Raw genomic sequence first — 54,699 nt, 5'->3', positions numbered from 1 at the left:
TGCGGTTTTGCCGGGTCTCTGTGCGGCCCATCGCGGCCCAAACTTCGAGTGGGCTGGGCCGCGATGGGCCGCGGTGAGTGGTGGGGAAAACCGCAGGTCAGGGGTGTTGGGTCGCGATGGGCCGCGACCCGGCGGATTGTGGGCTCAACTTCCGCTGAGGGTGATGCCGTTGTAGGTGGCGATCCGTTCGCCTGAGGGAGCGCGGGGGCGGGTGCGGTTGAGCTGGGGGATGACGGAGAGCAGGTTGCGGCCGAACACCTGCTTGGTGCCGGCGCGGACTCCGTTGTCCTCGGCCCACTCGCGCCAGATGGCCCACAGGTCGTCCACGGGGACGGTGCACGTCGGGCCGGTGGTGCAGCGCTCGCGGACGAACGCACTGGTGGGGGAGGCGGTGTCGCGCATGGTGGTGACCGCGTCGCGGCTGGAGGCGGGTTCCGTGATCCGGCTGGTGCGCTGAAGACGGGCGAGCCCTTCCAGTGCCCAGTTGAGGATGCCGGGCATCTCCGCGGTGAGGCGGTCGGTGAGGGTGGGGTCTTCCTTGCCGAGCCACGACACCCGCATGCTGAGCAGGACGAACCGGTTGGCGATGACCCCGGAGGAGTCGCCGAAGTGCGGCAGCTCGTTGGACAGGATCATCAGCCGGGAGGGCAGTTTGCCGGTCCAGGGCTGCTTGAACTTCCGGTCCACGTCGAGGGTGTCGTCACCCGAGATGGTCAGCAGCCGCTCGACCACCTGGCTGTTGTCGCTGCCGGACAGTCGGGCGTCGGAGATGACGGCCAGCGATTTGCCGACCAGGGTCGACAGACCGAAGTTCGTGCCCAGTCCGGCGAGGGTCGGTCCGGCCAGGTTCTCCTTGCCGACCAGCGCTCTGAGTACCCGGGCGATGGTGCCCTTGCCCGACCGGGAGGGGCCGACAATGAGCAGGATCTTTTGGAGGTCGGTGCGGCCGGACAGGACGTAGCCGAACCACTCCTGAAGTGCCTGGATCGCGTCGGGGTCGTCCGGCCAGATCTGGGCCAAGAACCGCTCCCACGCCGGTGCCGTGGCGGCGGGGTCGTAGGCGAACGGCACGGATACCAGATTGAAGAAGCCCGGGGTGTGCGGCAGTAGCGCGCGGTCGCCGATCCTGAGTAGGCCGTTCTCGCAGGCCACGATCGGCCCGCTGTCCTGCTCGCCGTTGAGCCAGGCGGGGGCGTCGGTGTCGGTCGGCAGCAGTGTGATGGCCCCAAGGGCATCGAGCAGGTTGCCGATCTTCTGCTTGGTCGGCGCCCAGTCCCGTTCCTCGGTCTCACCTTCCTTGGTGGGTGCCCGATAAACGGCGTGCTCCAGCCGCTCATACATCGCCGCGCGCACCTGTGCTTCGTCCAGCTCTCGCCAGCAGGTGCCGGTCCAGCGCATCCAGGACCCGCGCCAGCGCCGGTAGGCGAGCTGTTCGTCTTCGGTCTGCCAGTCCGGCAGGAGCCGGCGGGCGACGGCCATGGGGTGGGTGGGGGCGGGAAGTTCTTCCGTGCCGGTCATGCGGCCTGGGTCCCTTCCGGGCTGGTGCGCAGCGGGCACGTGGCGGTGCGATGGCGGTCCCAGTCCGCGACCAGCCGCAGGACGGCACGACGGCCGCGGGCTTCCCGGTCGTAGGCCCCGCAGCGACACAGGGCGGTGGCGCGGGTGAGGGCGCTCCAGTCCGGCGGAGCGATGATGTGCAGCCCGAAGAAGACCTGTTCCGGGGGCTGGTGCGGGATCCTGGCCGTGGTGTCGCTGCTCATGCCGCTGTTTTCCTCTCCGGTGCGGGTGCTTCGCGGTGGGGCAGGTCGACCTGCTGGCCGTCGCGGTAGTGGCGCCACCAGCCGGGACGGCCGGGGATGGCGAGCGGCGGCCAGGTGGGGCAGGCCGTGATCGGGCGGGCGGGCCGGGGGCGGCGGCGGGTGGTCATCTCGTCGGCGGTTGGGACTCGCGACAGCCGCAGGCGGCTTAGGGTGCGCCGGGCTTCCTCGTTGGCGTCGGCGGTGACCTCCCGGAACCATGCCTCCGGGTCGGAGTCCGCCAGGGCGTCGAGGCGCTGCTGTTCGGCGACGTGGCGGCGCCAGTGCTCGGCGGCGTCCAGGGCGGCGGCGAGCCGCTGCGGGCTATCCGAGGGCAGGCTGCACCATGCAGGGCTCCCGTAGGCGGGGAAGGCGCCGGAGAGGTAGGCGGCCTTGGCCTGCGTCCACAGGGTGGACGCAGCGCGCAGGAGCAGCGCTGGGGGTTGTGGCGGGGGCGTGCTGGGGTCGGGCATGCTGGAGACCTCCACAGTTCTCGTAGGGGCTGGTGGATGAGGGCGGCCCCGCTTCATTGGCGTGAGAGGGGGCCGCCCTTGCTGTTGCTACTCGCAGGTGCAGTCGGGGCGTTCGCTGGAGCCGTCGGCGCCGCAGCCGCAGCAGTGCGCGTAGGGGTAGGGCTCGCTGTCGTCGGTGGGGGCGCACAGCTCGCAGTCGATGAAGTCGTCGTCCTCGTACACGGGTCTCCTCGGTGATTGAGGCGGACACCGGCCCTCCAGGGGTGTGCTGTGCTGGATGGCTCTGGACGGGGTCCGGGGAGGGGGCAGGGAACCCCCTTGACCGGCATGACCTTGCAGGTCAGCGGCCGTGACCACCCCCTGGACCGGGGTCATGGGCCCCCGTGACTTCGGCCCCCTGCCGAGATGCCCCCGCAGGGTGCCGGAGAGGGGTGCGGGATGGGGGCGGGGTGGAGGGGACCCCTCTACCTGCCGGCGGCGAGGAGGATCTCGGCGGGTACGGCGTCTTCGATGTCGCGGCGCTGGTATCCGGCGAGGGCCTTGCCGTTGATCTTGACTTGCTTGCTGGAGCGCTTCACTCCGGCCGCCTCCAGTTCGGAGGCGAGGGTTTCGGGGTTGAAGTCGCCGTAGGTGTCCTCGTCGAGGTTGACCAGGCCGTTGAGCAGGTCGGTGGTGTACATGCGTGGTGAGTGCCGCATGACTTCCAGGACGTCGGAGATGATCGGCGGCACCGTGATGCCCGCGGCGTCGGCTGCGGCGGTGACGTCCCCGGCTGCGTCCCCGGTGAGCTGTCCGGCCGCTTCCCGCAGGAGGCGGCCCTTGTGGCACAGGGAGGCGAAGGTGGGGCCGTCCATCAGGTCGGCGCGGACGGTGACGTAGGAGGCGGGGCCGGTGACCAGCACGCCCACGCCCTTGTGTTCCTCGGACAGGACGGAGGCGTCGGCGCCCTGGGCGGCCTTGCCCTTGCCCAGGACCATGTCGCTGCTGGCCCGGTCCACGACCTGGGTCGAGTAGCGGATGGTGATGATCTCCCGCAGCTTCGTCGGGACCGAGTCCGCATCGGGCCGCTGGGAGGCGAAGTTGGAGATGAACCCGGCAGCCGGACCGCGGCGCGCGATGCGGCACAGGTCGTTGATGACCTGCTCCCGGTCGTCCTTCTCCATCGCGGTGAAGTACTCCTGCAACTCGTCGACGGTCACGAAGATGACCGGCAGGTTGTACTTCGCCACGATGTCCGGGGTGAGCTTGCCCTCAGGGCAGATGGACGGGGGCAGGTCCCGCAGCAGCGCGAACCGCCGCTCCATCTCCGCCAACAGCTCCGCCAGCATGGCCTTCAGCGCCTCGATGGCGTCTTCTTCGGCGCCCATGACCAGGCGGTGGGCGACGGCCTTCATGGGCATCCAGTCGGCGCCGCCCTTGCCGTCGGCGACGTAGTGCCGCACGTACGCGTCCAGCAACCCGGCCGCGGTCAGCAGGCGCTGGGAGAAGGTCTTGCCGCGGCGCGGGAGCCCGCCGAAGAACATCGACTGCCACATGACGGGCACGTCGATGCGGGTGCCGCGGGCATCCTGCCCGAAGGGGACCGGGTCCCAGATGGAGAACCGTTCGGCCTTCTCCAGCGGCGAGGGGGTGGGCGTGCCCAGGTAGGGGTCGTCGTCGGCGACCCACATCGTGACCCGGCCGGCGTTGCCGCCCTTGGCGGCCCGCACGCGGGACATGATGACCTGGATCTCGTCCACGCCCAGCTCCTGTGCGATGACTTCGCGCTTGGCGAGCACGTCGGAGGCGGTTTTGCCGCCGCCGCGGGGCAGGTCGAAGACGACGGCCCAGCCGCGGCCGTCGCGGACCGGGCCCATGATGCAGGAGACCTTCGGCCCGTCCTCCTCCCCCTTGCCGGGCTTGAGTAGGCCGGCGGCGCGAAGTGCGTCGTTGAGCTGTTGGGCGGACATGTCCACCTTCAACGGCGGCGTGGCCTGGTCCAGCAGGTGGGTTTCCTTGCCGCGGCCGAGGTAGGCCAGCGGGCCGACGATGGCGGCGCTCATGCCGACCTGCATGACCGGGTCGGCAAGTGCGATGCCGGTCGCGGCGGCGGCCACGCTGATGGCGGCGATCCCGAACCGCCACTTCCGCGTCTGCGTGCGGGCGGCGTGCGCGGCTTGGTGCCGGGCAGCCAGTTCGATGTCTTCGGGACGGAGTTTGACCTGTGCGCGTAGGGCGCGGACGGTCGCGGTGTGCTCCCGTGCGGTGAGGGTCGGCCAGATACCGGCGCAGGCGCGGAAGAAGCCACGGCAGGCCAGCAGCATCGTCTTCATCAGGTACTTCGGGACCCTCAGGCCGTGGTAGCGGGTGTGCCACCACGTCAGACGCCCCAGCGCCTTGACGTTGGCCTGGATCGAGGCGCGGGAGCGGGCCCACACCGGCAGCAGCGGGGCGTCCGGGACGGTCAGCCAGTCGGCCAGCGGGTTATCCGCCCGGTCCACCGCTTCCACCTCCGCCGCCGTGTCCGGCATCGAGGTGGAGTCGGGGACAGGGGTGGGCTCTTTGGTGAGGTCAACGGCGGTGCGGGTGGCACGGTGTTCGTCGAGATTGTGGACGGTTCCCATCGGCTCGGCCGCGGGTTCGGACATGATGGAGTCTCCTGTCACCGCTGAGAGGCGGAGGTGGGCCCGGGGCGGCCGGACTGCTGCCAGGCGAATGCGGCCGCCCCGGGGCGAAGTCAGCGAGGGTTGTTCTCGGCGCGCTTGGCGGCGTCGTCGAGGATGCGATCGACCTTGCGCTGCAGGTCGGCGAGGTGGACGTTCTCGCCCGCCAGGGAGCGCTTGCACATCCGGGCGGTCAGACCGGCGATCTTGACCTTCTCGGCCGCGGTGAGCGGCGGCTGGTCGTGCTGGGCCATCTCGACTCCCGTCTGGGCCGGGGCTGTCCCGGCTCCCCACCGCGCCCGGCCGGCGGGCCGGGCGCGTCTGGGCAACCGTCAGCGGCTCAGTTGGCCTTGGAGGCGAGCGGGACGGTGAGGGTGGCGTCGAACAGCTCGGCAGCTTCGCTGCCGTCGGTGGTGCGGGTGGCGAACCGCGCGCAGACCTCGTGGACGATCTGGGAGGCACGGTCTGCGTCGCCGGCCTTGCGGGCGGCGATGTAGTCGTTGACGGACTGGTGCGTGCTGCGGGCCATCGGTCCTCCTCGACGGCCGGGGCTGTCCCGGCTCCCCTCACCGCCCGTTGCGGGACGGGCGGATCGGGCAACCGGTCAGCCGCGCCGGCGGCGGGCCTTGGCGGCGTTCTTCGCGGCCGACTTCCCCTCCGCCCCGCCGACGGCCTTCACGACCGTCCCCACGCCCCAGGCGGCGGAGACCAGGACCAGGGCGAGGAAGGCGAGCGGGACGGCGGCGGAGGTCAGCAGCGTGACGACCATGGGGCCGAGGAAGACGCCTGCGGCCACCGCGCCACCGCCGAGCCCGGCGCCGAGGGCGACGCGTTGGACGGTGCGGTCGGGTGGGGCGTGGTGGATGTGCTGGATGACGATCGGCCGGGCGTCGTCGTAGGCGACAGGGCCGGGCATCGGTTGGGGCTGGTAGACGGGCAGGGACGATTCCTGCCGCGGGGCGGGCAGGGGGTTGTCGAACTGGTAGCGGCGCGGGGTCGTCATGTCAGCCCCTCTTCGGGTAGCCGTGTCCGGCGGGCGGGTTGTGGGAATCGCTGCTGGCCAGGCCGGACACCACCGTCGTGATAAACGGGTCGAAGTGGTCGGCCTCGGTGCGCATGGCCTTGCCGGCCTGTGCGAGGAGACCCTCAGTGCGCAGGCCGTCGTCTTCTGCGGTTTCGCGGCGGATGCTCATGCCGCCACCTCCTCTTCACGGTTCGGGTCGACCTGGTCGGCGCGCTCGGCCCGCAAGGTGTCCCGCAGGTCCCGGGCTTTGTCTGGTCCGGTACGAACCGCCTTACGGATCGCTTCGGCGCTCAGCTTCTCGATCGGCCAATCGGCGGTTGCCGATCGGGCCTCGTCGAGCAGCTGCTCGGGGGTCCGTCGCGGCTGCTTCGATCGGGCCGCGGCCGGGACCTTGCCGGTCACCCGACGCGGCCGGGGAGCCTCCGCCGCAGCGGTCCGGGCCGCTTCGATCGGGGCCGATCGGATCGACTCCACCAGGGCGGCCGGCGCGCCGGTGTGCTTGGCCAGATCGACCTTGGGCCGGTCCGGAAGGGGCTCCGTGACGGGCTCCGGCAGGCCCGATGGATCGATCGGGGCCGGGGTCGATTTGTCGAGATCAGCCATAGATTGTTCCGCTGAACCGTCCGGCCCCTTCGGGGCCGCTTCGGCCGGGGACCGGTCGGGCTGTTCGGCTCGGGCCTTGTGCATGGCCTGGGCGGACTTGGCGGCCCGCTCGTACAGCTTGGGCGTCATGCCCGGTTCGGGGCAGCCACGCACGATCGACCATGCCCGCTCGAACGCGGTCTGCCGATCGAGGGTGCCGAACGGGGCGGCGGAGATGAGCCGATCGGCGATCCGGACCACCTTGCGGTGATGCCGCCGACGCCGCCGGGCATGCTCGCGCCGATCGGCATCGGCACCCTCAATCGAGGCGGCCAGAGTCGACACCCACTGCCGGATCTCGAAAGCGATCGGGCCCAGCAGGGTGACCGCGGCCAGCCCCCGACCGACCGTTTGCGCGTCGTCGGCACTCAGGCCGTGGTGGACGAGGGAGAGGCCGTAGCCGTAGTTGATGAACGCGGCAAACCCGGCGAACCCGGCGATCAGGGACCGCAGCAACCACCGCACCCAGGCGGGCAGGTGCCGGGCGTCGGCATAGGCGACACCGGCCGCCATCACCCACGCCAGCCCCTCGATCGCCAACGGCAGCGGCAGCAGCATCGGACTGATACCGACGAAGTGCAGGATCTGCGCGGGCAGGGACGCCAGGCCGGAGGCGGTAACCACGGCGAGGGTGCCCCGGCGGTAGATCTCCGCCGGCGTCAAAACCTCCCGGCGACGCTCGGCCCGCTCCCGGCGACGCTGCTGCCGGTCCAGCCGATCGGCCTGCCGGTCAGCCCGCGCCTGATCCTGCAACCGGGCCTTGCGCTCATCGGCCTCACGCTGCCGGTCGGCCCGCAGCTGCTCGTCGTGCCGGGCGTCCAGACGCTTCTGTTCCGCCTTGGCTGCCTGGTCGGCGCGGCGTTCTTCGTAGAAGGTCACCGGGCACCTCCCGATCCCGGGTGGTGCAGGACGACCAGCACGGTGACGTGGGCGCCGGCCGGCGGCGCGAACGCCGTCAGCCACGCCACACCGACCAGAGCCGCCAGCAGGCGCAGGCGCCGGGCGGCGGACCGCAGTGCGAGCGTCATGACGCACCCCCATCATCGGCCCACGGGGTGTAGGTGATCGGCCGCTCGGCCGTCCACGAGCGCAGCGACTCAGCAGCAAGTCCCACCTTGTGGCCGTCGTGGAGAACGCCAGCGAGGATGACGCGGACATCGACCGAACGGCGCTGGAGGAGCGTGGCGTAGGCGCGTTCGTCCCCGTCGGTCACATCCGGCAGCGGGATGTCGAGTGCCTGCTGAACCGCGCGCAGCAACGCCACGACCGCTTCCGGAAGGGAGTCGAGGTATACGGCCGGCTCGGTCATGCCGCACCTCCCGGCGGCATCGCGGCGGCGGTGCGGTTGGTCAGGTCCCGGCGGGCGGCCAGCACCCGGCGGCGGGCCCGGCGGATGCGGCGGGCGTCCAGCTCGGTCGGGGTGCGGTCCAGCGTGATGAGTTGCGCGTCGAGCAACTCGACTTCCGCCCCGATGAGCGGCATCTCGGCGTCGATGGCGTCCAGTTCGGCGGCGGTCGGCTCCATCCACGGCTCGAACGCGGTCAGAGCATCGGCGACAGTAATCTGGTCCATGGGTCGTGTGTCCTTTCAGCAGGAACGGCCCGTCAGCGGCCCCGGGATTGCGCCCCGGGGCCGCGCGCCGTTCAGGGGTGGTCAGACGGTGGCGATCAGGACGGCTGCGATCAGCAGCCACAGGTGGTGGAAGGACTGGTCCAGCGCGTAGGCGCCGGTCCCCAGGTGCGCGGCCGGGGCGCCGTTGGCGGTGACCGGGTGCGCGGGGTGGTTCGCGGTGCCGAGGGTGTAGAACTCGGTCTTGCCGGTGACGCGGGCGAGCCATGCGAGGGTGCTGCGGCGGTCGGCCCACCAGTGCGTGACCGCGTCCACACCCAGGCCCAGTACCAGGCCCAGGGCCGAGAGGTGCAGGCCGAGGAGCACGGCGACGGGGAGGAGTAAGGCGACCTTGGTTGCGGTCAGGGTGGCGACGTGGCGTGTGTCAGCCAGGCGGCCGGTCCAGCCGGGGCGGCCCTTGTCGGCCGACTGGCACGAGGTCTGCACCCAGTGGTCGCCCACGCTGTGAGCGACGTACAGGGCGACGAAGGTAGCGGCGAACGTGGAAGCGTCAGGCATCAGCGACGCCCTTTCGTTGAGGTGCCGTGTGAATGTCGAGGACCCGCGGCACGCAGCAAGGACAGCGCGGGCGACGGGATGGCGTGTGCCGTGACGGGCAAGGGCCCGCATCACGCGCAGTGCGTGATGCGGGCCCTCGCTATCGGGCTTGGCGCACCGACCACTACAGGGAGTCGCCGGGCTCACGTTGAGGCAGCGGCGGCAGCTGGTCGGCGGACTCAGGCCCGCGGTCGTGCTGCGGCTCGGGCTCGCTCACCGGCCGCTCCCGTTGCTCGAACGGCGGTTGGCGTCACGGACCTTGTCCGACAGGTCACGACGTTCATCCTCGGTCAGGTGCGTGATGAAGGCGTGAGGTGTCATGCTGTTGGCGTTCACAGGTAGTTCCTCTCTACGGGTGCCTGTGGCGCGCGCCGTCCGGGTGGCCTCCTGGGCGGCGCTTCTTCGTGATCCTCATCAAGCGGGCAGGGTGCTCGGTAAGGCTGTGCGCCCTGCCCGCATGACGAGTGACGGGAAACCCGTCACTGTCTCTCGCGGCTCCGTGTGCGCCTGGCTCCTCTCCGTTGGTCGGCGCGCGGTTGCCGCGGCCACTCAGTCGTCACTCGCTGAGTGGATACGCCCTCCCTTCCGGGTGTCATGGACCGGGTGCAGCCCAATCACCGGGATCCCCGCCGATCCGGTCCCTGGGTCTACGCCCGAGGGTCAGACCAACGGCTTAGCCGATGACACCGATAGCTCCGTGAAGACGCCGGACTTTTCACGTCTCCCGTGCCGCTCGGGCCGCGTGTAAGCGGGGCCGGCGGAGTCGTTCAGGTCACGCATCCGTGCAGCCCAAAGAAGGGCCTCCGGGCCGCCTCCGCGTTTCCTTGGTGGTGACATGTTCAACATAGGCAACCTGCTTAAGCAGGTCAAGATGGTTGGCAAGGTCGCTCAGGTTGGGCAGGTGGGTAGCATGGAGGCATGAGCCTCGACCCGAACGACGAGCGTCCGCCGTACTTGCAGGTCAGCAGCGTGCTTCGCGCGGAAATCCTCACGAAGAAGTTCGAGCCCGGGAAGCAGTTGCCGTCTGGGCCTGAGTTGGCCAAGCGCTTCGAAGTCGCCCGCGGAACGGTGACCCGAGCCCTCGACATGCTCAGGGATGAAGGGCTGATCGTGACCCGCAAGGGTTCTGGTTCCTTCGTCCGCGAGCGGACAGAGCGACCGGTCGGCCTGCGGCCGCACCTGGAGATGGCTTTCGCCGATCCTCACGTCACGGTCGATTTCGCTGGATTCAGTAGTGAGACGCTCCACAGCGCGATGCAAGAGCCGCTCGACAAGATTCGTGCTGGTCGACTCCGGCCGGAGTCGATTGAAGTCCGGCTCCTACTGCCGGACACCACGGCGCCGATGGCAGTGCCGACGCTCGTCGACGGGCTTGGAGACGACCCCGTGCTCCGCGACCGCGCCAGGGACATCGCGCTGACGAACGCAGCCGGGATCCGGCACTCAGTCGAAGTGCTGGCCGAACTCGGGCTGGTCGAGAAGGCTTCGGTGAACGTGAAGGTCTACCGGGCCACGTCTCTGTTCAAGCTCTACGTCCTCAACCGCCGTGACGTGTTCTTCGGCTTCTACCCGCTTCGGGAACGCACGATGGAGGTGGCCGGCGAGTCGCGCACCTTCTACGACGTCACCGGCAAGGACGCCACGCTGTTCCACCACGCCGCGGGCTCCGACGGTGAGTCCATGGGATCGCAGTACGTTCAGCAGGCCACAAGGTGGTTCGAGAGCGTCTGGACCAGCATCGCGTACGAGCGTGAGACGTGACCGCGGCCCCGGAGGAGCTGGCCTCCGTTCTCGCTCCGGTGCGGCACGTACTGCTGGACTTCGACGGTCCTGTGTGCTCGGTCTTCGCGGGGTTTTCGGCCCCTGATGTCGCGCGGCGCCTAGTTGAACTGCTGTCGGGACCTGACGGTCCGCCGCCGGGGCACGACGAGTCCGATCCCCTGGCGTTGCTTCGTAGGATCGCCGACGAGCGGGAAGACCTCGTACCCGTGGCCGACGAGGCACTGGCACAGCTGGAGATGGAGGCCGTTGACCTGGCGCAACCCACACCGGGCGGGGTGGCCTTCCTGGAGGCGTGCGCAGCGAGCGGGCGCTCGGTCTGGATGGTCAGCAACAACGCGACGGTGGCTATCGAACGCTACCTGGATGCGCACGGGCTCCGCCGGCTCGTCGCCGGCCAGTTCGGCCGGGTGAGCGGTCAGCCGAAGTCCATGAAGCCGTCCCCGCAGCTCCTATCAGCCGCCATGACGGCGGCTGAGGCCAAACCGGGCGACTGCATCTTCGTCGGTGACGCGGTGCGTGATGTCGAGGCCGCCCATGCTGCCGGTATGGAAGCGATTGGGTACGCGAACAAGCCCGGCAAAGACGCGGCTCTGACTGAGGCTGGAGCCACGGCGGTGAGTACCTCTATGGACGACCTCGCCTGGGCGGTCATGAACAGGGACGTATAGTCCGGGGCTGGTCGGCGCTCTGCCCCAACGGCAGAGCGCCGACCCCGTTCAGCACCGTTCGTCGTCCTGGCGTTTGCACAGGGTCGCGGCAACTCCGGCTGCCTACGCCTCTTTCTGAGCAAGGCCAGCGTTAACAGCCTCTGGTGATCCAGCCCAGCCATCCTCAGTGGGCCAGACCGATGCAATTCCTTGATGGCTGAGTAGGCGCACGTACACGTCGCCGATGGCCTCGGTGAAGAGCGCCATGCGGCGAGGCTGGGCATCCGCCGCATAAAGCAGGAAGGCGTAGGTGGCGAGTTGGCCGATCGCCTCCCGCACGGCGTGGCTGACGTTGCCCCGGCGGACCACCTTCGCTTCGATCAGCCAGTCGTCATCATCGCGCCTGGCGACGAGGTCACGCGGGTGGACGTTCGTCCCGGCGGTGAACCCCGCCTCGGCGAGGAAAGTTCCGTAGCGCTTGACCAGGGTCTCGTGCTTGCGGCTCTTCTTGAGCACACGGGCAGTGATCTTCTGCATGTACTCGCCGTCGCTCTTGGGAGCGAAGTAGAGGAGCGGGTCCTGCTCGTCGCTCACCTTCGGCTTGATCGTGGTGATCACATCTCGCGTAGTGCTCCGCAGGTCCTCGCGCAGGACCAGGGCGTCCTGGTAAAGCTGGATCATCCTGCGGAGGTCGGCCTTCAACGCCTCTTCGGTAGGCAGAGAATCGATCTCGTAGACGCGGGCGAGGATGTTGCCGGCTTCGTAAGCCCGCGGCAGGCCGGCCCTGCCGCCCAGATCGATGACGTCCTCCAGCTCTCCAGACGTGTCGTCAGGGAACGCTCCTCGGATGGCCACGGCCTCGCTTATGAGGCGCTTCTCTGCCTCGCGAGCTCCGAACGTCTCCCGCAACTCCGTGACGCCTTGGTTCAAGCTCAGTGAGACAGTCTTCATGTCCTCAGCAAAGAGGTAGACGAGATACATGCCTCGCGTTGCAGTGGTCGTCTCGTCGGGGTCGAAGAACGAAACCCACGGGCAGAAAGCCCCCACGCCGTTGCCCGCGCTCCCCTTGATGGTGTAGCTCGCGGGAACGTAGGGCTCGAAGACAGAGGGCGCCGACCTCAACAGCTTTGCAGCCGGTGATCCAGTACCGGCTGTCCGGTCGTACGTCGAAGCAACCGTGTGCAAGTACTCCCGTAGAGTCATGGCGAAGATGGTATGTGGCCCCACTGACAACGGGCGCGCTCGGATGCAACGACGGGGCGACTCCGTCTCATTCGCCCTCTGGCGATCGCCTCACTGACTTTGGCTGTGATGGCGGGCGTTCGCCTGATCAACGGCGTGAGCACCTGCGACCATGTGAGCATGCCGACGCCTGGAATGCCTCTCCCAGCTGCACTCATCCCCGACTGCACCAAGCCGGAAGCCCACCATGCGGCCTATAGCAGCGCCAAGACCAATGACGCGATCTTTGTGTGCATCGCTCGTCAGGGACCGCGTTGGAAGGTGGAACTCGACGCCTTTGCTAGCAGCAAGCCCATCGTCCCGGAGCAGGCGGTGACGGTCCTGAGGGCTGCGGCTGAAGCGTTGGTGATCGCTGGCACGGTGACGCAGGCGAACGTTGGCGCTGACTACATCTCCATGTGGCAGATCGAGAGTGAGAAAAAGGCGCGTGAGATCGCAGCCGCGTTCCATGCTGCTCTGTACGGTCTCCAGCAGCTACACATCGCAGTCCCGAGCCAGCAGCCCTGACGGTAGTCATTGACGGCAACACCGACGGACGCCGCCGTACGTAAGGCACCAGCGGCGCACTGCGATTTCCGTCGCGGACGAGAGTCGCAAACGTCGACAGCACGTTTGATCGAACTTACAAAGCAGATGTCGGCGGTTCAAATCCGTCTGTGCCCACACAGATAAACCGTGAGGTCAGCGGCCCCCACTCCACTGAGTGAGGGGCCGTTTCCATGATCGGAGCCGGTTGGCCGGAGCCGGTTGGTCGGAGCCGGTTGAGGGCCCGCATGCCCTCGGAGGGCGCCGGCAGGCCGAGCGGCAGGGGGCCTTTGGCCGCATCGGGCCGGCCCCGTGGGCGAGGTGCGTGGATCCGTCCGGCCGTGACTTACGGAACGCCGCGGTACCGCAGACGACTGCGCCCCCGTCCTCGCCCTTGGGCGGGCATGCACGGGGGCGTCGCGCCCGGCTGGGCACGGGGTGATGGCTACGGACCTGTCCCTGAGGGGCTCACATGTCCAGGAGGAACGAGCCGCTCACGATTTTTTGCAGACCTTCGGTGATCGGGGCGGTTCCGATCCGAGTAGATCCGTTGTCGGGCTTGCCGTCGGCGCTGGCGGTGCCGGCTCCGAGGATGATCAGTACTGAGGCCGCTACCGCGGTAGCGAGCGCGGGCAGGCGCTTCATGGGGACCTCCACTCGTCGAGGCAACTCATCGGCAGAATCTTTTCGCCATCCTTCCCCTCATCGCCCGAGCCACCTCAGGCGGGCGACCATGTCACTCCAACGCTGCGCCGGCGCCGCGGGCCGTTTGCGGCCAGGGCGGCATCCGCCCTGCTCGGCGGCCGCATGCGCCCCCTCATACGCCCCCTCATGCGCCTCCTCATACGCCCCCTTGCGCAGCCCCACCGGCTCGGCGAGGAGCCGGTCGAGCGCGTCCCGGGTGATCGGGTGCGCCGCACCCTGCGCCTCCCGTGCCACGTCCGCACTCACCCTTCGCCCGCAGGCTCCCCCTCCCGTATGGAGCCTGATGGGGCCTGCGTCAGCAGTCCGTACCGGTGGGCAGTCGAACCCCGGGTCGCAGTCGGGCGGGCGACTCGGGCCGGCGCCGGCCGGCACCTTGTCCGGGAACGCCCGGGCGCGGGGGGTGTGGGTGTCTTGCGCGGCGGTTCCGTCGTGGAGTGCGGCGAGGCCCTGTTCGTGGACTTCGCCGGCCGGTCCCAACGTCGTTTGAAGGGTGGCGAGTCGAGTGAATCTCGATGCTGGTGACGGTCGTCGAGGCAGGGGCGGGGTGGGTCGGTGTCGCGGGGGCGGGTTCAGGGCTGTGTGAGGTTCATGAGGTGGTGGATCAGGTCGGGGTAGGTCCAGGCGGCGCCGGTTGCTGCGAGGGGGAGGAGGCTCGTCGGCGTCAGGCCGGGGAGGGCGTTGACTTCGATGCAGTGGGGTTCGCCGTGGGCGTCGCAGCGGAAGTCGGTGCGCGAGTAGGCGTGCGCGCCGAAGCCGAGGGCCCGGTGTGCGCGGAGGGCCATCTCCTGTAGGCGGTGGGCGAAGTCGGCCGGTATCCGGGCCGGGCAGATCTCGCTGGCGCCGCCAGGTTGGTACTTGGCCGCGTAGTCGAACAACGGAGTCGTCAGCTCGATCTCGACCACGGGGAGCGGTCGGCTTCCGACGACGGCCACGGTGAACTCCCGCCCCGGGAGGAACGGTTCCACCAGGAGCTCCTCGTCGGCGGGTACGTCGGCGGCGACCTGTGCCAGGTGGGGGAGCGACGCGACCCGGTGGACGGAGACGCTGGAGCCGTCCGCGACCGGCTTGGTCACCACCGGGCCGTGGGCCAGCAGGCGCTGCGCGTCCGGTGGCACCTCGTCCGTCCCGGGGCGCCACAGCACTCCCTCGGTCACCGGCAGGCCCGCGGCGGCCAGCACCGCCCGGGCCCGGTGTTTGTGCCAGGCCGCCGCGCACGCGGCGCTGCCGGCGCCGGTGAACGGCAGGCCCGCCATCTCCAGCAGTGCCTGGACGTGGCCGTCCTCGCCCCAGCCGCCGTGCAGCGCGAGGAAGACCAACTCCGCGTCCCGCAGCAGCTCCAGGACCGGGCCGCCGGTCAGCGCCGCGTGCATCCGCCGCCGCAATCGTGGCCGGTCCGCGCGCGGCGGCGGAGTCGTGCCGACCGCGCACTCCTTGACGTCGTCGCCGGGGCGCAGCGGCCCGGCCACGACCGGCACGGCGGCGGCCGGGTCGATCAGGGTCACCTCGTGTCCGCGCTCCAGCAGGGCTCGGGCCACCGACCGGCCCGAAGCATGGGAGACGTCGCGTTCCGCGCTCTCTCCGCCGCACAGGACCACCACGCGCTTGCCCGGGTCGTTCATGCCGCCGGGTCCAGGATCATCAGGTTCTCGGGGGTGGGGAAGGGGACGAAGCCGGCCCGGGCGTAGATGTCGTGGGCGTCCAGCGTGGTGAGCAGTACGCGCTTGAGCCGGTAGGGGGCGAGGTGGTCGCGAACGGCGCCGGCCAGCCATGTGCCGAGACCTCTGCCGCGGTGCCCGGGCGCGACATAGACGTCGCACAGCCAGGCGAAGGTCGCCCGGTCGGTGACGACCCGGGCGTAGGCGACCTGGGAGCCGTCGGGGCCGTGGGCGGTGAAGTTGACGGAGGCGCGCGCGGCCTGTTCGACGGTCTCCCGGCTGCGGCCGAGCGCCCAGAACGCGTCCGTGGAGAGCCAGCGGTGGACCAGGTCGACGTCGAGCCGGTCCGGGTCCGTGGACAGTTCGTATCCATCTTCCCTGGTTGTGGTCATGGTGGGATCGTAGTGATGTTGCTTTTGTTTTCCAAGTAGGTGCTTGGAAAACAAAAGTGGCGACTTTGCCTCGGGGGTGGGTGTCGGAAGGTCCTTGTTTGGTGGTGAATGGGGGCTTAGGTGGCCCCGAAGGGGGGGTGTATCGTGGCTAGTGACTTGAAGTTTCAAGTAAATTGCGCCCGCGGGCGTGGGGTGCGAGGCGCTGGCATCACCGCGGCGGCGACGGCGGCGCGGACCCGGCCTCGGCGCGGTGGCGGCAGGAAAACGGCGGGGGACGAGTTGAGGTAAGGAATGGAGGACCGATGTCCGTACGGCGGCTCAATCACGCGGTGCTGTACATCCGTGAGGTGGCGCGGTCGGTGGCGTTCTACACCGAGGTGCTGGGGTTCACGGTCGACGTGGAGATTCCGGGGCGGGCGGCCTTTCTGAGCGCGCCCGATTCGCACAACGACCACGATCTGGGGCTGTTCGCGGTGGGGCCGGACGCCCCCGGGCCGGAGGGCGGCCGGATCGGGCTGTACCACCTGGCCTGGGAGGTCGGGACGCTGGGCGATCTCTCGGTGATCGCGGGGCGGCTGCAGGAGCGGGGCGCGCTGGTGGGGACCAGCGACCACCTGGTCTCCAAGTCGCTCTACGCCCGGGACCCGGACGGCAACGAGTTCGAGGTGATGTGGCGGGTGCCGCGGGAGGACTGGCCGGGGGCGGAGGTGGCGGACCGGCTGCGGCCGCTCGACCTGGCGGCGGCGCTGGAGCGCTGGGGCCCGGACCTGCTGACCGGAGCGGCGGCCGGCTCGGCCACCTGAGGCGCCGCCCGGACGGGCATTGTCGGTGTGTGTTGCCCGTGGGGTGCGGCCATTCCTTCCGTCCCTTTTAAAGGGGGAAGACCGTCCCTTTTAAAGGGGGAAGAGGAGAGAGGCCGCACCCCACGGGTGGTGGTGCTCAGGGAGTGTCGGGGGACGGGGCGTCGGTGCCCCCGGTGCGGGGTGCCGGGACGGTGGCGTCGGCGGGCCGGGCGTTCGCCGTGCGGGCGGTCCAGCGCTTCTCGACGCCGCCCAGGCGCCAGTACGCCAGCGCCGCGGCCCACACCACGACGAACAGGCCGACGATGATGAAGCCCACGTTGTCCAGGTCGAGGGAGGAGATCCCGGCCGTCACGGGGTCGTCCAGCCCGAACTTGTCGTGCAGGACGGTCACCAGCTCGATGGTGCCGATGAGGAACGCGACCGCGATCGACAGGCCGGTGATGGTGAGGTTGTAGTAGACCTTGCGCACCGGGTTGGAGAACGCCCACTGGTAGGCGAAGTTCATGAACGTGCCGTCCAGGGTGTCGAACAGGCTCATCCCGGCGGCGAACAGCAGCGGCAGGCACAGGATCGCGTACCAGGGCAGGCCCGCCGCGGCACCGCTGCCCGCCATCACCATCAGCGTCACCTCGGTCGCGGTGTCGAAGCCGAGGCCGAAGAGGAAACCGAGCGGGAACATCTGGCCGGGTCGGCTGATGGACTTGGTGAGACGGCCCAGGATCCGGTTCATGAAGCCGCGGGAATCCAGGTGCCGCTCCAGCTCCTGCTCGTCGTACGCGCCCGCCCGCATCGCCCGGAAGACCTTCAGGATGCCGACCAGGGCGATGAGGTTGAGGGCGGCGATGAGGTAGAGGAAGGTGCCGGAGACGGTCGTGCCGACGAGGCCGAGCACCTGGTGCGTACGGGAGTTGTCGTTCATCAGCGTGCCGGCGAGCTGGGCGCCGCCCGCCACCAGCGCGGCCATCACGACGACCACGCTGGAGTGGCCGAGGGCGAACCAGAAGCCCACCGAGACCGGCCGTTTGCCGTCGGCCATCAGCTTGCGGGTGGTGTTGTCGATCGCCGCGATGTGGTCGGCGTCGAAGGCGTGCCGCATGCCCAGGGTGTACGCGGTGATGCCGAGACCGGCACCGAACACCTGGCTGCCGACCGTGTAGTGGCCCGGCACGACCAGCAGGAACAGCACGCCGAAGGCGACGATGTGCAGCACGGCGATCACGGTCATCAGTCCGGCCGTGCGGACGGTGTCCCGACGCTGCCAGCGGAAGGAACCGGTGGATCCGGATATGCCGCCAGGGGGCGCGTCGTGGGGGGAAGGGGAATTTCCCGGGGTATTCGTGGACAGGGCCATTCGGCCATCACGCTCCAGCACCTCGTGGATCAGTTCGTGAGATGCCGTGGCCGGTCTCCTGGCTTACGGGTGCACGCGTCCGCCCCGCCTTCCCGGCCGCAGGCTGCGGTCAGTGGCGCCGTACGCGCACCGGGCGCGTACGGAGAGGGGTGGAAACTCCCCGATCACAGTGGCGAGGGCCGCGCCGGCCTGGGACACAAGGTCCTGCACCGGTCTTCCCGATCACCACGGCCCGGTCACTCTAGCGGGCGCCGGGGAGAGCGGGCGGGCCCGGTGGCGCCCCGGGCCCTCGCCCGGGGCGGGGCGGGTCGTCTCAGAGAGCCAGGGACGACAGGAAGGCGTGCAGTTCCTGGTCGAAGAGCGGGGTGTTCTCCAGGTTCACCATGTGGCCCGCGGCGGGGATGCGGATGCGGCGGGCGCCGGGGACCTGCAGCGCTATGGCATGGGCGTTGGCGGATATGTCGGTGGAGTCGAGGTCGCCGTCGAGGACGGTGGTCGGCACCTTGATCTCGGCCAGGCGGTCCGCGGCGCCGACCTCCAGGGGCATGCCGGCGCCCACACCGTCGGCGTGCACCTCGACATTGGCGCTCGCGGAGGCGCGCATCCGCTCCCGGAAGCCGGGGCGCACGGCGGACGGCGCGCGGTACGGCCCGTCCACCCACATCCGGAGGAAGTGCTCCACATAGCGCTCCGCGCCGTCCGGCGCGCCGATCGCGGCGACCTGCCCCCGGATGTGCTCCAGGACGAAGGGGTCGGTGAAGGGGCGACCGCTGACCCCGGGGGCGGCGAGGAAGAGAGCCGAGACCCGGTCCGGGTGGGCGAGCGCGGTGTCCAGCGCGACCCGGGAGCCGTGCGAGAGGCCGACGAGGACGGCGCGCGGTATGTCGAGCGCGTCCAGCAGGGCCGCCAGGTCGTCGTGGTTGGCCCAGTCGCCCGTCACCGTGGAGGAGAGGCCGTGGCCGCGGGAGTCGTAACGGACCACCCGCAGGCCGGAGTTGACCAGCCAGGAGAACTGCTCGTCCCACATGTGCTGGTCGAGCATGCCGCCGTGCAGCAGCACCACCGCAGGTCCCGAGCCGGCCGTCTCGTAGAACAGCTCGCCGTCGTCGGCGATCGGCACGGTGCCGTTGTCGATCTCGGACCATGCCTGGAAGTCGTGGGTCATGCTGCGGGGCCTTCTGTCTGCGTCGGGCGGGCGGCTGGTCGGGCGGGCACCGGCGGTCGGTGCCCCTGTGCGGGCGGTATCGCGGCCTGTGCGGCCTCCTGGTCGGCAGCATCCGGCATTTCGGGATTGCCGCTTTCCTCCGGGGGAACGCGCGAGCCGTCCGCCAAGTGCCGGAATTCCTCACCGAGCCGATCCAGCACCCGCAGCGCCGTGCGGACCTCCCCGGGCGACAGGTCGGCCAGCCCGCGGCGGAGTTCCGCCGCCTCGGCGTCCTGTATCCCGCGCATCACCTCGGTGCCCTCGTCGGTGAGCCGGATCAGCGACGAGCGGCGGTGCGCGGGATTGGGGGCCGTCACGACCAGGCCCAGATCCGCCGCGTGGTTCACCCAGCGCTGCACCGGCTGGCGGTCCAGGCCCAGGGAGCGCGCCAACTGCGGGACGGTGCGCGGCCCGTGGGTGCGCAGCGCGTCGAGCAGGGCGTGCTCGCCGGCGGTCATGCCGGTGCCTTCCAGCTCCCGCTCCACCGCGCGCACGATCGTCCGGTGCAGCGGCCACAGCCGCCGGATGACGTCGTACAACAGCTCCTCGGTCGCCGCCGGCGGTTCGGCGGTCCGCCGGGTGTCGACGGCATCGGAATCCGGGCCGATGCCCTGGCCGGCGCCCTGGCCGGCACCCCCCTCGATGACACTCATGCTGCCATGATGACATCCATGATGTCATTTCGGAAGGGGTGTTGATGCCCGGCCGAGGAGAAGCGGCGTGGCGCGGAGCCGAGTTGGGGCCGAGTCGGGAGCGGCGGCGGAGGGGTGGGGCAGGGGTGCGGCAGGAGGTGGCGGGGTCCGGGCGGGTCAGTCGTCCGACCGGGGTGGGGCCTCGTCCTCGGTGAAGGTCACGACGAGGTCGGCCCGGGGGCGGGTGGCCGCCACGAGGCGGGCGTTGGCCTCGTCGGAGGTGCGGACGAAGTCCTCGGCGTCGATGCGCAGGCGGCCGAACCGCTCGTGGCGGGCGATCAGCCTCCGCACCCGCTCCTGGCCGTCCAGCTCCATGAACCAGACCTCGTCGAGCAGTTCGCGGATCCGCGCCCAGGGGTCGGAGTGCAGCAGGAGGTAGTTGCCCTCGGTGATGACGAGCGGGATGTGCGGGGCCACCGGGATGCTGCCGGCGACCGGCTCCTCGATGCGGCGGTCGAACGCGGGGGCGTAGACGGGCGTACCGGGTTCGGGGGAGCGCAGACGGGACAGCAGGGCCGCGTAGCCGGCCGGGTCGAAGGTGTCCGGCGCCCCCTTGCGGTCCGTGCGGCCCAGGCGGCGCAACTCCGTCTCGGCGAGGTGGAAGCCGTCCATCGGGACGAGCGCCGCCTGGCCGGTCAGCTCTGCCGCCAGCCAGGCGGCGAGGGTGGACTTGCCGGCGCCCGGAGGACCGGCGATGCCGAGCAGCCGGCGCCGGCCGGGCGTCGCGGAAGCGGCGAGCCGGCGGGCCCGGGCCGCGAGGTCGTCGAGGTTCATGATGGGTCCATCGTGCCTGATGGGGCGGGGTTGGCGCCGGGTAACCGGCCCGGCCCGCCGGACGTCGTCCGATTCCGCCCGGTGTGCGGCCAGTAGCATCGGCAGTGTGCCCCGTACCGCCGACTCCGCCAGCTCTCCTGCCCCGCGGCGCCGGCCGCGCGCCGACGCCGAGCGCAATCGCGGCCGGGTGCTGGACGCCGCACGGGAGATGCTGCGGGCGCACGGCGACGAGGCGCAGATGCCCGAGATCGCGCGTGCCGCGGGCGTCGGGATCGGGACGGTCTACCGGCACTTCCCCAATCGGGCCGCGCTGATCGCCGCCGTGGGGGAGCAACGGCAGGCGGAGATCGTGGAGTTCGGGCGCAGCCGCTGCCTGGCGTGCCCGACCGCCGCCGAGGGGCTGGCCGCCTACCTCACGCACATCGGGGAGGTGCTGGACGCCGAGCGCGGGCTCTCCGCGGCGATCGAGGCGGCATTCGGCTCCGCCGAACCGGCCGGCGAGGGCCGGGAGCGCGCCGAGGAGGTCGCCGCCCAACTCCTCGCCCGCGGCAAGGAGGAGGGGGCGGTCCGGGCGGACGCCGAGGTCGAGGACGTGGTGATGGCGGTGTGCGGACTGGCCGCGGTGATCCGGAACGACGCCGGCGACTGGCACCGCTATGTGCGCACCGTCTGCGCCGGGCTGCGGCCGTAGGGCCTGCCCAAGGGGACGAGGAGACGAGAAAACGGGCCGCCCCCCGGGGGCGGCCCGGCCGCCCCGTCCTCGTTCAGTCCGCCGTGCCCAGCCGCCACAGGGACGTGACCTCCGCGGCGCGGGCCACGTGGAGCGGGTCGGAGGTGTCCTGGGCGCGCGGATGCCGGGGGGCGATGTCGAGCCGGTCGAGGACGGTGAGGCCGCCCCGGGCGAAGGCGTCGAGGAGTTCGGCGCGCGACCGCAGGCCGAGGTGTTCGGCCAGGTCGGAGAGGATCAGCCAGCCCTCGCCGCCCGGGGTCAGATGGTCGGCCAGGCCGGTCAGGAAGCCGTGCAGCATCCGGTTGCCGGGGTCGTAGACCGCGTGCTCCACGGGAGAGGTCGGTTTGGCGGGCACCCACGGGGGGTTGCAGACGACGAGCGGGGCGCGGCCGGCCGGGAACAGGTCGGCGGCGACGATCTCCACCTGGTCGGCGACGCCCAGCCGCGCGGTGTTCTCGCGGGCGCAGGCCAGGGCGCGCGGGTCCTGGTCGGTGGCCACGATCCGCCGCACGCCGCGACGGGCCAGCACCGACGCCAGGACGCCGGTGCCGGTGCCGATGTCGAACGCGAGGTCGTGGCCGGGCAGCGGGGCCTCGGCGACCAGGTCGACGTACTCGCCGCGGGCCGGGGAGAAGACGCCGTAGTGCGGATGGATCCGGTCGCCGCCGAGGGCCGGGATCTGTACGCCCTTGCGGCGCCATTCATCGGCGCCGATCACGCCGAGCAGTTCCCGTAGGGAGATCAGGGTGGCGGTGTCCCCGGAGGTTCCGGCGGGCGGCTCCGCCCCCTCCGGCGGACCGTAGGCCCGGGCGCATGCCTCGCGGACGTCGGGGGCGCGCGGCAACGGGACGGCCAGGTCCGCGTCCAGCGGGATCAGCAGCATGCCGAGGATCCGGGCGCGCTGGTTCTGGGCGGCGCGGTGCAGGTGGAACGCCTGGGTGACGTCGGCGGGCGGCGTCTTGCGCGGGCGGCGGTCCACCCGGCGGGCCAGTGCGGTCAGCAGCTGGCGGGCGTTGTGGAAGTCGCCGCGCCACAGGAGCGCGGTGCCCTCGCAGGCGAGCCGGTACGCCTCGTCGGCCCGGGTGCGGTCGTCCGCGACGACGATCCGGCGGGGTGGCCGGGCGCCGTTCTCGGAATGCCAACGGGCGGTACGGACCTGCTCGTCCTCGGTCCATTCGACGACCGGGGGGTGGTTCACCGCAGTGTGCCTCGCGTCAGTGGTTCGGACCCGCGCCTCCGGGGCGGGAGGGGGGAGGTGGGGACGTTCGACTCTACTCCGTGCCCGGGGCGGGACCTTTGTCCCTGTCTCCGCCACCGGCTCCGCGACAGGATGGGGGGCAGTCGACCAAAAGCTGTCCAGCGCGATCAATTCGCCCAATTCGTCATGGCTATGAACACATGGTGATGCATCGGGGCAAAACACTCGTATGTACAGGCATGTATGGACTCATGGGCGGAGGCGTGTATGGGGACCTTGCCGGTCATCGTCGGCGTGGACGGATCGCCGGACAGTGAGCGGGCGTTGCGCTGGGCGGCGGACGCGGCCCGGGGGCGGTCGGCGCCGCTCCAGGTGGTGCACGTCTGGCCGTACGCCACCGCCGAGCGCGCCGCGGCCGGCGAGCAGGGCGGCGACCCGGTGCTGGCCGACCTCCGGGGCCGGCCCTTCCTCGCGGAGCTGCCGGAGGTGGCGTTCCGTGGGCTGAGCGGGCTGGCCGACACCGAGCTGCCGGCGCTCGGCGCCGAGGGCCAGCTGCTCGTCCTGGGATCGCGCGGCCGGGGCGGGTTCGCCAGCCTGCTGCTCGGCTCCAACGGCCTGGCCTGTGCCGCCCGGTCCGTCTGCCCGGTCGTGGTGGTGCCGCGCCCGGACCGCGCCGGCGCCGAGCGGGGCCCGGACGGCGAGCTGGTGCCGCCGGCCGTCCGGCAGGTGACGCTGGGTGTGGACGCGTCCTCCGACGAGCCCGCCGCGATCGGCTTCGCCTTCGCCGAGGCAGCCCGGCGCGGCGCCCGTCTCCAGGTCGTCTCCGGCTACACCTGGCCGATGCTGCTGCCGCCGGCCTTCGAGTACGCGGCGGTATACGAGTCCACGCAGCAGGAGTACGAGGACGCGCTCGCCCTCCAGTTGGTGGACGTGCTCGCCCCGCACCGCGTCCGGTATCCGGGGGTCGAGGTGGCGGTGCAGCTGCGCGCCGGGGACGCCGCCGGGCAGCTGGTGGCGGCGTCCGCCGGCAGCGACCTGGTCGTGGTGGCGCGGCACCGGCGCCGGCTGCCGATCGGGCCGCGACTGGGCTCGGTGGCGCACGCGGTCCTGCTGCACGCGATCTGCCCGATCGCCGTGGTGCCGGAGACCCGGGACGAGGACGGCCCCGCCGAGAGCGGCGGGGCTGAGGGCGCGGCCGGTCAGTGACGCGGGCGGTCGCCGGTCAGTGCGCGGCGGTCTCCCGCTCCGGGCGCCGGACGAGGTAGACGGCCACCGAGCCGGCGATGAACAGCGCGAGGACGGAGAGGGCGGTGCTCACCCAGGACGCGCCGAGCCAGTGCCCGCCGAAGTAGCCCAGGCTGACGCTGTACGCGGCCCACACCAGGCCGGCCAGCGCCGACCAGGGGAGGAACTCGCGCGCCGCCCGGTGGGCCACGCCGGCACCCAGGCTGACCACGGAGCGTCCGGCGGGCGCGAAGCGGGCCAGGACGACGATGCCGCCGCCGCCCCGGGTGAGTGCCGCGCCCAGCCGCTGCTGGGCCGCGGTCAGTCGCCGGGAGCGGCTGATGGCCCGGTCGAAGCGGTCCCCGCCGCGCCAGGCCAGCCGGTAGGCGACCAGGTCGCCGAGGACGGACGCGGTGGCGGCGCAGAGCACCAGGGAGGCCATTTCGGCCAACTGGTTCCCGCTGTGGACGGTGGCGGCGACGTCGGCGGTGGTGCCGGATCCGGCGGCCGTGGTGGCCGCGGTGATCACCAGGATCCCGCTCGGCAGGATCGGGACGAAGACGTCGAGGACGACCGAGAGGCCGACGATCACATACACCCACGGGGTGCCGCTCAGCGACCCCAGGCTCTCCACCAACGTCTTGCTCCCGGTCCGGACCCCGCCGCGACGTCGCTCGGCGCGGCAGGGGCGGCACTACGGCCATACAGCGTACGCCTGGCCGAAAAGACACCACGGGCCGGGGCGGTTGTGCCCGCCCCGGCCCGTGGTCGCCCGTTGCTGCCGCGCGTCAGACGGTGCTCGGCGCGCGCTCGACGGTGGGCGCCTGCTCGCGCTGTGCGCCGCCGAAGAAGAGCCGGTCCAGCGCCCAGGAGCCGGGGCCGGTGAAGACGATCAGCAGGAAGGCCCAGCAGAACAGCGCGGCCGCCTCGCCGCCGTTCTGGATCGGCCACAGCGCGTTGGGCTGGTGCATCGAGAAGTAGGCGTAGGCCATCGAGCCGGAGCTGACGAGCGCCGCCGCGCGGGTGCCCAGGCCCAGCAGCACCAGGACGCCGCCGGCCAGCTGTATGACCGCGGCGTACCAGCCGGGCCAGGTGCCGGTCGGGACGGTGTGGCCGGTGCCCATCGCGCCGCCGAGGATGCCGAACAGCGAGGCCGCCCCGTGGCAGGCGAAGAGCAGGCCGATGACGACGCGGAACAGCGCCAGGACGTGCGGAGTGTTGCGCTGGGTGAGGGAGTTCAGGGGAGCGGACATTGCGGTGACTCCTAGGTCTTGGGGGGACGAGCGGGCGCGGGGGACGGGCGCGCCCGCCGGAGTCTTGTAGATTAGGCCCCCCTAACTAGTACTTGCAAGTTCAACATTCTGGGAATAGGGGGGCTATTGGTCCGAACCAATGGGGTGTGGCATGGCTCCCGCGGCACGCAGGGCCGCCCGCGCCACCGCGTCCGTGTCGGCCAATGTGACCGACCCCACCCCTGGGCGGGCCCCCGCCGCTGTCACCCAGTGCACCCCCTCCGTCGGCACCCCCACCGCGAACCGCCGCGGATGCGGTCGGCCGTCCGCCTCGATGACGTGGTACGGACTCGGCGTCACGTCCAGGCCGCCGGTCTCGTATCCGCCCACGGTGTGCGGCCGGCAGCCTCCGTCCGCCAGGAGCCGGGCCAACAGCGCGTCCCCGGTGCGCCGCAGGTCCGGTTCCGGGAGTCGGGCCTCTATCAGGGCCTCCGCGGTGATCCCCGACCCCGGGACGGCCGGGGAGTGCGCCGTGAAACCGGGCGCCGCCCCGTCCTCGGCCCCCGTCCGGACCTCCATGCGGGGGCCGACCACCTCCAGTACGCCGGCCTCGACGAGCGCCGTCATCTCCGCCGTCCGGCGGCGCGGCGGCCCGATCGACAGGAACGCGTTCAGCGGGGTGTACCAGCGGTCCAGGTGGTCGCGGCGGGACGCGCCCGCCAGCCCGCCGTGGTCGACGATCTGCCGCAGCTCGTTCCGCAGGTCCCGCAGCACGTCCAGGGCCGCCTTCACCGGGCCGGCCACGTTGCCCAGCCGGGCGTGTGCGACGTCCGCCCGCAGATGGTCCAGCAGCCAGGCGCGAAACGCCGCCCGATCGGCGAACGGCAGGTCCGGATACGGGTGGGCGACGGCGTCCCAGTCCCAGCGGTCGGCGGGCGCCAGGCCGACGGCGTCGAGGCTCGCGGCCTCCTGCGGACTGCGGTGCGCACTGGCCAGGAAGTGCTCCCGGAAGCGGTCCCGCTCCGCGCCGGAGGGGCCACCCGGGGCGGCGGCCCGGCGCGCCAGCAACGCCTCGTAGTAGACCGCCTCCACCTCCTTGGCGACCAGCGGCCACACCTCGACCAGGAAGTCCGGCGGATCCCCGGAGTCCGCCCGCTTGCGGAACGCCGCGATCACGTCCGCGGTGAGCAGCAGCGGCAGGTGGCGGCCGTGCGGGCCCTTGGCGTTGTCGCCCCGCGCCTGGTACGGGATGCCGCGCCGGGAGCCCGCGTACAGCCGGGGCTCGCGGCCCGACGGCCGGTACGTCAGGGCGCCGTCGGGGCCGGGGACGAAGCGGCCGCCGCGGCCGGCGGTCAGCAGCGCCAGGTGGTCGAAGAAGTTCAGGCCGAGGCCGCGCAGCAGGACCGGCCGGCCCGCGGGCAGCGCGGCCAGCTCGGCGGTGAGGTCGGCCGGATTGGCGGGCGGCAGGTAGTGCAGCCCGTGGGTGGCGGCGTAGTCGGCCAACTCCCGCTGTCCGGCGTCCGGGAGGGTCGGCAGGTGGCCCTGGGCCAGGACCACCGCGTCCAGGCCGGTCAGCGTCCGGCCGTCGTCGAGGGCGAGCTCCTGGGTGCCGTCGGGGGCCTGCGTCAGCCGCACCGCGCGGGCCCGGTGCGTCACCACGGTCACCGCCTCCGGCGCGGTCCGCACCGTGCGCCGGAACACCCACTCCAGATAGCGGCCGTACAGCGCGCGCCCCGGATAGTCGTCCGGTCCGACGTCGCAGCCCGCCCAGTCGTGGAGGCTCGGGCCGGTGCGGATCGGGCCCGCGCACTCCACGCTGTCGTCAGTGAACAGGGTGACCTGCGACGCCACGGTGTTCATGAGCAGGTCGGCGGGCTGATCGGGGCGCCACACCCGGCCGGCGCCGGGCGGCGCGGGGTCGATGACGTGCACGGTCAGCCGGGTGCCCGGCGCCAGCCCGGCGGCCGAGGCGCAGATCCGCTCCAGGACGCTCGTCCCGCGCGGTCCCGCGCCGACGACGGCGAGACGGGCGGCGGGGCGGGTGGGGCGGTCGGCGGGGTGGGCGGCGGCCAAGAGCTGCTCTCCCTGGGGCGGTGGACGGCCGGCGCGCGGGAGGGCGCGCCGGCCATCAGGGGGCGGACGACGGCAAATGTGCGCCCCATCATCACCGCCCGAGGTGCCGGTGCGGCACCCGGGTGGGCAAAGATTCCGCGGAATTCGCAGGTGGCGGGGTGTCGGTGGCGGCGAACCGCACCGCACCCGGGCTTTCGCCGACAACAGCCGCATACGGCGCGGAATCCGCTCATAGCGGTCGCGCCGCCGGTGGCGGGCCCGTCCGTCCCGCCCGGGCCTCAGCAGCCGTCGAGGATCTTCTTCAGCGCGGCCTTCTCCGCCTTGTCCGCGGTCAGCCCGTAGGCGTGCTTCACCCACACCCACATCCGGGCGTACTCGCAGTGGTACGACGCCTTCGGCGGCAGCCACTCCGCCGGGTCCTTGTCGCCCTTGGCCTGGTTGACGTTGTCCGTGACGGCGATCAGTTGGGAGTGCGTCAGGTCGTTGGCGAACGCCTGGCGGCGCGCGGTGGTCCACTGCGCGGCGCCGGACTTCCACGCCTCGGACAGCGGGACGACGTGGTCGATGTCCAGGTCGGACGCCTTGGTCCAGGTCGCCCCGTCGTAGGCGGAGACCCAGGTGCCGCTCACCGCGGCGCAGTTGCCGTCCTGCTGGACGTTCCTGCCGTCGCGCTTCAGCACCACCTCGCGGGTGTTGCAGTTGTGGCCCTGGTCGATCCAGTGCGGGAACTTGGCGCGGCTGTAGCCGTCCTGCGGGCCCTCGGGCTGCTCCTTGATCTGCGCCAGGTACGTCCGCGCGGTGGCCGCGCCGGGCGGTGCGGGCGGGGCGGCCTCGGCGGTCTGGCCGCTCAGGACGAGCGTGCTGGTCAGGGCGGCGGCCGTGGCCGCGGCGAGGGACACGCGACGCGCGTAGCCCAGTGCCATCGGAACTCCCTTGAAGTGGGGGGAAGTCGGCGTGCGGTCGGGCCCATGGTGGGTTCGTGGGGTTGCCGGCACATGGGCACCGGGTAACAGCGTGGCGACATGCTCACGTCACTTCAAGGGGTTGGGGGCGGCGGCTCCCCCTGGAGGTGGGTCACCAACAGCCGTACGGGAACAGTCTGATGATGGTCCATCAGATCTCTACTGGTGCAGGTCGGTGCGGTCCGGCGACCGCGGGGAAGAAGGTGGAGCCCGCTCGACCGCGATCGGTCGGACGGGCCCCAGGGGTCGGGCTGTACGGGCTGCTCAAGTCGTACGGGCGTTTGGCGGCGAACCCAGTCGTTCGGGCTTCCTTGTCAGCGGACCTGGTCGCTCTTCGGTCCGATGTCTTTGACCCTGGTCGGAGTTCCGTCCGGGGCGAACGAGTGGTGGAAGGTGAAGGCGTGCGGCGTGGAGCCGTGGTCGTGGAGGTGCTCCAGCCTGGAAACCCCGTCCTGCCAGGTGGGTATCCCGTCGTCGGAGACCCACCAGAAGGCGTAATTCGGGTGTTCTGTCCTCTCGAACCAGTCGTAACGCCTGTTCAGCGCCTCACGGTGCAGACCGGTGTAGATGGCGTCGAAGGCGGGGCGCAGGTCGGTCCAGAGCGAGAGGGTCGCGGCCAGGGCGGTGGTTTCCGCCGTACGGCCCTTGTCGTACCAGGTCGGTACGGCGAACTCTCCCCATGCACCCCAGTCCAAGTCGAAGTGCGAGCCCCGGTTGTCGTCTGCCGCTTCAGCGTGCGCGAGGTATCCGGGGTGCTGACTGATCTTCCGGTAGACGGCCTCACCGATGTCGTAGAACTCGCGCGTGAGAGGTGCGGGATCGGCGAGGGGTGACTTCAGGACGCCGAATGTGTACAGAGCAAGATGGGGCATGCGTCTCTCCCTGGTCGAGGGTGCCTGGTGTGGGCCCGGTTCGGTGGCTTGCGCAGGGGGCGAGGGGTCGTGGGGCGTGACCGACTCATCCCGTTGCGGGTGGCCCGGCCTGAAGGAACTCCTGTGCGACCGTGGGCGATCGCCGAAGACCAGGTGAAGGTAGCCGCCTTTGCGGGCCCTGTCGAAGTTGCGTTTTCCCTGTCCAAGTGGCCTCTTGCACCGGTCGTTGCGGGGGCTGGGGCGGTGCCGGGCGGGGGGCTGCGGGGTACTTCGGTGATCCACTTCGGCCGATCGGTTGTGCGGCCGTGCCCGTCCGCACCCCCTGTCCGACAGCCGCGAGTGCCGCCGAACGCATGCGGTTGAAGTTGAGGAAGACGGCGTCCGTCAACTCTGCGGCCGTCCCGCCTCGTTCGCACCGCACGTGACCAGCGCGGACGAGCAGACCTCCGGCAAGGCCCGGTGCCGCTGCCACCTCGCCCTCGCCCCCGGCAAGGCCAGGGCGATGCGCGTCAATCACGTCTACGGACGCGGCGGTTGTCGCACCGGCAGCGTGAACAACCCCCGAAGGTTTTACGGCGCGTCGACCACTCAGTCGTTCGGGTCGTTCGGGCCGTTCGGGTCGTTCAGGCCGTGATCCGGACGGCGATCCCGCCGTCGACCAGTCCCTCGATGCGGATCTGCGTGAGGTCGCGGACGTGGGCGGTGGGCGCGAACCGGGCGGCGCGGTCGCCGACCCCCACGACCCGCATGCCGGCGGCCCGGCCGGCCTCGATGCCCGCCTCGGAGTCCTCGAAGACCAGGCAGTCCTCAGGGGCGAAGCCCAGTTCGGCGGCGCCCTTGAGGAAGCCCTCGGGGTCCGGCTTGCTGGCGCTCACGCTCTCCGCGGTGATCCGCACGTCCGGCATGGGCAGCCCGGCCGCCCCCATGCGGGCCTCGGCCAGTGCGATGTCGGCCGAGGTCACCAGGGCGTGCGGGAGTCGGGCGAGGGCGGCCATGAAGGCGGGCGCGCCGGGTACCGGGACCACGCCCTCGACGTCGGCGGTCTCCTGCGCCAGCATCCGGCGGTTGTCCGCCAGGTTCTGCTCCATCGGGCGGTCCGGCAGCAGCGCCGCCATGGTGGCCCAGCCCTGTCGCCCGTGGACGACCTTGAGGACGTCCTCCGCCGGCAGCCCCTGCTCGGCCGCCCAGCGCCGCCAGCAGCGCTCCACGACGGCCTCGGAGTTCACGATGGTGCTGTCCATGTCCAGCAGCAGGGCGCGGGCTATGAGCGTGGTGGTGGCCGTCATCGGCGGGCTCCTGGGCGCGGTGGGCCGGCAGCGGGACTGCCAGGACGTGCGGGGAGTACACAAGCGGTCCCGCCCGCCGGTCAGGGAGTGCGGGCGGAACCACTTTGTTTTTTCACGATACAAAACGGGGGCGGGCAGCGACAACCGACGGACCCCTCGGATCGGCATGGCATTCGTCACGCTCGGGCTGACATGTCCGACCATGTCGGCCCATGGCGCACCCGCGACCGCCTCGTGGCGCACCTGCCACCGGCGTGTGGCGCACTTACGGAGGGGACGGGCTCACGGCTGCTGGGTGCGCGCCTCCAGGGAGGCCCGGGTCGCGGCCCCGTAGACGCCGTCGGGGTCGTCGTGCACCCCGTAGGTCTGTTGGTAGCGCGCCACCGCGTCCCGTACTTCCGCGCCGTACCGGCCGTCCACCGCCCCCGTATAGAGCGCCAACTGCCGCAGCCGCCCCTGGAGCTCCAGCACCTCCGGACCGCTGGAGCCCTCGCGGAGCACGATCGGCCCGGTGGGGGCCGTACTGGGGGAGGCGTCGCCCGAGGGGACCGCGACGCTGCCGGACGCCCGTACCGGGGGCGGCGGGGGAGGGGCCGGTGACCGGGAGGGGCGGGGGAGGGTGCCGGGCGCCCTGGAGCGCGAGGTGGCGGGGGAGGGGCGGACGGGGGCGGTCGGCGTGGCGGTGGCGGGGGCGGTGGTGGTGGGCACGGCCGCGGTGGGGGCGCTGGTGCCGCGGTCCGGGGGCGCCGCACGGTCGCGGTCGCCGTCCGGGAGCAGTCCGGTGCCGACCACGATCGCCGCGGCGGTCACGGCGGTGCCGGTGGCGGCCAGGAGGGCGGACCGGGCCCGGCGACGCCGCGGGGGAGGGCCGCTCCCGTCGGGCGCCGCGGCCCGCGGCAACGGGCCGGACGCCGTGTCCTCCGGGAACGGGCCGGGTGCCGTGTCCCCCGGGAACGGGTGGGACGTCGTGCCCTCCGGGAACGAGTCGGGCGTCTCGTCCTCCCTTAAGGGACCGGATAAGGAGCCGGATAAGGGGCCGGACGTATGGAAGGTCCTGGATGTCGGTCCGGCGGGACGGGAAAATCTGTGGACCGCGGCGTCCACGCCCGTTAAGTCCTCCAGCGGGTCCAGCGGGTCCAGCGGGTCCAGCGAGCCCCTCCGGTCCCGTTCGCCGCCGGGGCCGCCGCCGGGGCCGGGGCCGGAATCAGAGCCGGCGCCGGGGCCGGGGCCCGCGCAAGGAGCGGTGCCGCCCTCCCCGCCCTCGTCCGGCGCGGCGACCCGGTCCGGCAGGGAGACGTACGGCCGTAAGCGCAGCGGATCAAAGTCCTCCGCCTCGGCCGCCGCGCACAGGCAGGTCGGCCGGCCGTCCCCGCGTACCGGGGCGAAGCAGTGCGGGCAGGTGGATGCTGCCGTCACGAAGGTCCCCTCTCTGGAGGCGCGAACCGGCAGCCGATTATGCAGAGCGCCCGCCGTCCCCGCAGGCGCTCCACGAGATCCGCCCCACGTCTCCCGTCCGCCCCCGGCGTGGCCGGGCCCGCTCGGCGGGCCGGATCGGGCGGAACCGCCCACGATGGAGAGAAGGCCCGAGGTCACCACGGACAGCTGTACGGACCGCCGCACGGCAACCGCGCGGACGGCCGGCGACGCGCGTACGTGCCGGACGCGAGCACGTACGTGCCGGACACGAGGGAGACGACGCTCATGGCGCAGCCCACCGGCGCTCCTGCCGTTCCCGGCGAGGACCGGTCCCGGCGGACGGTCCTGGTCGCGATCGGCGCGCTGCTGCTCGGCCTGCTCATTGCGGCACTCGACCAGACCATCGTCGCCACCGCGCTGCCCACCATCGTCAGCGACCTCGGCGGCCTCAACCACCTCTCCTGGGTGGTGACCGCCTATCTGTTGGCGTCCACGGCGGCGACGCCCCTGTGGGGCAAGCTCGGCGACCAGTACGGCCGCAAGAAGCTGTTCCAGGCCGCCATCGTGATCTTCCTGATCGGCTCGGTGCTCTGCGGTCTCGCGCGGAACATGGGCGAGCTGATCGGCTTCCGGGCGCTCCAGGGCCTGGGCGGCGGCGGCCTGATCGTGCTGTCGATGGCGATCGTCGGGGACATCGTGCCGCCCCGCGAACGCGGCAAGTACCAGGGGCTGTTCGGAGCCGTGTTCGGCGGCACCAGCGTCCTGGGGCCGCTGCTCGGCGGGCTGTTCGTGGACCACCTCAGCTGGCGCTGGGTCTTCTACATCAACCTCCCCATCGGCGCCGTCGCGCTCGCCGTCATCGCCGCCGTGCTGCACATACCGGTCCACCGCACCCCGCACCGCATCGACTACCTGGGCACCGCGCTGATCGCCGCGGTCGCCACCTGCCTGGTCCTGATGACCTCGCTCGGTGGCGTCAGCTACCCGTGGGCCTCCTGGCAGACCGCCCTGCTCGCCGGACTCGGCGTCGTGCTGCTGGTCGCCTTCGTCCTCGTCGAGCGCCGGGCCGCGGAACCGGTCATCCCGCTGCGCCTGTTCACCTCGCGCACGTTCACCCTCTGCTCGGTCATCGGCTTCGTCATCGGCTTCGCGATGTTCGGCTCGATGACGTACCTGCCGACGTTCCTCCAGGTCGTCCAGCGGGTCTCGCCGACCATGTCCGGCGTGCACATGCTGCCGATGGTGTTCGGCATGCTGCTCTCCTCGACCGCCTCCGGGCAGATCGTCTCCCGCACCGGCCGCTACAAGGTCTTCCCGATCGCCGGCACCGCCGTGGTCGCCCTCGGCCTGCTGCTCCTGCACCAGCTCGACCCGTCCAGCGGCGTCGCCCTGATGAGCACCTACTTCTTCGTCTTCGGCTTCGGGCTCGGCCTGGTCATGCAGGTCCTGGTGCTCATCGTGCAGAACGCCGTCCCCTACCAGGACCTCGGGGTGGCCACCTCGGGCGCCACCTTCTTCCGTTCCATCGGGGCCTCGTTCGGCGTCTCCATCTTCGGCACGATCTTCGCGAACCGGCTCGGCCCGCGGATCGCCGACGTGCTCGCCGGCGCGTCGCTGCCGCCCGGCATCTCCCCGGCGAAGGTCGCCCAGGACCCGCGGACGATCGCCCAACTGCCGCCCTCACAGGCCGCCGGCGTCCTCGGCGCCTACTCCTCCTCCATCACCGACGTCTTCCTCTACGCGGTCCCGGTCGTCCTGGTCGCCTTCGCCCTGGCCTGGTTCCTCCGCGAGGAGCCGCTGCGCGGCAGCGTCACCGCCCCCGACACCAGCGAGGTCCTCTGCTCCAACCCCGTCGAGCGGTCCTCCCGTGAGGAGGTCGCCCGCGCGCTGTCCAAACTCGGCAGCATGGAGGGCCGCAAGGACATCTACCAGCGGATCACCGCGCGCGCCGGCCTGGACCTCAAACCGGCCGCGAGCTGGCTGGTGTTGCGCACCCACCGCTACGGCTCGGTGGAACCCGCGCTGCTCGCGGAGCGCAGCCGGGTGCCGCTCGGCGTGGTCGCCGAGGGCGTCCGGCAGATCGAGGAGCGCGGCCTGGCCGCCCGCGAGGGGCTGGCGCTGCTGCTCACCGACCGCGGGAAGGAGGCCGCGGAACAACTCTCGGCGGCCCGCCAGGAGTCGCTGGCGGAGCTGCTGGGCGACTGGTGGACCAAGGACCGGCCCACCGACCTGACCGAACTCGTCCAGGAGCTGACGGCGGAGCTGTGCGGCTCGGACGAGGAGGAACCGCACAACGGCGACGCCCGGCCGCCGGTGCCGCGCGCCACGGCCCGCACCACGCCGCGCTCGCCGCAGCCGCCGGACCTCACCAAGTAGGCGTCGGCTCGGCCCCGTTGGGCCGCCCGTCGCCGGCCCCCGACGGCCGTGGCCCCGGCAGCCGCTTCTCGAAGAAGATCTCCGCGTAGGGGCTGTCCGAGTGGTAGGGGGCGATCTCGACGTAGCCGCGCCGCCGGTAGAGGGCGAGGGCCTCCGTCAGGTCCAGCCGGGTGTCCAGCCGGATCCGTTCCGCGCCCAGCCGCACCGCCGCCGCCTCCGCGGCCCCCAACAGCCCGCTCGCGATGCCCAGACCGCGCGCGCCGGGCCGGACGAACACCTGCTTCAGCTCTGCGGTCCGGGCGTCCAACAGCCGGACCCCGGCGCAACCGGCCGGCTCGCCGCCGTGCCGGGCCACCAGCAGCACCCCGCGCGGCGGCATCAGCACCGCGCCCTGGTGCTCGGCCACGCCCGCGTCGATCTCCTGCGGCCTCGCGCGACGCCCCTCGTACAGCGCGAAATAGCGGTCGGCGACCTCGGTGTAGTACGCGCGGAACAGGGCCCGCGCGACCGGCGCGTCGACCGACTCGGCGGTGATCGTCCAGGGTGGGGCGGTGGCATCGCTCATGCCGGCATTGTCACGACGACACGGACCCGGTGGGCAACCGTTTTTCCCCTCGCCCACCAGGGCCCCGCCGTCCCACGCAGGGGCCCCGCCGCCTACGGACCGTACGGACGGGACCCCTGCCGAACGCGCTGCGAAGCCGTCAGCCCTGCTGGGGTGCGGCCTGCTGCACGACCTCGAACGACGGGTGAAGACCAGGTACTGCTCCTTCGGCGCCCCGGGAAGCGAGGCGCGTCACAGCTCCCGGAGCCAACGATTCGACCACTCGGCGGTGGGCGCGTGCACGAAGCCATAGCGACGGCCGAGTGACTTGGCGCCGGCCGGGGTTCCCATGTTCGACTCGATCCGCTTGAACCCCGCGTCGCGCAGCATCTGGAAGACCCGTTCCAGGAAGGTGTCGACGATCTCCCGCCGGGTGTCACGATCGACTTCCGGCACGACGAAGAACCAGCCGAGATCGGTCGCCTCCTGGCCTTCTTTCCGTTCCGTCGGGATACAGAAGAAACCACCCACCATGTTTCCCGAGTCGTCGAGTGCCACCAGGTGTTTGACGCCGGGGCCCAGCCCGCCCTCGATCGCGGAACGGGTGAAGTCCACGGGGTTGTCGACCGTGTACCCGTCATCGTTGAACTGCGAGTCGTGAAACGTATGGCGCAGTGTCAACTCGATGTGGTCCCATCGGGCCTTCATGAAGTGCTCGTCCACGAGCCTGATCTTCATTGCGCGGCTCCGTCCAAGTCGACCAGCTCGTGTGTACCGACGAGCCGTCGGCCACGGGGTACCTCGTCCACCATGGCAACGCGTGAGGCCGCCCGCGATCAGGCATCCGCCGAACGGCTGACCCGGCGGACCACCGCCGCGGAAAGCGCGGGCAAGGGCATCCCCTCGGGGGCACTCCCACTCTCATCGCTGATCACGGGCCTGCGTCGTTGCCCAGACCCGTCACGGGACAGGCAAAGCGGCTCGGCAGCTCCCGCCGCGCCACACCGGCCCCGTCCGCGGCCGCGACAGCCCGGAGCCCACCCCCGCCCTCTCCACACCAGCCGCCGTCAACGCGTTGCCCAGCTCCGCAACCGCGCGGCTGTGACGAAGCAGCCGCGCGGTTCGCGCCAGGAATCGCCGAGCCGTCCGTAGGGCCCGTCGGACTCTGCCTAGGAAGGGTCGGCGCACACTCGTTGGGACAACCCTTAGGCGTTCTTGGGCGCTGCCTGTTGTACGACCTCGAACGACCACACCGTGGAGCCGCTGGCGGCAGGCTTGGGTCGGTCGCTGCCGCCCTGGTGGGCCGCCTTCATGGGCCCTTCCATCCACGCCTGGAACGACTCTTCGTCGCGCCACCGTGTGTACACCAGGTAGTTGTCGGTGCCTTCGACCGGGCGGAGGAGTTCGAACCACTCGAAGCCGTCCGAGCTCTCAACCGCGTGTGCGCGGGAGGCGAAGCGCTCCTCAAGGGTCTCCCGCTGCTCAGCGGGGACAGTCAGCACATTGATCTTCACGATGCTCATGGGCCCATCGTGCCGCAAGGCTCCGCCCGTCGGCACGTGGGGCTCGGCCCGGTGCCCCTGATGCCCGATGAGGGAGGCTTGGTCGAGTATTTGATCCCTGGTCCTGCTTCAGTTGAATAGGGGCGGGCGTTCTCTGGCAGAGGGTCATGAACTTCCAGGCCGTCGCTGCCGCGCGGGGCCCGGCCCCGCGGCGTGGGCGCGGGCGGGGTGTCGTCCCCGCGTGGGGACGGTGGTCCGTCCGGTGGGGGGCTGTGGCAGCGTACGAGGTGGATCACCTGGCGTAGGAGAAAGAACCTTGATGATGAACGCTGCACTCCGATCGCTTTCCGCCACCGCCTGGGCATGGGTACAGGACTCCACGAACTGGGGGGTCAGCAACGCCGGCGTGGTGTCGTCGCAGGGTGTTGCGCTGTTGTTCGACACGCAGTTCACGTTGGACGCCACCCGCACCATGCTGCGGGAGATCGATCGGGCGACGTCCGGCTCCCGGATCGAGACGGTGGTCGTCTCGCACCAGAACGGGGACCACACGTGGGGGAACCAGTTGCTCCCCGGGCGCGAGATCATCACGTCCGCGGCCTCCGCGGAGCATCTGTGCCATGAGATCACTCCCGAGCAGCTCACCCGGCTCTCCCGCGCGCGGGGCACGGACAGCACGAGCCGCTACGCCGCGCGGCACTTCGGGGACTTCGACTTCTCCGGGATCACCGTGATCGGGCCCACGCGCACCTTCACCGGGCGGGAGGAGAGGCGGGTCGGCGACGTCACGGTGGAACTCATCGACCTCGGGCCGGGGCACAGCGCCGGGGACGTCGCGCTGTGGGTCCCGGGCGAGGGGATCGTCTTCGCCGGTGACGCCCTGTTCCAGGGCGGCCACATGATCGTCTGGTCGGGGTCGCTGGCGGCGTGCGTGCAGTCCGTCGACACCCTGCTGGCCACCGGCGCCGAGGTGTTCGTCCCCGGCCACGGCGCGCTCATGGAGCGTGCCGACGTGATCGACTTCCGGGACGGTCTGACGCAGGTGCAGGAAGCGGCCACCGCCCATGCGAAGGGCGGCCTGCCGCTGGACGAGGCGGCGGCCCGCGTCCATGCCGAGTTCGCCGGGGGCCTGGCCCACCCCGAGCGGCTCTTCACGGCGACCGCGGGCGCCTACGCCGACGCCGGCGCCCTGGAATCCCTGGAGGTCCTGGAACTCGTCAAGGGCATGGCGGACCTGGCGTAGGCGCGCGGCTCACGCCGGGGGCGCGGGTGGCGGTGCCGGGGTGGCCGTCGGCCGGCGTCGGCCGGTGGTCAGGGCCGCGGCGGCCATGAGGAGCAGCAGCGTGCCGCCGCCCATGGTGGGGATCCAGAGGGGGATGCCGCCCACCTGGAGGAGGGAGTAGGCGTAGCGCACCCGGTGGTACGGGGTGTCCGCGGCCGTGCGGCGGAACTCGTGGTCGTCGTCGATGCGTTGGGGCTGGGGGAAGCTCTGGTCGAACGCGGTGAGGAAGGCCGGCGCGGGGCCGGCGAAGTCGCGGACGGCGCCCTGCGGCTGGATCCGGCCGGCGTAGCTGACGTGCGGCGGGGCTCCGCCGATGGCGCTGCGCGGTGCCATCCGGTGGGGTGCCAGGAGGTAGAGGCTCAGCTCCTGCGGGGTGGTGGCGAGGCGGGAGAGCCGCATGGGGTAGACGGGGTGGTCGGAGGCGAAGGAGAGCAGGAGCGGGTCGAGGGTGCCGGTGAGGCGGGTGCCGTGGTCGGCGGGGGCGAGCCGGACCGCCACGTATTCCCAGTGCCGGTCCACATAGGGGCGCAGGGCGGTGGCCAGCGCGGGCGGGAGCTTGAAGCCGTTGGCGGCGAGCCAGCCGCGCAGCGCGTCGGGGTCGGTGGCGGTCAGCCGGGCGACGTCGAAGGGGCCCAGCCGCTCACGGCCGATGACGCCGACCGACGAGTCGGCGGGCGGGGCGGCCGCGTCGCCGGCGGCGCCGAAGTCCGACTTGAAGGGCCAGTCGCCGGCGCGCGGCCAGAAGTAGTGCCGGTACTCGGTGACCGGCTCGCTGATCCGGCTCAGCTCGTCGGCGAGTTCGGGATCGCCCAGGCGCACGGTGGCGCGGTGCGGGACGGGCATGATCCAGGCGGCGTCCGGGGCGGTGCCGTAGACCGACAGGCTCATGGAGATCTGCTCGGTGGCGCCGTCCCAGCGCACCACCGACGTCTCGTGGTGCACCCCGATCGTGGTGTTCGGGCCGTGCACCATCGCCCCGCAGCCACAGGCGTAGGCGGGGCGGGCGAGCCAGACCAGCTGCACCGCCAGGAGGAGCAGGACGACGCACAGCGCCCGTCGCCGCCCGGCCGCGGCCGCCGTCCCCGCCGTCGCGTCTGCCGCCACCCGCATGGTGGTCCCCCGTTCCGTGCCCGGCGATCCCCGCGATCGCCAGGGTCACAGACGGGGCGAGCGGTGTCACCGGTTCCCCTTGTACCGCCATCCGGTACGGCGACGGCCGGCCGCCGGGCCCCTGGTGGGGTCCGACGACCGGCCGTGCGCGGGTCGTGGTGCGGGTGCGGGGCGGGTCAGCGCGCCGCGGTCGCCGCGAGGAGCTGCCGGGCCTCGGCCTCGGTCTCCACCGCCGGCGGGGAGCCGGGCAGCGGCTTGCGGGCGCTCTCCGACATCAGCAGCACCGCGATGCCGCCGATCACGGCCGCCGCCATCATGTAGTAGGCGGGCATCATCTTGTTGCCGGTCGCGCCGATCAGGGCGGTGACCACCAGCGGCGTCGTGCCGCCGAAGAGCGACACCGAGATGTTGAAGCCGATCGACAGCGAGCCGTAGCGCACCTTGGTCGGGAAGAGCGCGGGCAGCGCGGAGGGCATCGCCGCGGTGAAGCACACCAGCAGCAGGCCGAGCGCGCCCATGCCCAGGGCGATGGCGATCAGCGAGCCCTGCCGGATCAGCAGCAGTGCGGGGACGGACAGGACCAGGAAGCCCACGCAGCCGGCGCCGATGACCGGGCGGCGACCGAACCGGTCGGACAGCTTGCCCGCGAACGGCTGCACGCCCATCATCACGACCATCACGCCGAGCACGACCAACAGCCCGTGCGTCTCGTCGTACTTGAGCTCCGAGGTGAGGTAACTCGGCATGTACGACAGCAGCATGTAGTCGGTGACGTTGAAGACCAGGACCAGGCCGATGCACAGCAGCATCGCCCGCCACTGACCGAAGATCATCTCGCGGATGCCGATCCGCTTCTCGGCCGCGCGGCGCTCCTTCTCCTTGGCGTGCGCCTCCTTCTCCAACCGGGCGAAGGCCGGGGTCTCTTCGAGTCGCATCCGCAGGTAGAGGCCGATGATGCCCATCGGACCGGCGATCAGGAACGGGATCCGCCAGCCCCAGGAGTGCAGGTCCTCGGTGGACAGCAGCGCGGTCATCAGCGTGACCAGGCCGGCGCCGCCGACGTAGCCGGCGAGGGTGCCGAACTCCAGCCAGCTGCCGAGGAATCCGCGCTTCTTGTCGGGCGCGTACTCGGCGATGAAGGTGGAGGCGCCGCCGTACTCGCCGCCGGTGGAGAAGCCCTGCACCAGGCGGGCGGCCAGCAGCAGGATGGGCGCGCCGACGCCGATCGAGGCGTACGACGGGATCAGGCCGATGGCGAAGGTGCCCACGGCCATCATGATCATGGTGATGGCGAGGACCTTCTGGCGGCCGATGCGGTCGCCGAGCGGGCCGAAGAACATGCCGCCGAGCGGGCGCACCAGGAAGGCCGCGGCGAACGCGCCGAAGGTCGAGAGCAGCTGCGCGGTCGGGTTCCCGGACGGGAAGAAGACATGGCCGAGGGTGACCGCGATGTAGCTGTAGACGCCGAAGTCGAACCACTCCATCGCGTTGCCGAGGGCGGCCGCCGATACCGCGCGCTTGACCATCGCGGGGTCGACGACCGTCACCTCGCCCGGGGGCTGCGGCCGGGGGGCCGTCTGCTGCGGCCCGGTGGCGGCGCCGGCGATTCCGCCGTCGCCCGTACGGGACCCGGGTGCGAGGGGGGACTGCGTCGGCACGTGTTCGCTCGCCTGCGCTCTCTGGGACGACTACAAGGACCTGCCCCGCCGTGGCGCGACGGGGCAAAGGACGACCATACGGGCAGACCGGGTCATCACGGACAGTGTGCAAGTGACTGCACAGTTGCCCGCCTACCCTCTCCTCGCTGGGCAAACATGCATCCGCGAACTTTTTTGCCCGGCTCTTGTTTGTGATCCATCTCGCGGGGATCGACCGCAACCGAGGGGCTATGTGTGGCCCGCGTCACGCGCGGGCGTGGATGCGGGGCGTGTTCGTTCGCACACGGAAACGACAGGAGGGGGAGGGGCGGGCCGGAGTCCGGGGCGCGGCATACGGAAACGGCGCGGCGGTGCACCCGCACCACCGCGCCGAAGGATCGTCGCGTCCCTCCAGGATCGGCCATGGGCCCGGGCCCCGCCACTCGGGCGGTCACCGGGCGGGCGCGGCCGCCCCGCCGCACGCGCCGCGTGGCCGGCGTCTCCCGGTGGACGTCTCACGGCATCCACGCCTCATACGACATCACCTCGCCCGCGGTGATCCGGAAGTCGGGCAGGTCCTTGGTGAAGGTGATCTCCGTGCCGAGGAGTTGGCCGGTGCGCGGATCGAGGATCACCATCTGGCGGGTGGCGTCCATCGCGCCGTCGGGCCCGTCGTGCACGAACGCCTGCCCGCGCCGGCCCAGTCGGTCGGTGACCGCGCCGGCCGGCCGCAGGCCCTTGGTGTCCGCCAGCATCCGTACGATCGCCGCCGTCTCCCGCGGCCCCGGCGTCCACTCCTGCCGGAACGAGGAGAGCGCCATCAGCAGTTGCGGGACGGCGGCCGCGTCGGCGTCCCCGCCGTCACCGTCCGCCGCGCCGTAGAGGGAGGCGAGCAGTGCCCGCAGCGCCGTGGGGTCGGTGGGCGGCCTCGTCCGGGCGGCGAGCCCGTCGTGCCGCGCGCCCGACCCCGCCGGATAGGCCGCGCGGTGCAGCACCTTCCCGTCGCTGACGGTCCGCCAGCGGCCCTCGTCGTCGTGGATGACCGGGCGGCCCGGGTGCTGCGGGTCGGTGGCCACGACCAGTTCGGAGCCGCTGCCGTCGGCGTTCCACCGGGTGATGCGCTCCTCGGGGACGGCCACCGGGGACGCCGTGTCCGGGCCGGTCCCCATGGACAGGCTCCAGCTCTGCAGATGGCTGCCGCGGCGCGGTCCGTCCTGGGGGCCGGCCGTGCGGGCCAGGGCCTCCGCGATGCGGGCCAGCCCGTCCAGCGAGGGCACGGGGCGGCCGGCGTGCGGGACGAGCGCGGACGGCGCCGCGACGGCCGGGCTGCTGCCGGCGTCGGTCAGGGTGAAGGCGAGCACCGCGACCAGGGCCAGCACGGCCGCCTCGGCGCGCAGCACCAGACGGCGGCGGGCCCGCCGGGTGCGGGTGCTGTGCAGCAGGCGGTTGAGGGCGCGCTGCGCGGTGGCGTCCAACGGGCGGTCCCGCCAGCGGCCGTCGTCGGCGGGCACCGGGTTGGCCGCCCGCAGCAGCTCCAGTTCGTCACGCATGGCCGTCGCCTCCTCCTCGAACGGACACAGTGGTCCGGGTACGGTCGATCTCCGCGCGCAGCCGGCGCCGGGCCCGGTGCAACCGCATGGCCGCCGCGCTCCGGCCGCAGCCGAGGACCACCGCCAGCTCCTCGACGGTCAGTTCCTCCCAGGCGGTCAGCCGCAGCACCTCCTGGTCGCCGGCGGGCAGTCGGTCCAGCGCCTCGTGCACCCAGGAGCCGGGCCGCTCGGCGTCCGGGCTCTGAACGGTCTGCCGGCCGTGCGCCGCCTCGTGGTTGCCGAGCCGGTGCAGCAGCCGCCGGTAGCGGCCGAGCCCGCGCACCGTGTTGGCCAGGCAGTTCCGGGCCACCCCGTACAGCCAGGGCAGCGGCGCGTCGGGGAGCTCGGTGCGCCGCCGCCACGCTATGGAGAAGACGTCCGCCACCACCTCCTCGACCTCGTGGGCCGGGGCGTCCAACCGCCGCGCCACGAAGCGGCTGACCGCCCAGTAGTGCGCGCGATATGCCTCGGCGAAGGCGTCGTCCGTGCTCATGAAACCCCTGTGTCCGGCATCGCCCCGATCGTCACATCCCTCCCGCGTGACACATCCCACCCTGGCGGTGGGCCGTTTCGCACCCGTCACCCGTGACGATGCGCGGGAAGGCGGACACCTACGGGGCATGAAGCTCCCCGCAACGTCCTCTCCGGCGGCCGGGCCCGCCGCGCAGCCGGCCGCCGTGGCGCGGCCCGCCGTGCCGCGGAACCCGGTGAAGTGGCTGACGACCACCGACCACAAGACCATCGGCACGCTCTATCTGGTGACCGCCTTCGGCTTCTTCTGCGTCGGTGGACTGCTGGCGCTGCTGATGCGTGCCGAACTGGCCAGGCCCGGACATCAGTTGATGTCGAACGAGCAGTTCAACCAGGCGTTCACGATGCACGGCACGATCATGCTGCTGATGTTCGCGACGCCGTTGTTCGCCGGTTTCGCGAACTGGATCATGCCGCTGCAGATCGGCGCGCCCGACGTGGCGTTCCCGCGGCTGAACATGTTCGCCTACTGGCTCTACCTCTTCGGCTCGCTGATCGCGGTGGGCGGTTTCCTGACGCCTCAAGGGGCGGCGGACTTCGGCTGGTTCGGATATGTGCCGCTGTCCGACGCCGTGCATTCACCGGGTGCCGGCGCGGATATGTGGATCACGGGTCTGGCCTTCTCCGGCTTCGGCACGATCCTCGGTTCGGTCAACTTCATCACCACCATCATCTGCATGCGCGCCCCGGGCATGACGATGTTCCGGATGCCGATCTTCACCTGGAACGTGCTGCTGACCGGTGTGCTGGTCCTGCTCGCCTTCCCGGTGCTGGCCGCCGCGCTGTTCGCCCTGGAGGCGGACCGTAAATTCGGTGCCCATGTCTTCGACGCCGCCAATGGTGGCGCATTGCTCTGGCAACACCTCTTCTGGTTCTTCGGCCATCCAGAGGTGTACATCATCGCCCTGCCGTTCTTCGGCATCATTTCCGAGGTCATTCCGGTCTTCTCCCGGAAGCCGATGTTCGGTTACATCGGTCTGATCGCCGCGACGGTTTCCATTGCCGGTCTTTCGGTGACGGTGTGGGCGCACCACATGTATGTGACGGGCGGCGTGCTGTTGCCGTTCTTCTCCTTCATGACGTTCCTGATCGCCGTTCCGACCGGTGTGAAGTTCTTCAACTGGATCGGCACGATGTGGAAGGGCTCGCTGTCCTTCGAGACGCCGATGCTCTGGGCGATCGGCTTCCTGATCACCTTTGTCTTCGGTGGTCTGACCGGCGTCATCCTGGCGTCGCCGCCGATGGACTTCCACATCTCCGACTCGTACTTCGTGGTGGCCCACTTCCACTACGTGGTCTTCGGTACGGTCGTCTTCGCGATGTTCGCCGGATTCCACTTCTGGTGGCCGAAGTTCACCGGCAGGATGCTCGACGAGCGGCTGGGGAAAATCACCTTCTGGACGCTGTTCGTGGGCTTCCACGGCACGTTCCTGGTCCAGCACTGGCTGGGTGCGGAGGGCATGATGCGCCGCATTCCCGACTATCTCGCCGCCGACGGCTTCACCGCGCTGAACACCGTCTCGTCCATTTTCTCGTTCCTGCTGGGCATGTCGATCCTGCCGTTCCTCTACAACATCTGGAAGACCGCCAAATACGGCGAGAAGATCGAGGTGGACGACCCGTGGGGCTGGGGCCGTTCGCTGGAGTGGGCGACGTCCTGCCCGCCGCCGCGGCACAACTTCACGTCCCTGCCGCGCATTCGCACCGAATCCCCGGCATTCGACCTGCACCACCCCGACATCGCGGCTGCGATCGAGCACTGAGGGAAGGCCCATGACCGAGCGGACCGGCGGGGGAGAGGACCTTCGGATGGCGGAGGCGATCAACGACATCGAGGGCTATCTGCTGTGGGAGGCGGAGCAGGAGCGGGCCCGCAGCCAGGCGGAGGAGTTCTGCGCCCGGCTGCCCTGGCTCACCGACTCCCAACGGGAGGACGTCCTCCGGCACTACTGCCGGGAGCGGCGCGAGGTCTCCCGCTCCTATCTGGAGCGCGTCGCGGCCCGCAGCGCGTCGCTGCGGGCCGAATACGAGGGCGTCTACCGCACGCTGCGCCGCCGCATGGTGGCCGCGCTGCTGAGCGTCGGCGTCCTGGCGGTGCTCACGCTGACAGCGCTCACCCTGGCGGCGCCCTCCCTCAGCGGTAGTGCACCCGGAGTTCCTTGACCCCGTTGAGCCAGGCGGAGCGCAGTCGCCGCGGGTCGCCGGCCAGGGAGATCCCGGGCACGGCGTCCGCGATGGCGTTGAAGATCAGGTCGATCTCCAGCACGGCCAGCGACTTGCCGAGGCAGAAGTGCGGGCCGCCACCGCCGAAGCCCAGGTGGGGGTTGGGATCGCGGGTGATGTCGAAGAGCTCGGGGTGGTCGAAGACCGAAGGGTCGTGGTTGGCGGACGAGTAGAAGATCCCGACCCGTTGGCCCTTCTTGATGCGTGCGCCGCCCAGTTCGGTGTCCTGGGTGGCGGTGCGCTGGAAGGAGACCACCGGGGTCGCCCACCGCACGATCTCCTCGGCCGCGGTCCCCGGGCGCTCGCGCTTGTAGAGCTCCCACTGGTCGGGGTGGGTGAGGAAGGCGTGCATGCCGTGGGTGATGGCGTTGCGGGTGGTCTCGTTGCCGGCCACCGCCAGCAGCAGCACGAAGAACCCGAACTCGTCGGAGCCGAGGTTCCCTTCGTGCTCGGCGGCCACCAGTCGGCTGACGATGTCCTTCGCGTCCTTGGACGGGCAGCCCTTGCGGGCCGCGGCGAGGTTCATCGCGTACGAGATCAGCTCCACCGCCGCGTTGGCGCCGACCTCCTCGGTGATGGCCAGTTCCGGGTCGTCGTAGGCGACCATCTTGTTCGACCAGTCGAAGATCCGGGCCCGGTCCTCCTGCGGGATGCCGATGAGTTCGGCGATCGCCTGGAGGGGCAGCTCACAGGCGATGTCGGTGACGAAGTCGCCGGAGCCCCGGTGCCGGGCCTCCTCGACGATCTGCTCGGCCCGCCGGCGCAGGGCGTCCTCCAGGGCGCGGATGGCCCGCGGGGTGAAGCCGCGCTGCACGATCTGGCGGACCCGGGTGTGCTCCGGCGGGTCCATGTTCAGCATGATCAGCTTCTGGACCTCGATCTGGTCGCGGGAGATGCCCTGGTTGAAGCGGATGATCGAGGTGTTCAGATTGGCCGAGAAGACCTCCGGTTTGGTGGAGACCTCCTTGACGTCCTGGTGGCGGGTGACGACCCAGTAGCCGTCGTCGTCGAAGCCGGCGATGCCGTGCGGCTGGGCGTTCCACCACACCGGCGCGGTCCGGCGCAGCCGTGCGAACTCCGGGAGCGGGACCCGGGACTGGTAGACGTCGGGGTCGGTGAAGTCGAACCCTTCGGGCAGCGCGGGGCAGTGCATCGGCGACTCCTGGTCCAGCTGGCGTGGGACGCCCTGACGGCACCGTCGTCCCACCATCGAGTGTCTGACGGGCCATCAGATGCAGGTCGCGGTGAAGGTAGTAACGAGTTCTACAAGTGGCAAGGGTCACGGCAACACCTCTTGCGCACAAGGGCCTGCAGCCCTCTTGCGCCGCACCGGACGGCTCATAAGACTGTGCGCAGAACTAGAACGCGTACTAGTTCTTCCCTCCGTGGGCGCCGGGACGTCCGCGGACGCGAGGAGAGGACGAGTTGAGTCATGGCCGCGGAACCCGTCATCGTCGAAGCCGTACGCACCCCGATCGGCAAGCGCCAGGGCGCGCTCGCCAACCTCCACCCCGCCTACCTCCTGGGCGAGACGTACCGCGAACTCCTCGCCCGTACGGGCATCCAGCCCGACTGCGTCGAACAGATCGTCGGCGGCACCGTCACCCACGCCGGCGAACAGTCCATGAACCCCGCCCGCAACGCCTGGCTCGCCATGGGCCTGCCCTACGAGACCGCCGCCACCACCGTGGACTGCCAGTGCGGCTCCTCCCAACAGGCCAACCACATGGTCGCCAACATGATCGCCGGCGGCGTGATCGACATCGGGATCGGCTGCGGCGTCGAGGCGATGTCCCGCGTCCCGCTCGGCAGCGGCTCCAAGCACGGCCCCGGCAAGCCCTGGCCCGACGAGTGGAACGTGGACCTCCCCAACCAGTTCGAGGCCGCCGAACGGATCGCCCGGCACCGCGGCCTGACCCGCGAGAACGTCGACGCGCTCGGCCTGCTCTCCCAGGAACGGGCCGCCACCGCCTGGGCCGAGGAGCGCTTCAAGCGGGAGACCTTCGCCGTCCAGGTCCCCACCACCGAGGACGAGCAGGCCGCCGGCCAGGGGATGTGGCGGCTGGTCGACCGCGACGAGGGGCTGCGGGACACCAGCATGGAGGCGCTGGGCCGGCTCAAGCCGGTGATGCCCACCGCGGTCCACACCGCCGGCAACTCCTCGCAGATCTCCGACGGCGCCGCCGCGCTGCTGTGGGCGTCCAAGCGGATGGCGCGCGCCCTCAAACTCAAGCCCCGGGCCCGCATCGTCGCCCAGGCGCTCGTCGGCTCCGACCCGCACTTCCACCTCGACGGGCCGATCGACGCCACCCGGGCCGTCCTCGGCAAGGCCGGCATGTCCCTCAAGGACATCGACCTGGTCGAGATCAACGAGGCGTTCGCCTCCGTCGTGCTCTCCTGGGCCCGGGTCTTCGACCAGGACCTGGAGAAGGTCAACGTCAACGGCGGCGCCATCGCCCTCGGCCACCCCGTCGGTGCCACCGGCGCCCGCCTCCTGGCCACCGCCTTGCACGAACTGGAGCGCCGCGACAAGGAGTTCGCCCTGATCACGATGTGCGCGGGCGGGGCGCTGGCGACCGCGACGATCATCCAGCGGCTGTAGGTCGCGTCCGACGGGGCCGGCTGGGCGAGCTCGCCGGTCCCTGACGTCCGAACTCCCTTCTTCGTTCTTTACGCTGCTTCTGATGCCCTGCGCAGCGCGTCCCTGTGTTCCCACGACCAGGGTGCGTCCCTCAGCTCTTCCGGCAGCCCGGCGAGTCCGGATTTCAAATGATCGACCGCCTCGCTGTACCGGCCGAGCGCGAGGGCGCAGAGCCCCATATTCAAACGGTTGAATGCAGGGGTGAGCCAATATGCGGTATCGGGCGGGGGAAGGGGGGCGGCCTCATCTGTCAGCCCCTCCGCTTCCTCGACCATGCGCAGAGCCGCATCGAGTTCGCCCATGGTCGCCATTCCGGCAGCCGCTTGGAGAAAATCGCCGATGCGTTGGGCGGGGTGCGCGCCCGGTGTAGTCGCCGCCGCAGCGAACCAACGGGCAATTCCTTGAGGGCGGTTCTGCTGTCGAGAAACGTAGCCTTTGAAGTTGAGTGCCTGCGCGGCGAGGGTGCCGTTCCCGATTTCGTCGGCCAGTTCTAAAGCGTCATTGAGGAGCCTGACCGCTTCACTGTCCTTGCGAACCTGTGCGAGCATCCACCCCGAGAACTGCACCCACTCGGAAGCGACCTCCGCTAGTCGGTCCTTGTGGGGGCCACGGGCTCCCCGGAGCATCCGGGTAACTTCCCCCATCTGCGCCATGGTTGCCGGGACCAGTGACCCTGGCTCTGCCGTATCGTCCAACCGCCGATAGGCAGCCAACACGCCAGCGAGAGCGTCGACGGTTCCGGCATCCAGGCGGGACGGATTGGCAGCGCTCCGCTTGACCCGTTCGCGGTTGTCTCCATCAAGCACCGTTGCGGCCAACGCGCCGTCTGCGCCCACGAGAGAATCCAGCGCGGAAGCCAACTTTGCCGATGTACGCTGTTTTCCGTTCAGTACTCGGGACAGATAGGCCACGTCATAGTTCAGGGCACGTGCGGCAGCTTTTATCGAATATCCGCTGTCCCGAAGCGCTCTGCGGGAAAGATCAGCAAAGTCGTCACGCATCGTGAACCTCTGAGGGTTGACCGGTGGTGTCTCCAGAATAGTCAACCCTGGTCAACTCCCGCGTGGCTCCTGCACGTCGCAGCATGGACGTGGCAAGAACCCCCGCGACCGTCCGACCGGCCCGGGGCGTGGCCATCAACCAAGTGGAGGTTGACGACATGCACCACGCTCTCGCGTGGCCTTTTGAGACGCTGTGGAGCTTGTTCCTGTCCGCACGAGGCCGTCACGATGCGGCCGACACCGAGGAACGGCACGAGCCGCGGTTGCAGCGGGGGCGCCGGCGGGCGCTGTGGCTCGCGGTCCACGGGATCGACGCCGGGCCGCGTCGGATTCTTCCCCAAGCTCTCAACTGCGTTCGAGCAGGGGAGACCCCATCGGCGGAGGTGAGGGGTTGATGCCCCGCATGTGCCGTGCCGTTCACCTGCCGGACTCCGTTCCGATGCCCGAGCCCGAGCCGGTTACCGGGTGCGATGTGTGCGGGGCGCTGGTCCAGCAGCGTGCACAAGCGCGAGCCGTCGGGGACAGGTCGAAGGTGATCGACTGCAACGTCGAGTTGCGCCGCCACCCTCATCGGCGGAAGGCGATGCCATGACCGACCAGGCCAAGTTGAGGCCGCCGGAGCTGAGGCCACCGCTGGTGGCGACGGGTGAGGGTGTCGTTTACGTGCCTCCCGGAGATCCGGTGCCCCCGTGCACGGAGCCGTGTGCCCTCTGCGCTGGGAAGGGGCGGCAGGGCACGCCCGAGGAGTGACCCGGCCGGGCCGCCGGGCGGTACCGGCACCCGCCGCCGGGCCGTCAGGACCCGCCCGGCCGCCCGGCCTCGTCCGCGAAGGTCACCGGCGCCTCGAACGCCGCCCGCCGGGTCGCCCGCCGCAACGCCTTCAACACCGCGCCGCCCAGCGTCAGGGTGAGCACGACGGTGACCACCGCCCGCGGCAGGTCCCACCCCAGCGACGTGGCCAGGCAGTACGCCAGGAAGCGCGTCAGGTTGGCGGAGAGCGGATCACCCGGCACGAACGACACGCCCGACGCCAGCCCCCCGATGTACGGCCAGCCCTGGAGGTTCATCACCACTCCGTAGCCCACCGACGCCACCGCCCCGTACCCGGCCAGCAGCACCAACTCGCGGCGGCCGCGCAGCCCCCGCGCTCTCGACCCCGCCCCCGCTCTGAACGTTGTTCGAGCGGGGGCACCCCCATGCCCGGCGGGGGCCTCCAGGGCGCCCGGCAGCAGCCCCGCCCCCATCGACACCCACCCCATCGACAACATCTGGAACGGCATCCACGGCCCGACCCCGCCGGTCAGCAGCGCCGAGGCGAACATCGCCACCGACCCCAGCACGAAACCGAACCCGGGGCCCAACACCCGCCCCGACAACACCATCAGGAAGAACATCGGCTCGATGCCTGCGGTCCCCGCGCCGAGCGGGCGCAGCGCGGCCCCCGCCGCGGCCAGCACCCCGAGCATCGCGATCGCCTTGGCGTCCAGACCGCGGGTCCCCGCGGCCCCCGCCGAGGGCGTGTCCGAGATGGTCGCCACCACCACCGCGAGCAACAGCGGCAGCAGCGCGGCGAACAGCCACGGCGCGTCCTGCGAATGCGCCAACCCGGAACCAGGACCGGCCAACAACGGCCAGCCGAACGCCACCACACCGACCGCCGACACCAGGCACAGCGCGGCCACCGCCCGCGGGCCGAGCCGCACCGCCCGCACCCGCGGGGCCGACGCCGTCACGCCGAGGCCCCTTCCAGGGAGCGGGCGACCTGCCCGACGGTCAGCCACGGCAGCGGCGCCAGCACCTTGGCGACCTGCGGGGCGAACGCGGGGGAGGAGACCACCACGTCCTCGGTCGGGCCGTCCGCGACGACCTCCCCGTCCGCCAGGATCACCACCCGGTGCGCCAGTTCGGCGGCCAACTCCACGTCGTGCGTGGCCAACACGCACGCCTGCCCCTCGGCGGCCAGCCCGCGCACCACCTCGACCAGCCGCGCCTTGGCCGCGTAGTCCAGGCCCCGGGTGGGCTCGTCGAGCAGCAGCAACGGCGGCCGGGCGGTCAGCACCACCGCCAGCGCCAGCGCCAGCCGCTGCCCCTCGGACAGGTCCCGCGGATGCGCCGCACCCCGCACCCCCGGCAGCAGGCGCGCCACCACCTCCCGGCACGTCCCGGCGGGCGCGCCCGCGTCCCGGTCCGCCGCGGCGCACTCCCCGTCCACGGTGTCCGCGGACAGCAGGTCCCGCGGCTCCTGCGGCACCAGCCCGACCCGGCGCAGCAGATCCCGCGGCCGGGTCCTGTGCGGAACGGCACCACCGACCCGCACCGAACCCGCCGACGGCTGGTGCATCCCCACCAACGCCCGCAGCAAGGTGGACTTGCCCGCCCCGTTGCGGCCCATCAGCGCGACCGTCTCGCCCGGCCGGACGGTCAGCCCGACCCCGTGCAGCACCGGCGTCCGGTCCCGGTGGACGCCCAGCCCCGCGACCGTGGCGACCGGCTCCGCGTCCGCCGCCGGCACCGCCGCCGGCCCGGGCGACGGCACGGCCACCGCCGACAACCGCTCCCGCAGCGGGGCCGCCTTCCGACGGGCGTCGCGCACCGACAGCGGCAACGGCGACCAGCCGGCCAGCCGGCCCAGCTCGACCACCGGCGGCCGGACCGGGGAAGCGGCCATCATGCCGGCCGGCTCACCCATCACCGGAGCCGCGCCCGGCCCCGGCAGCAGGATCACCTGGTCCGCGTACTGCACCACCCGCTCCAGGCGGTGCTCGGCCATCAGCACCGTCGTCCCCAGATCGTGGACCAGCCGCTGCAGGACCGCCAGCACCTCCTCCGCGGCCGCCGGGTCCAGCGCCGACGTCGGCTCGTCCAGCACCAGCACCTTGGGGTGGGCGGTCAGCACCGAGCCGATCGCCACCCGCTGCATCTGCCCGCCCGACAGCGTGCCGATCGCCCGGTCCCGCAGGTCGGCCAGACCCAGCAGGTCCAAGGTCTCCTCGACCCGGCGGCGCATCACGTCCGGGGCCAGCCCCAGCGACTCCATGCCGTAGGCCAACTCGTCCTCGACGGTGTCGGTGACGAAGTGCGCCAACGGGTCCTGGCCCACCGTGCCGACCACATCGGCCAGTTCGCGCGGCGGATGGGTGCGGGTGTCCCGCCCGTCGACGGTCACCCGGCCGTGCAGGGTGCCGCCGGTGAAGTGCGGCACCAGCCCGCACACCGCGTTCAGCAGGGTCGACTTGCCGACCCCGGACGGGCCGACGAGGAGGCACAACTCGCCCTCGGGCACGGTCAGATCGACCCCCTGGACGGCCGGCTCGGCGGCGTCCGCATAGGTGACCGAGACCTGCTCGAAGCGGATCACTGCGTGGGCTCCTTCGTGAACGGATCGGAAGCGGAGGGACGGGCGGAGGAGGCGGACGGGGCAGAGGAGTCGGACGAGGCGGACGGGGCGGACGGGGCGGACCGGGCGGGGGAGGACGACCGGGCGGACCGGCCGGCGCCGGCGCCGCCCCCGGCCCGCGCCGGCACCGGCGCCACCACCGCCGGCACCAGCCCCACCAACAGCGACAACGCCGGCCACAGCGGCAGCACCGGCGCCGTCAGCGGCACCGCCGGCGGATGCAGCGCCCCCGGTGCGTAGCCGTTCGCCGCGATCATCAACGCCGCGACCGCGACCCCCGACCCCGACACCAACCAGGCCCGTACTCCCCACGGCTCCGGCCGGTAGCGGGTCCGGACCGACCGCCGGCCCCCCAGCCACAGTCCGGCCATCGCCGCCCCCAGACCGACCACCAGCAGCGGCAGCCCGTAGCCGCCCCCGGAGTCGCCCAACAGCCCGTACGTCCCCGCGCACACCCCGAGCAGCCCGCCCAGGGTCAACACCGACGTCAACCGCCGCACGGCGGGCGGGACCTGAGCGGTCCGCCCGTAGCCGCGGGCGTCCATGGCCGCGGCCAGCGCCACCGACCGCTCCAACGCGCCCTCCAACACCGGCAGCCCGACCTGCAACAGCGCCTTCGCCCCGCGGTCCGGACGGCCGCGCAGCCGACGGGCCGCCCGCAACCGCTGCACGTCCGCCACCAGATGCGGCGCGAACGTCATCGCGACCACCACCGCCACCCCCGCCTCGTACAGCGCGCCGGGCAGCGACTTCAGCAGCCGGGCCGGATTGGCCAGCGCGTTCGCGGCGCCCACACAGATCAGCAGGGTGGCCAGCTTCAGCCCGTCGTACAGCGCGAAGAGCATCCCCTCCGCGGTGACCCGGCCGCCCACCCGGACCCCCTTCGCCCAGTCGGGCAGCGGGAGTTCGGGCAGCGTCACCAGGGTGTGGGTACCCGGGATCGGCGAGCCCAGCACGAACGCGAAGACCAGCCGGATGCCCAGCACCACCAGCCCGAGCCGGACGAACGCGCCGTACGACCGCGCCCACGGCGCATCCGTCCGGCGCACCGCCACGACATAGCCGGCCACCCCGATCAACAGCCCCAGCAGCAGCGGATTGGTGGTCCGGGACGCCGCGGTCGCCAGACCGAGCGCCCACACCCACCAGGCGCCGGCGTGCAACGCGGTACTGCGGGTGGCGTGCGGGGCGCTCATCCGCGCCGCCGACGCGCCTGCCACGCGCCGGCCGCGCCCAGCACCACCACGGCTGCGATCCCGCCGATCAGCCCGGCCGACGGCCCACCGCCGTCGTCCCCGCCCGCGGCGCCGGTGGCACCGGGCGTCGGCTTCGCCGCCGTCGCCCCGCCGCCGTCCACCTGCTCGGCACAGCCCGACCGCGGATAGCCGGCGATCCCGCACAGCAGCGCACTGGCGTCGTACCGCAGCGGCTTGGCGACCGCGGCCAGCGCCTCGCCCGCCGAGGCGTCCGTCGGCACCTGCGCACAGGCCGTCCGGCCCGCCGGCGGACGCTCGCCGGGCGGCGCGTCCCCCGCGGTACCGAAGTCGATCACCACTCCGACCCGCTTGCTGCCGGGCTCGGCCGGGGTCCGCCCGCAGAGCGCGGCGAAGTCCGGGGCGGTGCGCGGACCGGCCGCCTTCGCGGAGTCCGCACTCACCGTGAAGCGGAATCCGACGACGCCGCCGTCCGCCGGCCGCGCGGTGCCGGGCCCCTCCGTGGCGTACCCCCACGAGGCGCCCGTGCCGCCGGCCGTGGCCGGCCTGCCGTCCCAGAACGACCAGTACCGGTACTCCTGCGCCTGCGCGGGCCCGGCACCCAGACCGGTCACCACCCCCGCTAGCAGCAGCGCCCCGGCGACCCGCCGGGTCCGCCCCTGCCGCAGCACCCTCACAGCGCGTTCTTGTTCTTGTTGCGACCGCTGATCAGGAAGCCGATGCCGGCACCGAAGGCGAGCCCGACGCCGATCACCCACCACATCCCGATGCCGCCGTCGTCCTTCCGGTCCGCGGCGTCCTTCTGTGCGGACGGCGCACCGCTGCCGGCCGGCTCGGGCCCGGTGGCGTTCAGCGCGGCCACCAGGTCGGTGCCGGCGAAGGCCCGCGGGTCGGTGCCGGTGGCGTGCGCGGCGAAGATCAACTGGGCGTACGCGGCCGGGCCGCTCTGCTTCGCCCAGCTCGCGGCGTTCTTCTCCAACCAGGCCAGCGGTTTCTGTGCTTCCGCGCCGTACGCGCCGGCCGCCAGCGCGACCACCGTGTCCGCGGTGTTGCCGACGTCCGGCTGCTGCTCGGCGCCCGGCATCGCGGACCGCAGGTGCTGCCCGTCGGCGTCCAGCTGCCCGACGAGCCAGGCGGCGCCGCCGTCCGCGGCCGCCGTCCGGGCCGCCGTGTCGCTGCCCCGCACCTCGCCCTTCGCGCAGTCCGGTGCCGTGACCGGCCGGTCGGCGTCCTTGCCCGCCGGCGCCACGACGAAGCCCTTGCCCAGCGCGCCGGTGACCGCGGCCGCGGTCGCGTCGGCGTTCGGCGCGGGGTTCTTCAACTGGAAGGTGAACGCCCCGCGCTCCGCCTCCTTCGCGTCGCACCCCAGCCGGAACCCCAGCAGCGCGTCGTACGGCGACTTGCCGCCCTTCGCCGTCACCGACTCCGGCTTCGCGCCCGCCGCGGCGAGCGCCCCGATCACCACGGCCGTGGAGTTGGCGTCGCTCGCCTCGCCGCCCGGCCCCGCGGGCATCGAGCTCCAGCCGCCGTCCGCGTGCTGGACGGACTTCAGCCACGTCACGGCCTTCTGCACCGCGTCGCCGTGTCCGCCGAGCGCGGCCAGCGCCTGGATCGCGGCGGCCGTCTGGTTGGTGTCCCGCATCGTGTGGGCGTCGCAGCCCTTGCCCGGGTCGGCCCGGTACGCCGCGAACCCGCCGTCGGCGCACTGCTGCCCCGCCAGCCAGTCCACCGCGGTCGCCGCCGGGCGCACCCCGACCGTGTGCTGCGCCAGCAGCGCCAGCGACTGCCGCCACACGCCGTCGTACTGCGGGTCCGTGGTGCCGTACAGCCCCTTGGGCAGCTTCTGCTGCTTCGGCTGCGGCGGGGCCGCCGGGCCGTCGGCGTACGCGGCGGGGGCCGCGGCGCCGGCCAGTACGGCGGCGGTCGCCACGGCGGCCAGCGTCCTGGCGGCGCGGCGTGCCCGGGGGGCGGCGGAGTGCGGCTGCGGCGCGGGGGTCAGGGGAGCCGTGGGGGCCATGCGGGCCATCGGATGGGTGCCTCTCGGGTCGGTCGGGTCGCGGCGGGGTACGAAGCCGAGCCGCGCTCGGGCGACCGGCCGCGCCGCCCGTGCGGCGTGCGGCGCGGTGGCACCGGGCTCAGCTCCG

At 71.8% G+C, this 54,699-nt stretch carries 57 protein-coding genes and 1 riboswitch; of the genes, 11 read left to right on the top strand and 46 right to left on the bottom strand.

Features of this window, described 5'->3' with window-relative positions:
• Positions 1-144: 144 nt before the first annotated feature.
• From JNO44_RS15335 to JNO44_RS44435, 15 genes are all read right to left on the bottom strand, one after another.
• Positions 145-1,518: a DNA primase family protein gene (locus tag JNO44_RS15335; RefSeq protein WP_240167549.1), complete on the bottom strand. Its 1,374-nt coding sequence runs from the start codon at positions 1,516-1,518 to the stop codon at positions 145-147.
• Entirely contained in the window at positions 1,515-1,760 is a 246-nt protein-coding gene (locus JNO44_RS15330) for a hypothetical protein (RefSeq protein ID WP_205364687.1), read from the bottom strand. The genes JNO44_RS15335 and JNO44_RS15330 overlap by 4 nt, the downstream gene beginning before the upstream one ends.
• Positions 1,757-2,269 carry a DUF2742 domain-containing protein gene (locus JNO44_RS15325; RefSeq protein ID WP_205364686.1) on the bottom strand — a complete coding sequence of 171 codons (513 nt, stop codon included), beginning with the start codon at positions 2,267-2,269 and terminating at the stop codon, positions 1,757-1,759. The genes JNO44_RS15330 and JNO44_RS15325 overlap by 4 nt, the downstream gene beginning before the upstream one ends.
• Positions 2,270-2,356: 87 nt before the next feature.
• Complete coding sequence (locus tag JNO44_RS44440; protein ID WP_275695752.1) at positions 2,357-2,491, bottom strand: hypothetical protein; 135 nt, start codon at positions 2,489-2,491, stop codon at positions 2,357-2,359.
• Between the two features lie 242 nt (positions 2,492-2,733).
• The gene (locus JNO44_RS15320) at positions 2,734-4,896 is read right to left on the bottom strand and encodes a P-loop NTPase family protein (RefSeq protein WP_205364685.1); all 2,163 of its coding nucleotides are present in this window, start codon (positions 4,894-4,896) and stop codon (positions 2,734-2,736) included.
• A gap of 89 nt (positions 4,897-4,985) precedes the next feature.
• The gene (locus tag JNO44_RS15315; RefSeq protein ID WP_205364684.1) at positions 4,986-5,165 is read right to left on the bottom strand and encodes a DUF6257 family protein; all 180 of its coding nucleotides are present in this window, start codon (positions 5,163-5,165) and stop codon (positions 4,986-4,988) included.
• Positions 5,166-5,251: 86 nt separating this feature from the next.
• Positions 5,252-5,440 (bottom strand): hypothetical protein, encoded by a 189-nt coding sequence (locus tag JNO44_RS15310; RefSeq protein ID WP_205364683.1) that lies wholly within the window; start codon positions 5,438-5,440, stop codon positions 5,252-5,254.
• Positions 5,441-5,515: 75 nt separating this feature from the next.
• Positions 5,516-5,914 carry a DUF6251 family protein gene (locus tag JNO44_RS15305; protein ID WP_205364682.1) on the bottom strand — a complete coding sequence of 133 codons (399 nt, stop codon included), beginning with the start codon at positions 5,912-5,914 and terminating at the stop codon, positions 5,516-5,518.
• Between the two features lies 1 nt (position 5,915).
• Complete coding sequence (locus JNO44_RS15300) at positions 5,916-6,104, bottom strand: hypothetical protein (RefSeq protein WP_205364681.1); 189 nt, start codon at positions 6,102-6,104, stop codon at positions 5,916-5,918.
• The gene (locus tag JNO44_RS15295) at positions 6,101-7,456 is read right to left on the bottom strand and encodes a hypothetical protein (protein ID WP_205364680.1); all 1,356 of its coding nucleotides are present in this window, start codon (positions 7,454-7,456) and stop codon (positions 6,101-6,103) included. Before JNO44_RS15295 ends, JNO44_RS15300 begins: the two co-directional genes overlap by 4 nt.
• The gene (locus JNO44_RS15290; RefSeq protein ID WP_205364679.1) at positions 7,453-7,605 is read right to left on the bottom strand and encodes a hypothetical protein; all 153 of its coding nucleotides are present in this window, start codon (positions 7,603-7,605) and stop codon (positions 7,453-7,455) included. Before JNO44_RS15290 ends, JNO44_RS15295 begins: the two co-directional genes overlap by 4 nt.
• Entirely contained in the window at positions 7,602-7,886 is a 285-nt protein-coding gene (locus JNO44_RS15285; protein ID WP_205364677.1) for a hypothetical protein, read from the bottom strand. Before JNO44_RS15285 ends, JNO44_RS15290 begins: the two co-directional genes overlap by 4 nt.
• Complete coding sequence (locus JNO44_RS15280; protein ID WP_205364676.1) at positions 7,883-8,149, bottom strand: DUF6284 family protein; 267 nt, start codon at positions 8,147-8,149, stop codon at positions 7,883-7,885. The genes JNO44_RS15285 and JNO44_RS15280 overlap by 4 nt, the downstream gene beginning before the upstream one ends.
• An 81-nt stretch (positions 8,150-8,230) precedes the next feature.
• Complete coding sequence (locus JNO44_RS15275) at positions 8,231-8,704, bottom strand: transcriptional regulator (RefSeq protein WP_205364675.1); 474 nt, start codon at positions 8,702-8,704, stop codon at positions 8,231-8,233.
• A 252-nt stretch (positions 8,705-8,956) separates the two neighbouring features.
• On the bottom strand, positions 8,957-9,079 hold the full coding sequence (locus tag JNO44_RS44435) for a hypothetical protein (protein ID WP_275695751.1): 123 nt from the start codon (positions 9,077-9,079) through the stop codon (positions 8,957-8,959).
• Between the two features lie 582 nt (positions 9,080-9,661).
• On the opposite strand from JNO44_RS44435, the gene JNO44_RS15270 reads away from it, so the two are divergent.
• Together JNO44_RS15270 and JNO44_RS15265 are read left to right on the top strand one after the other, a co-directional pair.
• The gene (locus JNO44_RS15270; protein WP_205364674.1) at positions 9,662-10,504 is read left to right on the top strand and encodes a GntR family transcriptional regulator; all 843 of its coding nucleotides are present in this window, start codon (positions 9,662-9,664) and stop codon (positions 10,502-10,504) included.
• Complete coding sequence (locus tag JNO44_RS15265; protein ID WP_205364673.1) at positions 10,501-11,193, top strand: HAD family hydrolase; 693 nt, start codon at positions 10,501-10,503, stop codon at positions 11,191-11,193. The genes JNO44_RS15270 and JNO44_RS15265 overlap by 4 nt, the downstream gene beginning before the upstream one ends.
• Before the next feature lie 102 nt (positions 11,194-11,295).
• Here the strand turns inward: JNO44_RS15265 and JNO44_RS15260 are convergent, their stop codons facing one another.
• A complete protein-coding gene (locus tag JNO44_RS15260; protein WP_205364672.1) occupies positions 11,296-12,375 on the bottom strand; it encodes an MrcB family domain-containing protein in 1,080 nt (359 codons plus the stop codon).
• 108 nt (positions 12,376-12,483) lie between these two features.
• Between JNO44_RS15260 and JNO44_RS15255 the strand changes: the two genes are divergently transcribed.
• Complete coding sequence (locus JNO44_RS15255) at positions 12,484-12,921, top strand: hypothetical protein (RefSeq protein ID WP_205364671.1); 438 nt, start codon at positions 12,484-12,486, stop codon at positions 12,919-12,921.
• A gap of 486 nt (positions 12,922-13,407) precedes the next feature.
• On the opposite strand, the gene JNO44_RS15250 is transcribed toward JNO44_RS15255, so the two are convergent.
• The 4 genes from JNO44_RS15250 to JNO44_RS15235 form a co-directional block, all read right to left on the bottom strand.
• Positions 13,408-13,584, bottom strand: coding sequence for a hypothetical protein (locus tag JNO44_RS15250; protein WP_159425928.1), 177 nt, complete (start codon positions 13,582-13,584; stop codon positions 13,408-13,410).
• Positions 13,585-13,641: 57 nt separating this feature from the next.
• On the bottom strand, positions 13,642-13,878 hold the full coding sequence (locus JNO44_RS15245) for a hypothetical protein (protein WP_205364669.1): 237 nt from the start codon (positions 13,876-13,878) through the stop codon (positions 13,642-13,644).
• Positions 13,879-14,213: 335 nt separating this feature from the next.
• Positions 14,214-15,263, bottom strand: coding sequence for a D-alanine--D-alanine ligase family protein (locus tag JNO44_RS15240; protein ID WP_205364667.1), 1,050 nt, complete (start codon positions 15,261-15,263; stop codon positions 14,214-14,216).
• On the bottom strand, positions 15,260-15,691 hold the full coding sequence (locus tag JNO44_RS15235; protein WP_205364665.1) for a GNAT family N-acetyltransferase: 432 nt from the start codon (positions 15,689-15,691) through the stop codon (positions 15,260-15,262). The genes JNO44_RS15240 and JNO44_RS15235 overlap by 4 nt, the downstream gene beginning before the upstream one ends.
• 302 nt (positions 15,692-15,993) lie before the next feature.
• On the opposite strand from JNO44_RS15235, the gene JNO44_RS15230 reads away from it, so the two are divergent.
• Positions 15,994-16,494 (top strand): VOC family protein, encoded by a 501-nt coding sequence (locus tag JNO44_RS15230; RefSeq protein ID WP_039636927.1) that lies wholly within the window; start codon positions 15,994-15,996, stop codon positions 16,492-16,494.
• Positions 16,495-16,630: 136 nt separating this feature from the next.
• On the opposite strand, the gene nicT is transcribed toward JNO44_RS15230, so the two are convergent.
• The 4 genes from nicT to JNO44_RS15210 form a co-directional block, all read right to left on the bottom strand.
• The gene (gene nicT / locus JNO44_RS15225; RefSeq protein ID WP_420882646.1) at positions 16,631-17,845 is read right to left on the bottom strand and encodes a Nickel transporter NicT; all 1,215 of its coding nucleotides are present in this window, start codon (positions 17,843-17,845) and stop codon (positions 16,631-16,633) included.
• A 31-nt stretch (positions 17,846-17,876) separates the two neighbouring features.
• Positions 17,877-18,090, bottom strand: a riboswitch (cobalamin riboswitch).
• 68 nt (positions 18,091-18,158) lie between these two features.
• On the bottom strand, positions 18,159-19,010 hold the full coding sequence (locus JNO44_RS15220) for an alpha/beta fold hydrolase (RefSeq protein WP_205364663.1): 852 nt from the start codon (positions 19,008-19,010) through the stop codon (positions 18,159-18,161).
• The gene (locus JNO44_RS15215) at positions 19,007-19,702 is read right to left on the bottom strand and encodes a MarR family winged helix-turn-helix transcriptional regulator (RefSeq protein WP_205364661.1); all 696 of its coding nucleotides are present in this window, start codon (positions 19,700-19,702) and stop codon (positions 19,007-19,009) included. The genes JNO44_RS15220 and JNO44_RS15215 overlap by 4 nt, the downstream gene beginning before the upstream one ends.
• Positions 19,703-19,858: 156 nt before the next feature.
• Positions 19,859-20,515, bottom strand: a complete 657-nt coding sequence (locus JNO44_RS15210; RefSeq protein WP_205364659.1) for a nucleoside/nucleotide kinase family protein — start codon at positions 20,513-20,515, stop codon at positions 19,859-19,861.
• Positions 20,516-20,621: 106 nt separating this feature from the next.
• Between JNO44_RS15210 and JNO44_RS15205 the strand changes: the two genes are divergently transcribed.
• On the top strand, positions 20,622-21,206 hold the full coding sequence (locus JNO44_RS15205; protein WP_235093213.1) for a TetR/AcrR family transcriptional regulator: 585 nt from the start codon (positions 20,622-20,624) through the stop codon (positions 21,204-21,206).
• Positions 21,207-21,279: 73 nt separating this feature from the next.
• On the opposite strand, the gene JNO44_RS15200 is transcribed toward JNO44_RS15205, so the two are convergent.
• Entirely contained in the window at positions 21,280-22,443 is a 1,164-nt protein-coding gene (locus JNO44_RS15200) for a methyltransferase (RefSeq protein ID WP_205364657.1), read from the bottom strand.
• Positions 22,444-22,710: 267 nt separating this feature from the next.
• Here JNO44_RS15200 and JNO44_RS15195 point away from each other — a divergent pair, with 267 nt between their 5' ends.
• Positions 22,711-23,649, top strand: a complete 939-nt coding sequence (locus JNO44_RS15195; protein ID WP_205364654.1) for a universal stress protein — start codon at positions 22,711-22,713, stop codon at positions 23,647-23,649.
• 16 nt (positions 23,650-23,665) lie between these two features.
• On the opposite strand, the gene JNO44_RS15190 is transcribed toward JNO44_RS15195, so the two are convergent.
• The 7 genes from JNO44_RS15190 to JNO44_RS44430 all read right to left on the bottom strand — a co-directional run bounded on the left by JNO44_RS15190 (position 23,666) and on the right by JNO44_RS44430 (position 30,902).
• A complete protein-coding gene (locus JNO44_RS15190; RefSeq protein ID WP_073442076.1) occupies positions 23,666-24,304 on the bottom strand; it encodes a DedA family protein in 639 nt (212 codons plus the stop codon).
• A gap of 151 nt (positions 24,305-24,455) precedes the next feature.
• Entirely contained in the window at positions 24,456-24,920 is a 465-nt protein-coding gene (locus JNO44_RS15185) for a DoxX family protein (protein ID WP_205364652.1), read from the bottom strand.
• Positions 24,921-25,043: 123 nt separating this feature from the next.
• Positions 25,044-26,972: an FAD/NAD(P)-binding protein gene (locus tag JNO44_RS15180; RefSeq protein WP_205364650.1), complete on the bottom strand. Its 1,929-nt coding sequence runs from the start codon at positions 26,970-26,972 to the stop codon at positions 25,044-25,046.
• 278 nt (positions 26,973-27,250) lie between these two features.
• Positions 27,251-27,895 carry an HNH endonuclease family protein gene (locus JNO44_RS15175; protein ID WP_205364648.1) on the bottom strand — a complete coding sequence of 215 codons (645 nt, stop codon included), beginning with the start codon at positions 27,893-27,895 and terminating at the stop codon, positions 27,251-27,253.
• A 353-nt stretch (positions 27,896-28,248) separates the two neighbouring features.
• Positions 28,249-28,806 carry a DUF3291 domain-containing protein gene (locus JNO44_RS15170; RefSeq protein WP_205364646.1) on the bottom strand — a complete coding sequence of 186 codons (558 nt, stop codon included), beginning with the start codon at positions 28,804-28,806 and terminating at the stop codon, positions 28,249-28,251.
• Between the two features lie 623 nt (positions 28,807-29,429).
• Positions 29,430-30,092, bottom strand: coding sequence for an HAD-IA family hydrolase (locus JNO44_RS15165; RefSeq protein ID WP_205364643.1), 663 nt, complete (start codon positions 30,090-30,092; stop codon positions 29,430-29,432).
• 282 nt (positions 30,093-30,374) lie between these two features.
• A complete protein-coding gene (locus JNO44_RS44430; RefSeq protein ID WP_275695750.1) occupies positions 30,375-30,902 on the bottom strand; it encodes a peptidoglycan-binding domain-containing protein in 528 nt (175 codons plus the stop codon).
• A gap of 891 nt (positions 30,903-31,793) precedes the next feature.
• On the opposite strand from JNO44_RS44430, the gene JNO44_RS15155 reads away from it, so the two are divergent.
• On the top strand, positions 31,794-33,884 hold the full coding sequence (locus JNO44_RS15155; RefSeq protein ID WP_205364639.1) for an MDR family MFS transporter: 2,091 nt from the start codon (positions 31,794-31,796) through the stop codon (positions 33,882-33,884).
• Here the strand turns inward: JNO44_RS15155 and JNO44_RS15150 are convergent.
• The 3 genes from JNO44_RS15150 to JNO44_RS15140 all read right to left on the bottom strand — a co-directional run bounded on the left by JNO44_RS15150 (position 33,874) and on the right by JNO44_RS15140 (position 35,951).
• A complete protein-coding gene (locus tag JNO44_RS15150; RefSeq protein WP_205364637.1) occupies positions 33,874-34,449 on the bottom strand; it encodes a GNAT family N-acetyltransferase in 576 nt (191 codons plus the stop codon). The two genes, JNO44_RS15155 and JNO44_RS15150, sit on opposite strands and share 11 nt — an antisense overlap.
• A 231-nt stretch (positions 34,450-34,680) precedes the next feature.
• Positions 34,681-35,166, bottom strand: coding sequence for a hypothetical protein (locus JNO44_RS15145; protein WP_205364634.1), 486 nt, complete (start codon positions 35,164-35,166; stop codon positions 34,681-34,683).
• A gap of 467 nt (positions 35,167-35,633) precedes the next feature.
• Positions 35,634-35,951: an antibiotic biosynthesis monooxygenase family protein gene (locus JNO44_RS15140; protein ID WP_205364632.1), complete on the bottom strand. Its 318-nt coding sequence runs from the start codon at positions 35,949-35,951 to the stop codon at positions 35,634-35,636.
• A 298-nt stretch (positions 35,952-36,249) separates the two neighbouring features.
• On the opposite strand from JNO44_RS15140, the gene JNO44_RS15135 reads away from it, so the two are divergent.
• On the top strand, positions 36,250-37,173 hold the full coding sequence (locus JNO44_RS15135) for an MBL fold metallo-hydrolase (RefSeq protein ID WP_205364630.1): 924 nt from the start codon (positions 36,250-36,252) through the stop codon (positions 37,171-37,173).
• Between the two features lie 9 nt (positions 37,174-37,182).
• Here JNO44_RS15135 and JNO44_RS15130 read toward each other — a convergent pair whose 3' ends face one another.
• The 4 genes from JNO44_RS15130 to JNO44_RS15115 all read right to left on the bottom strand — a co-directional run bounded on the left by JNO44_RS15130 (position 37,183) and on the right by JNO44_RS15115 (position 42,041).
• Complete coding sequence (locus JNO44_RS15130; protein WP_205364628.1) at positions 37,183-38,322, bottom strand: DUF2330 domain-containing protein; 1,140 nt, start codon at positions 38,320-38,322, stop codon at positions 37,183-37,185.
• Between the two features lie 176 nt (positions 38,323-38,498).
• The gene (gene proP, locus JNO44_RS15125; protein ID WP_205364625.1) at positions 38,499-39,980 is read right to left on the bottom strand and encodes a glycine betaine/L-proline transporter ProP; all 1,482 of its coding nucleotides are present in this window, start codon (positions 39,978-39,980) and stop codon (positions 38,499-38,501) included.
• A gap of 494 nt (positions 39,981-40,474) precedes the next feature.
• On the bottom strand, positions 40,475-41,509 hold the full coding sequence (locus tag JNO44_RS15120) for a CU044_5270 family protein (protein ID WP_205364623.1): 1,035 nt from the start codon (positions 41,507-41,509) through the stop codon (positions 40,475-40,477).
• Positions 41,502-42,041 carry an RNA polymerase sigma factor gene (locus JNO44_RS15115; RefSeq protein WP_205364621.1) on the bottom strand — a complete coding sequence of 180 codons (540 nt, stop codon included), beginning with the start codon at positions 42,039-42,041 and terminating at the stop codon, positions 41,502-41,504. Before JNO44_RS15115 ends, JNO44_RS15120 begins: the two co-directional genes overlap by 8 nt.
• 127 nt (positions 42,042-42,168) lie before the next feature.
• Here JNO44_RS15115 and ctaD point away from each other — a divergent pair, with 127 nt between their 5' ends.
• Both ctaD and JNO44_RS15105 read left to right on the top strand, forming a co-directional pair.
• Positions 42,169-43,842, top strand: coding sequence for an aa3-type cytochrome oxidase subunit I (gene ctaD / locus JNO44_RS15110; RefSeq protein WP_205364618.1), 1,674 nt, complete (start codon positions 42,169-42,171; stop codon positions 43,840-43,842).
• Positions 43,843-43,852: 10 nt separating this feature from the next.
• On the top strand, positions 43,853-44,242 hold the full coding sequence (locus tag JNO44_RS15105; protein ID WP_205364616.1) for a hypothetical protein: 390 nt from the start codon (positions 43,853-43,855) through the stop codon (positions 44,240-44,242).
• On the opposite strand, the gene JNO44_RS15100 is transcribed toward JNO44_RS15105, so the two are convergent.
• A complete protein-coding gene (locus tag JNO44_RS15100) occupies positions 44,214-45,455 on the bottom strand; it encodes a cytochrome P450 (protein WP_205364614.1) in 1,242 nt (413 codons plus the stop codon). The two genes, JNO44_RS15105 and JNO44_RS15100, sit on opposite strands and share 29 nt — an antisense overlap.
• Positions 45,456-45,734: 279 nt before the next feature.
• Here JNO44_RS15100 and JNO44_RS15095 point away from each other — a divergent pair, with 279 nt between their 5' ends.
• Positions 45,735-46,904 (top strand): steroid 3-ketoacyl-CoA thiolase, encoded by a 1,170-nt coding sequence (locus tag JNO44_RS15095; RefSeq protein WP_073447935.1) that lies wholly within the window; start codon positions 45,735-45,737, stop codon positions 46,902-46,904.
• Positions 46,905-46,972: 68 nt separating this feature from the next.
• On the opposite strand, the gene JNO44_RS15090 is transcribed toward JNO44_RS15095, so the two are convergent.
• From JNO44_RS15090 to JNO44_RS15065, 6 genes are all read right to left on the bottom strand, one after another.
• Positions 46,973-47,944, bottom strand: coding sequence for a helix-turn-helix domain-containing protein (locus JNO44_RS15090; protein ID WP_205364612.1), 972 nt, complete (start codon positions 47,942-47,944; stop codon positions 46,973-46,975).
• A 794-nt stretch (positions 47,945-48,738) separates the two neighbouring features.
• Positions 48,739-49,677, bottom strand: a complete 939-nt coding sequence (locus JNO44_RS15085) for an ECF transporter S component (protein WP_205364610.1) — start codon at positions 49,675-49,677, stop codon at positions 48,739-48,741.
• A complete protein-coding gene (locus tag JNO44_RS15080; RefSeq protein ID WP_205364608.1) occupies positions 49,674-51,302 on the bottom strand; it encodes an ABC transporter ATP-binding protein in 1,629 nt (542 codons plus the stop codon). The genes JNO44_RS15085 and JNO44_RS15080 overlap by 4 nt, the downstream gene beginning before the upstream one ends.
• Positions 51,299-52,537, bottom strand: coding sequence for an energy-coupling factor transporter transmembrane component T (locus JNO44_RS15075; protein WP_205364606.1), 1,239 nt, complete (start codon positions 52,535-52,537; stop codon positions 51,299-51,301). Before JNO44_RS15075 ends, JNO44_RS15080 begins: the two co-directional genes overlap by 4 nt.
• On the bottom strand, positions 52,534-53,232 hold the full coding sequence (locus JNO44_RS15070; RefSeq protein ID WP_205364604.1) for an SCO2322 family protein: 699 nt from the start codon (positions 53,230-53,232) through the stop codon (positions 52,534-52,536). The genes JNO44_RS15075 and JNO44_RS15070 overlap by 4 nt, the downstream gene beginning before the upstream one ends.
• Positions 53,229-54,572: a terpene cyclase/mutase family protein gene (locus JNO44_RS15065; protein ID WP_205369856.1), complete on the bottom strand. Its 1,344-nt coding sequence runs from the start codon at positions 54,570-54,572 to the stop codon at positions 53,229-53,231. Before JNO44_RS15065 ends, JNO44_RS15070 begins: the two co-directional genes overlap by 4 nt.
• Between the last annotated feature and the right edge of the window lie 127 nt (positions 54,573-54,699).

It is taken from the genome of Streptomyces noursei, assembly GCF_016917755.1.
GTDB lineage: Bacteria > Actinomycetota > Actinomycetes > Streptomycetales > Streptomycetaceae > Streptomyces > Streptomyces yunnanensis.
This window is presented reverse-complemented; position numbering and strand designations above follow the sequence as displayed.

Bases quoted from the DNA above. Each gene is read 5' to 3' on its own strand.
- JNO44_RS15170 (WP_205364646.1), bottom strand. From the start codon at position 28,806: ATGCCCCATCTTGCTCTGTACACATTCGGCGTCCTGAAGTCACCCCTC.
- JNO44_RS15215 (WP_205364661.1), bottom strand. From the start codon at position 19,702: ATGAGTGTCATCGAGGGGGGTGCCGGCCAGGGCGCCGGCCAGGGCATC.
- ctaD (WP_205364618.1), top strand. From the start codon at position 42,169: ATGAAGCTCCCCGCAACGTCCTCTCCGGCGGCCGGGCCCGCCGCGCAG.
- JNO44_RS15255 (WP_205364671.1), top strand. From the start codon at position 12,484: ATGGCGGGCGTTCGCCTGATCAACGGCGTGAGCACCTGCGACCATGTG.
- JNO44_RS15290 (WP_205364679.1), bottom strand. From the start codon at position 7,605: ATGACGCTCGCACTGCGGTCCGCCGCCCGGCGCCTGCGCCTGCTGGCG.
- JNO44_RS15230 (WP_039636927.1), top strand. From the start codon at position 15,994: ATGTCCGTACGGCGGCTCAATCACGCGGTGCTGTACATCCGTGAGGTG.
- JNO44_RS15330 (WP_205364687.1), bottom strand. From the start codon at position 1,760: ATGAGCAGCGACACCACGGCCAGGATCCCGCACCAGCCCCCGGAACAG.
- JNO44_RS15165 (WP_205364643.1), bottom strand. From the start codon at position 30,092: ATGACGGCCACCACCACGCTCATAGCCCGCGCCCTGCTGCTGGACATG.
- JNO44_RS15280 (WP_205364676.1), bottom strand. From the start codon at position 8,149: ATGGACCAGATTACTGTCGCCGATGCTCTGACCGCGTTCGAGCCGTGG.
- JNO44_RS15315 (WP_205364684.1), bottom strand. From the start codon at position 5,165: ATGGCCCAGCACGACCAGCCGCCGCTCACCGCGGCCGAGAAGGTCAAG.
- JNO44_RS15300 (WP_205364681.1), bottom strand. From the start codon at position 6,104: ATGAGCATCCGCCGCGAAACCGCAGAAGACGACGGCCTGCGCACTGAG.
- JNO44_RS15185 (WP_205364652.1), bottom strand. From the start codon at position 24,920: ATGTCCGCTCCCCTGAACTCCCTCACCCAGCGCAACACTCCGCACGTC.
- JNO44_RS15115 (WP_205364621.1), bottom strand. From the start codon at position 42,041: ATGAGCACGGACGACGCCTTCGCCGAGGCATATCGCGCGCACTACTGG.
- JNO44_RS15235 (WP_205364665.1), bottom strand. From the start codon at position 15,691: ATGACCACAACCAGGGAAGATGGATACGAACTGTCCACGGACCCGGAC.
- JNO44_RS15120 (WP_205364623.1), bottom strand. From the start codon at position 41,509: ATGCGTGACGAACTGGAGCTGCTGCGGGCGGCCAACCCGGTGCCCGCC.
- JNO44_RS15145 (WP_205364634.1), bottom strand. From the start codon at position 35,166: ATGAAGATCAGGCTCGTGGACGAGCACTTCATGAAGGCCCGATGGGAC.
- JNO44_RS15090 (WP_205364612.1), bottom strand. From the start codon at position 47,944: ATGCGTGACGACTTTGCTGATCTTTCCCGCAGAGCGCTTCGGGACAGC.
- JNO44_RS15095 (WP_073447935.1), top strand. From the start codon at position 45,735: ATGGCCGCGGAACCCGTCATCGTCGAAGCCGTACGCACCCCGATCGGC.
- JNO44_RS15075 (WP_205364606.1), bottom strand. From the start codon at position 52,537: ATGAGCGCCCCGCACGCCACCCGCAGTACCGCGTTGCACGCCGGCGCC.
- JNO44_RS15260 (WP_205364672.1), bottom strand. From the start codon at position 12,375: ATGACTCTACGGGAGTACTTGCACACGGTTGCTTCGACGTACGACCGG.
- JNO44_RS15250 (WP_159425928.1), bottom strand. From the start codon at position 13,584: ATGAAGCGCCTGCCCGCGCTCGCTACCGCGGTAGCGGCCTCAGTACTG.
- JNO44_RS15240 (WP_205364667.1), bottom strand. From the start codon at position 15,263: ATGAACGACCCGGGCAAGCGCGTGGTGGTCCTGTGCGGCGGAGAGAGC.
- JNO44_RS15155 (WP_205364639.1), top strand. From the start codon at position 31,794: ATGGCGCAGCCCACCGGCGCTCCTGCCGTTCCCGGCGAGGACCGGTCC.
- JNO44_RS15310 (WP_205364683.1), bottom strand. From the start codon at position 5,440: ATGGCCCGCAGCACGCACCAGTCCGTCAACGACTACATCGCCGCCCGC.
- JNO44_RS15320 (WP_205364685.1), bottom strand. From the start codon at position 4,896: ATGTCCGAACCCGCGGCCGAGCCGATGGGAACCGTCCACAATCTCGAC.
- JNO44_RS15140 (WP_205364632.1), bottom strand. From the start codon at position 35,951: ATGAGCATCGTGAAGATCAATGTGCTGACTGTCCCCGCTGAGCAGCGG.
- JNO44_RS15175 (WP_205364648.1), bottom strand. From the start codon at position 27,895: ATGGCACTGGGCTACGCGCGTCGCGTGTCCCTCGCCGCGGCCACGGCC.
- JNO44_RS15270 (WP_205364674.1), top strand. From the start codon at position 9,662: ATGAGCCTCGACCCGAACGACGAGCGTCCGCCGTACTTGCAGGTCAGC.
- JNO44_RS15305 (WP_205364682.1), bottom strand. From the start codon at position 5,914: ATGACGACCCCGCGCCGCTACCAGTTCGACAACCCCCTGCCCGCCCCG.
- JNO44_RS15335 (WP_240167549.1), bottom strand. From the start codon at position 1,518: ATGACCGGCACGGAAGAACTTCCCGCCCCCACCCACCCCATGGCCGTC.
- JNO44_RS15195 (WP_205364654.1), top strand. From the start codon at position 22,711: ATGGGGACCTTGCCGGTCATCGTCGGCGTGGACGGATCGCCGGACAGT.
- JNO44_RS15130 (WP_205364628.1), bottom strand. From the start codon at position 38,322: ATGCGGGTGGCGGCAGACGCGACGGCGGGGACGGCGGCCGCGGCCGGG.
- JNO44_RS15065 (WP_205369856.1), bottom strand. From the start codon at position 54,572: ATGGCCCCCACGGCTCCCCTGACCCCCGCGCCGCAGCCGCACTCCGCC.
- JNO44_RS15100 (WP_205364614.1), bottom strand. From the start codon at position 45,455: ATGCACTGCCCCGCGCTGCCCGAAGGGTTCGACTTCACCGACCCCGAC.
- JNO44_RS15150 (WP_205364637.1), bottom strand. From the start codon at position 34,449: ATGAGCGATGCCACCGCCCCACCCTGGACGATCACCGCCGAGTCGGTC.
- JNO44_RS15105 (WP_205364616.1), top strand. From the start codon at position 43,853: ATGACCGAGCGGACCGGCGGGGGAGAGGACCTTCGGATGGCGGAGGCG.
- JNO44_RS15275 (WP_205364675.1), bottom strand. From the start codon at position 8,704: ATGCCTGACGCTTCCACGTTCGCCGCTACCTTCGTCGCCCTGTACGTC.
- JNO44_RS15220 (WP_205364663.1), bottom strand. From the start codon at position 19,010: ATGACCCACGACTTCCAGGCATGGTCCGAGATCGACAACGGCACCGTG.
- JNO44_RS15325 (WP_205364686.1), bottom strand. From the start codon at position 2,269: ATGCCCGACCCCAGCACGCCCCCGCCACAACCCCCAGCGCTGCTCCTG.
- JNO44_RS15285 (WP_205364677.1), bottom strand. From the start codon at position 7,886: ATGACCGAGCCGGCCGTATACCTCGACTCCCTTCCGGAAGCGGTCGTG.
- JNO44_RS15210 (WP_205364659.1), bottom strand. From the start codon at position 20,515: ATGAACCTCGACGACCTCGCGGCCCGGGCCCGCCGGCTCGCCGCTTCC.
- nicT (WP_420882646.1), bottom strand. From the start codon at position 17,845: ATGGCCCTGTCCACGAATACCCCGGGAAATTCCCCTTCCCCCCACGAC.
- JNO44_RS15135 (WP_205364630.1), top strand. From the start codon at position 36,250: ATGATGAACGCTGCACTCCGATCGCTTTCCGCCACCGCCTGGGCATGG.